We start from the raw sequence: 57,671 nt of genomic DNA, 5'->3' as shown, positions 1-57,671 counted from the left end.
ACAGTCACTGGAAGCTGAAACAGATTTGAAATTTCTTCTAGCTTAGTTTCAGCCGCAATTTTACTTTTATGATAAATCGACTTGGGTTGAGGGGTAACTTCCTCATCAATCCAACCTGCAATACTTTTAGGTGTCGAGGCATAGCCGTACAACGCGGTTGTACTGGTAAAAATAAAGTGCTTAACACCTGCTTTTACTCCAGCCAAAGCCAATTTCTCAGTCGCATCTACGTTGATAGATGTAAACTCTGAATCAGGTACTAAACCAACATGAGGAGCATGAAGAGCAGCTGTATGAACGATGACATCAATATTTTCAAGAACCCCATCAATCAGAACGCTATCACGGATATCACCAATGTAATCGGCTGTTGAGCAAGGTGTTTTATCAATGCCGACTACGTCATGTGTTCGCATTAATTTAATATAGATTGCACGCCCGACCCTACCCGAAGAGCCTGTTATCAAAATTCTCATTACGACACCTTACTAATGATTAACCACAAAGCAGCTACCGTAGCCATAAACAGCGAGCGCGATTTTCGCGAGTCCTGCCCCGAAGGGGGCGATGTTTGATGGCCTTGTTAGCCTCGTGTGTTTAAGAAGCCGATAGCTCCACAAGTAAGACCAACAAGTGCTCCTACCAAGCCATACCATAGTCCGGCTTGACCAAAGCTGAGATTACCCTGCCACAAACCAAGCGTAATACCTGCATAGGAGCCTACTAAACCAATTGCTGCTCCCAAATAACCATAAATAACAGGATTAGAGCGATCTTGGCTTTTCGATGAATGAATACATAGTTGTTCTGGCTTGATTTCCAAAGCAGAAGATAAAGCTAACTTGGTTTCCAATGAAGCAGTACCCGTATTTTCAACTCTTTGCACTGTTCTTAAGCTTAATCCTGAAGCATTGGCTAGTCTCTCTTGAGACCAAGATTTTTTAAGTCTGAGTGACTTTAATACTTCTGAGTTAATCATAACTTCCATGTTTAGCTCCAAATCAAAAAGAGCTTCAATAATCTAATTTACAAACAGAAATCTCTACGACAGCAATACGACAATCAGCCGCCAATCGATGAAAATAGGGGGCTAACGTCGCCTTAAAGGGTTAACAACACACACTTCACGTGTTATTCCCACCTTAAACGCGAAAATACAAAAACTAAATAATGACCCAGTGTTTTTAGTCCCGTTCAAGGCTTTGTTATGAACAACATACTAAGCCTCAGTCTTAGATGTGCGTATCAAGTGCTCCAAAGCCATATAAAACTTTTCTGTGCAATAAATTGAGCCAGCCATAATGACTACTATTGAAAAGATCCCCAAGATCTCGTTGTACTGAAAGATAATCGGTGTGCCTACTATAACCATTTTAAAGCCGATAAAGCAGCTTGCTGCCCACACAACAATCCTTTTAATACTTATTCGCTTTACCATAACTATCCATTCCTTTGAGTTGCTTCATAACAGTGTATTAGGTGACAAAATGTCGGAATCAAACACGACATCTTTACTGTTAACAACAATGTATCATACCGATTTTCGCCGTTAAATATTGATCTAAAAGAATATTTTCATCATTCCAAAATCCGCGTTTTGGAAAAACGACAGAATCTTATTTTTCCACACTACGAGGTAGCTTCTTTAATTCTGTTCTTTTACACAGTTAAAAGGTTCAGGGTAGATTAGTAAAGGTAGGGCAATGGTGCGTCTCTTCTCTGGGCTGAAAATGCGCCAAGCCAATTTTGCGGTATAAACGCACCAGAATGAAAAGCCGAGTCTTATCACTCGGCTTTGGTTCTCTGGGTTCAGAACGCTAGGCTTTGAATCACTATGGCTGCTTTCTCAGCCAGTCCATGGTTTTATCAATCCGTTGTCTTCCTGCCTCCGATAGTTCAGCTTTGTCTAATTGCCTTAACCAGCGAATCAATGCATACCAATCGTCTGAAGCTTGAACGACGCCCTCGCCTTTCGCTTGGGCTTCTGAAGAGAACCCTTTGCTCATATGCCAAGCGCTCAGATTTTTGCGCGACAAACCAATAGGCATTGCCGCACCAAAATCTATCAAACACACACGATGGCTTATCTGGTTCCACAGCACATTGGATGGCTTTATATCACCGTGAATCCAACCGGCTTGGTGACAATGACATAAGGCTTTTAGTATCGCAGGTAGCAAAAGCGTGAAGGCTTCCGCTTCATGAGGGCTCATATCAATCATTGGTAGCATGTCAGGGTAGTATTCCAGTGCCATAAAGCTAGTGGCGGGATAGAGCGCAATTGCCTTTTGAACGCCCTCCCCTTTACACGCTGACAACGCTTCCCATTCGCGCTCTAAGCTAGATTTCTCTGATCCTAAAGGCGCTCGGCGCAACACAACTGCGTTACCCGTCTCAATCTCTGTTGCCAAGTACGCATTCGGCACGGGTTTCGAGCTGAGTTGCTCCGTCAGTGTGAATTTTCTGTCTAACACCGTCCCCACTTGCCAGCTTTCCTGCATCGCAAGGGTTTCCGCTAACAACTTAAGATGGTCTGGTGTCATCAAAGCCTCCTAGGCAAATCGAACTGAGTGAACAAGCCTTTATCGAGCACAACCACACTGTCTTGCAGCGTGTAATCAAGCACGATCTTGTGCGTATCTAACTCATAGTTGAGTTTGTTGATTCGGCGATCGCTGGTTGCGCTGCTCGCGCCATCAAAAATCGCTCTAAACAGAGCCCACTCGCCAGAATAAGAGCGCGTCGCTAAGCGATTGTCCCCTTGATAGAAACTGGTGCTTAGATAGCCATCAATCCCCATCGACGGCCAAGACACATTGCTCCACACTCTCGGGCCATGACGATAACTGAATACATTCTCCACCTCACGGATCTGAAATTCTGTCACGTCTGTGCTCATCGAGCTTGGACGCAACGACACTTGCAGTGCCAGCTCTTGCCCCGCCGAACCAAAGAACAGTTCGCTAATGGTTTTGGCTTTCTTAAGTTGGTCACGGGTCGATGCCGAAATCGGCATGGCTTGACCATCAATTTGTCGCAGCTTCAACAAGCCGTTATCCCAATACACAAACGGTGCGAGCATTTGGTCGATGAAGCTATCAAGCTTGCCCTGTGGCTTAAAGAAGCTAGAGAAATCATCAATCGCCACTTCCCCGCGCCCTTGCAACGCAAACGGGAATCGCCCAGCAACGGTTGCTGCGTAATATTGATAAACCTGCTCATCCCATTGCTTATTCAAGTATCCCGCACTGGCGTAGATCACTTGCTGCCACGACTGTCGCTCGATAGATTTAACCCAACCTGCGACTTGCGCTGGCGCTTTGCTTGATTGACGACCAAACAACACCAAAGCATCTTGACTGCCTTGTGCGTGGGCGATGGCGTAATCCATCATCACTTTGCCCGGATCAGGGCTCGTCAACGCCGTATCAAAGTAGGTATTGAGGCTGTCGAACTGAGCAATAAGTGCATCAACAGGCAATGGGCTTTTGGCATCACCCTGCCCTTTCAAGAATGCGCTGTAACTCGCGAAGGTCTCATTCACGACATAAGACGGTTGAAGCTTCAACAGCTTGTCGCCCGCTACGCCATTGACCTTGTCAGCAGTTTTGGCGGCTTTTGCAACTTTGCCTAACTTGAGAAGTTTCGCTCCCTGTTGAAGCGCTGCCGCGTCACCCGTTTCTTCTTTTGCTAGCGTGGTGTTAATCACGATGGCATCGAGCAAATCCAGTAATGGCCCACTTGAGGGTTCTCGTGAAAGACGCAGTGAATAACTCAAGTCATTGGTTGATGTAAATTTTCTCACCTCGATATTGCTAAGAATATCTTGCCAACGGTAGATGTAATCCGAGAAGTACAAACGTTGAATTTGCTTACTGAGCGCCGTCATTTCGGGAATCGAGACAGGCGACAAATCACCCTGAATCGCGCGAAACTCTTGGTACTGCTGTTTCAAGACAGGAGAATTGGCCGAGAGGTCAAGGCTGTCATATCCCTGTTTCGTGAATATTTCCGGCATCACATAGCCATGGAACCCGTCAGAGAAGGCGAACAGAACGTCGAACTTGTCTCCTAGCTGGCGTCGAACATCCACTTGCGCACGATACGCAGGCAAACTCTTTAATCTGGCATAGATCAAACGCTCAGGTGATAAGCCATCGAGGTTGCTTGATGCCACAGAGATCAGCTCTTGGTTGGCCTTAATAGCGTGGTCGTACTGACTGTCAAACAAGTCTTCAAGCAAAAGGGAGAGCGATTTCACGTCATCAATGGATGCTTCCCCTTGGTCTTCCAGATTCTCAAGCAGGTATGAAATCAGCGCTGCCTTATCCAGTTGCTGCTTATCAAAAAGCATCTTGTAGTAACGCAGGATCTCGAAAATACGAGTGGGATTTCCTAAGCTCACGTACACGTAAAGCTCATTACTGATCAGCTCTTCAACCCGGGGCAAGAGGAACAAATGCAGTTGTTCTTCGTAGGTGCTGTAAACCTTATTCGCGGTATCTTTTTGCTGAACGCTAACTTGGCTATACCAAGGTCGCGGCGCGATTCCTTCTTTCACCACACCACGTAGCTCGCTCATGACCGAAATCGTATCAATTACCGTGTGCGATTCTTTGGCTAACCGTTCGATATCACTTTGATACAAACCGAGCTGGGTGAGTGCCTGACTGCGCCACGCTTCATCGTTATCCCAATTCTCCTTCATTGCCGCCGACACGCCGCCAATGACGAGGAACGCCACTGCGACCATGGCAGTTCTCGACACCAAGTAACGTGTTTGACGGAACATGTTCATGGCCGTGATTTTGCGCTCAGGCAACAGCACATCAGAAAACAATCGGCCAGCAAAATAGCCACGTCGTCCAGGCAATTGCTCTCTGCGAACCAAGGCATTAAATTCCGCACGTTCTGCAATTGCTTGAGTCAGTAAGTCCAACTCTTTACCGCTTTGTCCGCTTGAAGCCAAATAGATGCCGCGAACCCATACTGCGCTCCGAACACGGTTTTCTCGGCCAACTTCAGCCATCAATGCGCGGGCTTGATCAAAGAAAATACGCAATTGATAAGGCAGTGCGAGCACAGAATCCGTGCGTTCATTGCTGACATTTCGCAGCAAGGTCATTTGCTGTTTAGCGAGATCTTTAAGCAGCAGTTTTACTTTTTCATCAAACTGAATGGTGTCGAATCGGCGCGTGTCGTCATTTGCTAAGGTAATACCGAACGGGTTATCGACATCTCTTCCAGAATAGCTTTCAAAGAATGGAACGAAGTCAGCAATCGTATCTGCTTTGGTGAACACGCTATAAACAGGTAAATCAACGCCGAGAGCTTCACACAATGAAAGTACTGCATCTTGCAAAGTCGCCGCGAGCGCCTGTGCGTCTTTCTTGTCGGCTTCGATCAATTGATTGGCTTCAACAACCGTCAAAACACCATTCAAACCTTGTCTAGGGCGGTATTTCATTAACTGTTGTGCCAGCACCTTCCATAAGGCAGGGTCCACACCATCATGATCAAAAAGCCGGTGCCCCGCTTCAATCACCACGATTTGGTCATTGCTCCAGAAACGAAGATATTGCGTCGCGTCCGTTTCACTCAGCTGAATATCAATGACTGGCTCGAGATCATTCTGACGAAGCAGCGCACTCTTAGCACTGTTTTGACGCCCGATGAGCACATACCAAGGCAATGAATACATGCTCGAGAGTTTACGGTTGCCATCGCCTTTGATTTTTCGGGTCGATGCCGCAAAGATATCTCGAATCGCTTTGGTGTCTTGTTCGAGCAAGACCTGCTGCTCATGTTTTTGAATCGATTCTTCCGTTTTTGGCTTTGAGAAAAGGCCAAAGGCCAATACCAAGAACGGCAAAACAAATGCAGCGATGAGAAACGCCATACGCGCCCAAGCCATGCTGGAATCAACAGGAACGGACCACCAGCCAAGCAAGCATGCACCTGACAGAGCCAGTGCAAGCAAAAGGAGTAAGAATGCCTTTTTCATATTATTGCTGCGCCCTCCTGATCGTCGCATTCAATCCGTAGCGAACGTTCAGTTCATTTTTGAGTTTTTTAATCGCGTTCAAGTTATTACCGGCATCCAAGATGACTTCTATCCCTGAATCCGTTTCGACGGAATGCGTGTCATAGCCAGATTTGCTTAGATTGCTGGAAAGCTTGAGCACATCCGCCGACTCAGAGAACACGGCCAGCAAGATTTCCCAATCAACCGTGACGGAAGAAGGTGTTGTCACTTCTAGGTCTTTTGGATCGTTCAACGGCAACAAACCCAAATCTTGTTCGTTGCTCACGTACACCAAATCTTTATTGGTTTTCGCCAAATCCACGTCAGACAAATCGAGGGTAGCAAACTGGCTAAGCAAGGCATCACTGCGGGTGTGATACCAATATTCAGACGCGAAATATCCACCGCCCAATAACACGCAAGACAGCGTGATTATTTTCGCCATGCTCAATGGTTTTTTCGGCTGTGTGTGGGTGTGCAATTCAGGAGTTCGAGGAATAGGAAGCGGCGATTCTTCGCGATAGTGACGAAGAATGCCGTAAACGTCCGATTTGATGTCATGCAGCGCACCCGGCTCAACATGGCGATAGCGACCTTTGAAACCAAGCATGACCAAGACATATTGAAGCTCAATAAAGTCTGCAAGTTTCGCGGGTTGTTGGCAGGCTTTTTCTAGCAACACGAAGAACACTTCACCGCCATTGCGCTGATTAAATACCTTGCTCAACAGGGAGTGATTTTCCCATCGTGCGCGTTGACCCCACTCGGTATAAAGAATGATTTCATCGAACGCTGCACACAGCACAAAACAGGCTCGGTCTATCACACTCGGGTGATAATCAAGGTACAAGCCTCGACGTTTAAAGTTGGCGATACCGTCTAGCACTTGTTGGCGAAAGCGTTCCAAATCTCTTGGCTCGCCTTGGCGCGGTAAGGTCACCAAGGTGCCGAGCAGTTCTGTCGCAGCGTTCAACAACGGGCTGCCATAAACCGCTAGGTTTTCAATCAACTGACCGCTATCACCCAATTCAGGCAAGGCTTCTTGAGCCACAGCTTGTGCTTGGGCGTGTACATCCAATTGCTGCCGACGGACAACAATGGTGGGTTCTTCGTTAAAAAGTCCGCTCATACGCTGCCTACCTGATCACATGGAGTTCAACACTGACATTGCCTACGCGCTCATCGATGTGCAGCGCAATGGGTTCATCTTTCTTGACGAGAGACTGCCAAAGATCCGATTGAATGTTCACTTCGAAATACGCTGCATTACTGCGCGATTTCAACTCTGTCGGAGCGACTGGCAGGTACCGAAGTTCGACGCCAGACAGCGCATTTCGCACGAGATCCGCAATGTCGCTGTTTCCTGCCATTTTCGCTGCCATGGAGAATTGCTCGCCTAACTCAACCGCCCCTAAATCGTCCGATGACACAACGACAATGAAGCGACCGCTGTTGAATAGCGCGCGATCTTTGACGATGGTGCGAAGCAAACGGCGGGAAACAAACAGGCTGGTATCCCAAGGCAAGGTGGTGACGTTATCAAGCTGAACTTCACGGAGCAGCACTTGCATCTCGGCGAACGCAATGGAGAAGTTGTCGTACATGGCATTTGGGTTCCAAGTTGGAAACTCTTCCGGCATGCGCCCTTCTAGCCCCTGCATTTGACCGACCATGGCAATGCATTCGAGATAGAGTGCTTCTGCCGTTAACGCACCTGTATCAAGCCAGTGGCGAATTTTCGGCAACCAACCGCCCAAGGTTTGTAGCCAAAGATAATCACGCATCAATGCTTGATAGCTCTTACTGCCGCTGTCGACTTGGAGACGATTAGAAATGGTTTGTGCGCGATACTGCATTTGTGCGTAGATTTCCGACACGCAATCTTTCAAATAGTCCGATACATTGAAACTCAAACAAGCCGGAACAAACGCCTTGTTGAGCAATACTTCACCTTCGGATTTATGCTCGGAAACAAACGCCACAGGCAACAAGGTGTAGTCTTGCAGATCTTCACCTTCTAGCTTCAATACGATGTTCAGTTGCGCCACTTCAAGCGGCACGGCTTCGCTGTGATCGCGGCTAGTGTCATAGGCTTGAAATTCCAACGGCATGTTGCGCATATGCTGGCCTTGGCCCACGTCAACCACGCCCGCGCGATACACAGGCACCGCCAAATACACACGCTTGTTTAACGTGCCTTTGGGAATGTCGAGTACCAAGCCTTGCGCCATGTCGAACGGCGTGCCATCAGGGAATATTCCCTTGGCTTTTTTCACGCCAACCTTGCCAATTTTTGGCATTGAAGCGTCGAGTTCCAGTTCCGAAAGCCCGAAGCTTCCCGGCGCGATTTGCCCACAATATGACTTAGCGAAATGCTCTAAATACCGCTCTTGTTGTTGGAAATGTTGAGGGCTAAGAAACATGCCTTCACTCCAAACGACCTTTTTCATGTCCACGGTTTAATCCTCTGTCCCTGTCATCGTCAGGTTAATGCCATCCAATTGCAGCGTGATGGTCTGAGACCAATGCCCAAACGATGTAAAAATTGCTTTGTTATTGGCTTCTCGATAATTCGCAAACGCGACGATGACGCCAACAAATTTGGTTTCCGCATTTGCGGGAATAATTTCGGTGCGGGTTTCCCCCGGCATGACACTCGGCAAATAGCGCTTAGACAGCAGTCCTGCTTTCAATGCGCCTTGGTCGTCGTTGTAGAGTTGAATGAAATCGGCCTGATTAAACGCTTCACTGTCCGCGAGTTGATAAACGCGGATTTCGACAGGCGACGGCAGGTTATCCACGTTTGGGTTGATGTTGCTTTCTGCGCGAATATCCATGGTGAATTTCGGGGGTGAATCATCGCTGAACCAATCAATCGGATTAACGGAAACAGACGAACTGCATCCCGCCAAGACGCCGATGGAAAGAAAACAAGCAAGTAACGCTTTCATCTTACTTGTCTCCCATTTTCAGCATGCGGTAAGACTCATTGAAATACGCCCCAAACTTGATTTGCCAATCTCGGTTCGTCACCTGACGCTGAAAATAGCGCTTATACATGTCCCAGTATTTGGGTTTTCGACCGAAAAAAGACGGACGAACCAGATCGTTAAACATGCCTTCCAAAGTGTCAGGACTTAGCTCTTCAAGTAAGCGCCCTAATGCCAGTTCCATTGCCTTTTCAACGCATTGTTGCTCGTGTTCTCTCGGCGTTAGATATTCGGCCACTGAGGTATGGTTCTGCCCAACGGGCTCAAACACATCTTCCGTATGTGCCGTAAAACTGGGGAAGTTGTCATCGCCATCCACAAAGGGATCATCCGAGAACCCATGCGACAAATCAGCAGGCGCATCCATTTGTGATTGAGGCGAAAATGATGACTGCGAAGAAAATGGAGCGGCTGTTGCAGACTGCGCCGCTGAAGATGGTGGCGTCGTGAATTCAGAATTTGTATTCGCAAACGGATCGTCAGCATGCATGCCTGCTTCGCCAAAGCCACCTTGCCCCGACCCCTGCCCACCAAAACCCAATGGATTTTGCTGAAAACCAGTATTCTGCTGAGAGCCAGTACTTTGCTGGAAACCAGTATTCTGCTGAAAACCGGCGCTTTGCTCAGCGCGTTGGCCTCCACCAAAAGGCGCTCTGCCCTGATCATTCTGTGGCGTGGCGAAGGTGTTTTCTTGGAAAGGGTCAGCATCAAACGCGTTTTGCTGATATGCAGCACGATTCGTGGAAGCCGATGCACCTTGGCCATTTGTTTGCTGCGCGGGGGGAGCGGTGTTAAAACGCGGCGCAGCTTGCTGTGTCGATGCTTGTTGCTGCGCGTTCGAAAACGGGTCATCACTAAACGGCATGCCTTGCGAGCCCGCCAGCGACGGCTGCTTGGCGGACGCTTGCTCTGGCACAAAACATGACACCAGCAAACGATATTGTCCGGCGTTGAGCACATCCCCATCGGTTAAGGTGGTTTGGTTTCCTTTACCTAATGGCGTAGGCGCACCATTGATAAACAAGCCATTCGTGCTGTTATCGACCACTTGATAGCCACGCGCTGATTTTTTGATCATCGCGTGAGTCCCCGAAATTTCTCGGCTCGCATCGCTAAGCTGCAACGTCGAACCATAGGCGCGACCAATCTCGCCGCCTTCTTCTGGAAATTGTTTATTCCACTCTGAAACGGTCTCGCCAGAGGGCGAGCTAATAATCCTAATTGATAGCGGCATAGCCCCTTCCCATACATTTCTTGGCAGAAGAATTAAACGAATCCATAAACTGCGGATATTTCTCGACAAAGTTTCGAGAAAAATACACTCCTAACGGATTGCTCTTTATCCGTTTTTTTGAAATCGCGCGGTAGCTGACACCTTGTTTTTTTATCGTTTCATCAATCACGGCATCGTTAGCCAAAATAGCCCCGACCTCGCCATTGAGCAGCAATTCAAGCAAGGCATCAGGCGAACGCGGCTTGCGTTCAACGCGGTAGCCTTGCTTGTGTAACCAAAACCATTTGTTTGACCCAAACAGGGCCGCCACTTCTACGTGTTCTTTGAATTTCTCACTACCAACATCGGTGGAATCAGAGAGAAAAACCCAACTCCATTTTTGTTCATCAATCGGCGATGAAAACACGGCGTAGGTATCACGAATGGCGTTTTGTGACGCGAGGAAGAAGCCATGTTGACTGCCCACTTCCACCATCAATTGCGCCTTATCCCATTTCGTCATCGTCAACTGATAAGGCTGCTTCATCTCCTTCATGACACATTTCACGGAGTCCACACCCGGCCCTTTCATCACGCCATCTTCTTGGTATTGGTAAGGAAACCATTCCTGCGTTGTCAGTAACAGTCGCTCTGGACCAACATCTGCACTCACCCGAAAACTTGAAAACATAACCATCAATGCAGTGGTAACGAGCACGTTTTTACACATCTTTTTTGCTCTCAATTATTGCCTCTCCACACTCATGCCTTGAGAACGCACAACACTGCCGTTTTCTGAATACACATCGCTCGCCATTTCGAGCAACACTAACGGCACTGCTTTTTCTAGGCGTTTTGCTTGTCTAAAACTGATCGAAATATCGGGTGGCGAAATCACGCCCACGGGTAAACCGCCCGCCTTTTCGCCATCACGAAGAATACGAATGCCATACAGCGCAGCTTGGTGCGCGTTATTCACGAAACTCACACCGACCGACATCAACGCACTGTGTTCATCACCATTGACCGCTTCTGGCACCACGGTGAGAAGTGGCAAACTTTGAGATAACCCATTAATTTCATCCACACGCGCGAGCAAACTCGAACTGCCTGTTAACCAAAGCAGGGTGTTTTCTAATTGGGGATCTTGCGATTTAAGGGCACTAATTTCCGACGCCATCACGCGCTCAAGCGTTTGATCTTCCATCGACTCATCAACCTCAAAACCCAGCACACGAATACCACGGCGCTCAGCTTCTTGTTGAAGAGGTAAAAACTGGGTGAGATAGGCACTTTTGTTGGTACGGGCATACAACACGCCAATTTGAGACAGGTCTGGCATGTATTTCAGCAAGAAGCTCAAAGTGACGTTGGCAGGAAGGTTGAGCGATGTGAACGCGAAATTGTCGCCCGAGCCACGATAGTTATCGATAAGCCCCATGAGTACCGGATCTTTCGCATTTACCGACACTACGGGCAGTTTCCCACCCTGATATTGCTTGTGTACGGCAACGGTGGCTTTTGACCCCACGGTGTAAATCAACTGCGCACGCTGTTCGGCTGCATCGAGCACTTGCTCTAGTTCAACCTCTGTTTTGGGTAGCTTGACCACATTGAATGAGACGCTATCGAACTCTTGCTGGTACACGTTCAGCATGGTTAACAGCGCCGTGTCGTATGACGCTGCTTTTCGCGAAACGATGACCCAAATCGTAGGATTCGATTTGCGCGGAGCAATGTGCAACTCGTCGTCATTGCCTTCAAACGTCCAGTCTTCTTCCGCAGTCAGTTTTACCGTTTCTCCCATCCAATCCGGCCAATCGGATGGCGTGGCATACGACGAAACCGAGAACGACATGAAACTCACGAGAATCATGCCAAGCACGCTTGCCTTCAACAGCTGAAGCTTACTCATGACTGCACCTCGCTCATTGTCTCGCTGTCGGCACGCGCAGAGCCCGTCAGGAAGAAAACGATGCCCGCCAAGATAAAGAAACCAGCCAGCAGGGTGAAACTCAGGCTGACGCTGAAGGATGTGATCATGAAACCAATTAGCATTGCGCCAGTGACGTGTCCGAAGCGTTCGAGGAAACGATACGTTGCCGCCGCTTTGGCTTCTTCAGCAGTCGGTACGCTAGAAACAATTTGCGTGACGACAGGGGCGTTGATCAGCCCATGAGACAAGCCAAGCAACATCATGGCAAGCGTTGTCACAAGCACCGTTAAGGACATCGCTTCTTGTTCCAATCCCCAGCCAAGAAGCAGTAAAGCCGATGCGGTGACAAAACTGCCAACTCCCAAAGACAGCTTGGCGCCGCCTTTTTTGTCGATCATTGGGGTCACTTTTCCATTCACAAACAAAACCACAATGGCGTAGGTCATGAGTACCTGGCCCACACTCTCTTTTGAAATGCCTTGGTCGGCCATGAGCAAAGGCACAGCGAAAAAGACGACACCCGTGAGCAACATTTTGGCGGGAATACCGACCAGCAACAGCGTACGGAGGAAGGAGGCTTGGCGGAGGTAGCGGGCAGAGTCTCTAGCGAGTTCTTTTGCCGCATTCTTCACCATCGCGGTTTTGGAATCCGGTCTTTGTACATTCGATGTTGAAACCAAAGCAGGTAACCACTGCGCGAACAGGAACATGCCGAAACCAATCGCCGCCGACAGCGCAAAAATGCCATGAACACCCAACATATCAGCCAGCAGCGCACCGAACGCCGCGCCAGCAATGAAGCCTGCGTTAAAGCAAAATACAATAATGCCGGTGGCTTGGGTTTTGTTGCGTTGGTTGCTGTACGACAAAATGTACTGCTGCACCGCAATAAATACCGCCGCCTGCCCGACACCAGAAATGAACCTTGCAGACAGCAATACTGCGATGTGGTCGCTGGCAAAAATCGCCAAGCTTCCCAGCGCCGCGAGGCAAATCCCTCCAAGTAGAACGCGTCGATTGTCCGCATACTCTGCCACTTTCGATGCTGGCAACAGTGTTAGGGTGAAACCGAGGAAATACAGCGAGAAGAATACAGAGGCCGACGCGTCAGAATACCCAGCACCTAATGCGACCTGTTCTATAAATTGCGGCAAGATAGGCGCCATCAGCGCTTCCATCAGTACTGTCATCAACAGAAGCGGCTTTATTTTATCCAGCACATCATCGTTACTTTGACTCTCTGCCGTCGCTTCCTTGCTCAGCAATTTCACAAAAGCGAAGCAAACGAACGCACAACCGCCAAACAAAATCGCGAAGCTCTTTAATACCTTGAGAAGTTGTCCAAGCAACACTTCTGGATGGAAAGCGATGTGAATGACATTGCCTTTCTCGTCTTCACTTTCGTACTCGGCAAGTTGCGATAACACTTGGCTGTGTTGATTGTCTTCACTGCGCGCAATCACCTGCTCATCAACAAATACGGATAACGAAGCCACTTCTTTGTTTGAGCGTATGAAATCTGCCAGCATTTGGTCCATGCCCCCCACCAAGGAGGGGTCGATGTCTGCTTGGAGCACAGGAGCAAGTCGATGCCCAATCAAGTTTGCCATCGAGTCCGCTTTGTTTTCGAGGCTTTGTTTGAGAAGTACCGTCACCAAAATGACCACCAGCATCGTCATGGTCAAAAAAATCACAGAAAAGCTTTTCAGGTATCGGCTGCCACTTTGATTCAGTGTGACGGACCAAATAAACAACGAAAGCAAAATCACCATGGCCCACAAAAGCGTCAGGAAACTCGCATCCACTTTTTCTTTTATTGGCGCGTCACTCAATAAAATATCTAGCGAGCCTGCGCGCGAGAATTTGTTATTGAGGGGGATAGTGATCAGGTTTCCCTCAATCACGGTGTTGGTGTAGCGATAAAGCTCCGTTTCACCGGAAGTTAAGCGCAGATCGACCACTGAAGGGTCAGTGTCAGCAATCGGCGATAACAAGGCTTGAAGGCCTGCAATATCATGAAGCGGCACACCAGAGCTTAGAATTTGCTCGATGTTCAGTTTGGCGACTTCAGCCTGCGCCAGAATCGCTTCGCGTGTTTGATGCTGATAGCTCTTCAGCGTTTGTGCATACCCGACAAACACCACAAGAAAGAGTGAAAGCCCAAGCAGCAGAATGCCAAAGAATACGCGGCTATTTTTCGACAGGTTACTCATGCCCATCACCTTTCGCGCCTAACGCGGTGAAATCGTCCTTCAGGCAATGAGAGACGTTTGAGGGTCTGTGTCGATACAGTTGTTGTAAGCGATTAAACAACAGCGATTGGATTAACGATTCGTAATCCAACCCTTCACGACCTAACCCAAAACTCACCAAGTTAACTTCGCTGCCTTTTGGCGATTTCAAATCAGGTTTCGGGTTCGCTTCCAACACAAACAAGCGCCCTTTTTTATCCATGCGAAGATCGACTCGGATCAGGGTTTGAATGTTGAAGGCGCAGAATATCTGGCAAGCAATGGCAGAGATGTCAACTTTCAGCTTTTCATCTGCAACGAGCTTGAGTCGGTCAGAGGTTATTGGGCACACGTCCATCGACGTAAAGATCAACTCGTCTTCCGCCAACAAACGCTCCGTTACCGAAAACACAAAGGGATGATCTTGTTCTTCAAGCTCACTGTCGCGATAAACAACGGGCCCCATGACAGCCGCGACAAACTCAGCACCCGAAAGGTAAGGCTCGATAATGACCGCATTATTGGTCGCAGCATGCACTTGATGCACGGCACTGACCAAATCATCGCGGTCGAACACGGGATATACATGAATTGAAGCGCGGCCTACAACAGGTTTCACGATGTACCCTTGGCCAAATTCCGCATCCATCTCATCAAGCTTTTTAAGTTGAGAATCGGAGAAGAATGGCGCTTCAGGCTGCACCGTAATAAACGGCGCGGTTGGAATACCCAGCGCGGAAAGCTCGTTTTTGAACATCAGCTTGTTGTCGAGCAAACCCGCCGTCATTGGCGCGTGCCCCACGTAAGGAACACCCAACATTTCTAGCATGGAAGGTAAGTGACACATCGAGTCAAAACCTTGCAGTCCACCGCTGTTAGCGAATACAAGGTCGAACTCCCCGTCTTTGAGCTGGCGGGGAAGCTTCATGCTTTCTTCAAGCAAAGCAACGCGTCGAAATCCTGCTGAATGAAGCGCATCGGCAATGTCTTCGGCAACCAAACGATAGGTTTTGGTCGAGCGCGGACTCAGGTTTTCGTAGATATAGTTGTCCGTGTGGAGCTTTTCACCACCACAAACAATGGCTATTTTCACCTGTCTTTTAATCCAATCGATCTGTTCTTGATTAAACAGTGCCGCGCTCATACATCATCCTTAACGTCTTACAATTTTCGCCCAGTACCCTTATTACTCTCTGGCACTGGGCGTACTTCAAACCGCTTCTAAGCCGTTCTTTTAGTCGATATCGAAACCGAATTGACTGCCATCAACGCGCACGCGAATGGCGGTGATTGGCTCACCTTCACTCATACGTGTAATGCATTGATTGGCGAGTTCAGGCATCAAGGTTCGATTAATGATTTGCTCGATCGCTCGCGCACCGGTTTCTGGCGAGTGGTTACGCATCACGAGCTGCTCAATCACATCATCGGCGTACTCAAAAGTTGCGCCGTAGTGCGCCGAAACTCGCTTCTCGATGCGTCTCAATGACAGCTTGGCAATCGATGCCATCTCTTCTTCATTCAACGGGAAATACGGCACCACGGTGGCGCGCCCTAAGAATGCTGGCTTAAAGAAATTTTGGAGTTCAGGGAAGATGCGTTGCGTCAGGTCTGGAATAGAAGGCCGCTCTGTGGCACAAGCGGCCACCACAGCACTGTCTGCCGCGTTTGACGTCATGATGATGATGGTATTGCGGAAGTCGATTTCTCGGCCTTCACTGTCACTGATCGTGCCTTTATCAAAAATTTGGTAGAACAGGTCATGCACACCTGGGTGGGCTTTTTCCATTTCATCCAACAAGAGCACTGAATATGGATTCTTACGCACGGCTTCTGTTAACACACCGCCTTTCCCGAAGCCCACGTAACCCGCGGGTGAACCCAGCAGCATGGAGATTTTGTGCTCTTCTTTAAATTCGGTCATGTTGATCGTGGTGATGTTCTGCTCACCGCCGTACAACAGATCTGTCAGTGCCAACGCCGTTTCCGTTTTACCCACACCACTCGGTCCGCACATGAGGAACACGCCCACTGGCTTACGTGGGTCAGTCAAACCCGCGCGAGACATACGAATGGCTTTTGAAATCTCATCAATAGGGGCAACTTGGCCTATCACACGCTGACCAATATGCGTTTCTAGGTGCATCAAGCGTTCGACTTCTTCTTTCACCATGTTGCCAACAGGGATCCCGGTCCACAGTGAAATCACTTCTGCAATGGTTTCTTGGTTGACTTGTGGCAATACAAGGGCATGCTCACCTTGAATATCGCGCAACTCAGTCATTTTATCGTCGAGTTCTTTACGCTCAGGCAATGCAGAAATGTCTTCGCCATCTAGGTATTTCTCATCCAAAGAATCTTGAAGATCCAGAATGCTCGATACCAAAGCTTTTTCTTCTTCCCACTGCTTTTCTAGGGCGTCGTGTTCTGTTTGCAACGACACTAAACGCGATTCAGCTTTCGCCAATTGATCGCTTTCAATCGACCACAATGCCGACTCATGACGAAGGGAATCTATTTCATTGTTGGTGTAACGAATTTGTTCTGCCAAGCCTTCGAGTTGCTGCGGCGTTGCGCTTTGGCTCAAGCCGATTCGTGAGCATGCAGTATCGAGCAGGCTAATGGCTTTATCTGGCAGTTTGCGTTCAGGGAGATAACGAATTGAAAGTGTCACTGCCGCCTCGATGGCTTCTTGCAGCACTTTTACATTGTGGTGTTTTTCCAAGCTGGTTTTCACGCCACGCAACATTTGAATGGCATCTTCTTGGTTGGGCTCGCCAACAGAAACCACTTGGAAACGACGCGTCAGTGCGGCATCGGTTTCGAAGTATTGCTTATATTCCGCCCACGTTGTCGCGGCCAATGAACGAAACTCGCCGCGTGCTAATGCTGGCTTCAAGATATTAGCAGCATCATTTTGACCTGCCGCACCACCCGCTCCAATCAGCGTGTGTGCTTCATCAATGAATATGATGATCGGCGTCGGTGATTGTTTAATCTCGTTGATGATGTCTTTAAGGCGGTTTTCAAACTCCCCTTTGATACTGGCACCCGCTTGCAGAAGGGAGAGATCTAAGCTGCGCAGCTCGACGTTCGCCAAGGCTGGCGGGACGTTTCCATCAACGATTTGCTGTGCGAGACCTTCAACGATGGCGGTTTTACCGACGCCAGGGTCACCCACAAGAATTGGGCTGTTTTGACGACGGCGACAAAGGATATCAATAGATTTGCGAATTTCGCTCGAACGCCCAGAGATAGGATCAAGTTTTCCGTTGCGCGCTGCGTCGGTCAGGTTATGGGTAAATTTATCTAACGCCGCCGTTCCCGCGTCGCCTGCTTCTACCGGTGCGCCACCCGCAGCAGATGCCTCGCCTAACTTACCGCTAGACGCTTCATTCGCTTTGCTTTTGAGCCACTCTGAAGACAGCTCAGAGATCCAATTGCTCAATGGGCCGTTATAAGCACTTTGGGTGATGCGTTGCTGCAATACCAATAACAAGTGGTACTCATTCACACTCGCTTGGGATTGATTGAGTGACGCGAGCAGCCAAGCATCTTTTAATAGCTCAATCAGTGATGGCGACAGCGAAGGTGCGGCATCATTACCACGGGCATACGACGATAACTTCTGATCAAGTTGCTCAAGCAGTGCACCTTTAGACGCGTTGCTTTGATTTACCGCTGCGTGCCATCCGAGGGTTGAATCTTTGATCAACTCGTAAAACCAATGCTCTAATTCCACAGAGTAGTGTGTGCGACCCATGCAATCGCCAGCCGCAGCCTCAAGCGATGATTTAACGCCCGGCGCAAGTCTTCTCACCAGATTTTGTAGTTCGATGTTTATCATAGTGCTATCCGTTATCCCTTAAGTGGCATTTCTACAAATGTCATCTTGTTATCCTGCGTCCTTATCCAAGCTGACTGGCCTAATTGCTGCCCTTTTTGCTGCGTCTCCGAGAGCGATAGTCTCGGGAGATACTGCCCATCGACTTTCATCAACAAGCGAAATTTGAGGTTCACGCCGATGTACTGCGTCACCATTTGGTTGATGGCAGAGACAAGGCGTTTATCACGACCAATTGCGCGGTAATCTTCGTAGTTTTGCGGTCGAATTTTGACGTCGAGTTTTTGCCCCACCATGGCGGCTTTCTTGCCGATTAACGCATCAAAACCCAAGGCGCGATTTTTTCCTGATGCGCCGATTTGTGTGAGCGCATCTTGGCTAATGGGTTGATAGGAGAGCTCACTGCGCTCCACATCAAACGGATAGCCAAAATAGTCTTCAAGCATGCAACGGAGTGTTTCTGGGCAAGTAACCTTCAAGCCGATCAGGCCGGTGTATTGCACGAAATGGCTTGCGGGAATGCCCTTGGGGCTTCCCGCTGCACCATGTAAATTGGTGAGCAACCCTGTGATGGATGGGCGATACGACGCCCAAGCAAAGGTTTCTTCTTCGCATTGCGCAGACAGGTTATGTTTGTTTTCGGTTTGGCAAAGTAAACGGTAATAGCGGTTATTAAAGCTATCGAAGAAGTCCGCCATTGCATGATCTTCTTCGTCGAACACCGCTTGAATAGCTTCTTTATAGAGGCTTCGTGGCATGACCCCTTTCGCGCCAGACAACCCTGACAACGAGGTAGTGATCTGCCAATCATCACTCATGCTCCGTTCAACAGACACAATCTCAGAGTGGTAATAGGCCGGAAGTCGCGCCGCTTTAAATCGAATATTAGGGCGTACACCTTGTGCTTGGGCATGATGTTTTACCAACTGCCAACTGCTCTGCAAGGATGCGAGATAAGGGTGTTCAACCCATTCTTTTAGAGAAGACTTTTGCATCCCGACCTCCTTGGAAAGGCTTGGAATACGCCGTCTTGTCCTTCAATCAAAATATCCACTTGCGTGAAACTGTTGAATCCAGCAAAGCACGCAAAGAATCGATCGAGCAGATGGGAAAACAGCTCAATGCCGCCGACCAATTCATTTGCATTAAGGGTGACACTTATCTTGGTGCCGTAGGCAAAACAGCTTTTGCCCGAAACACGGATGGGCGCGACGACTTGCTCGGTATCAATCGCCACCAAGGAATTAATGTAGGCGGTGATTTGTTGGCTTTCATGGTGGTTATACAGCGAGAACAATGACTTCAGCTGCGTGACCGGATCTTCAGCGCCAAAAATGGCGTGATAGTTAAAATGCAGGTGCGAAAGCAATACCCAAGAACTGTTCTGCAGATCTTTCTTTGGTGCTGGCTGTGTGGGTCGGCGGCTCAATCGCGCCGTACCGGGAATGGTGATGGTTTCACGGCATTGAATATGGCTTTTAGTATTCAGTTTTGCAGCACGTCGGCCGTTCGAACAAAGGGTTGTGACCAACCAAGTCCGAGGCTCACTGTCGGCACTTTCATTACGAGTATCCGTGACTTTAAGGCGACATTCCGTCTCGCCCGTTTCTGTCTCACGTTCTGACAACTGCCAGCGATAGCCGGTTTTCGAAGCGTAGTATTGGTCGCTGTATAACGCGGGGATGACAGTCGTTCCGCGCTCGTCAACATCCTCAACACGCTCGATCGAAAACAGAGACAGCGCCTCAGGGTTGCTGGCATCGATGGTCAACGGGTAGGAAGACTGGGTGAAATCAATGCGTGTCGGTTCAGCGACAACACGGTGAAGGTTGACGATAGGTGTGCTGTGAAGCGCGAAGTTTGATTTATCAATGGCACGCGCCACATCCACTTCAAGATCTTCAACGAAGAGTTTGATCGTCAGGCTATGTGAGTCAATGTGTTTTACGGCATCACCGAGATTCAACCGCAATGCATGAAAACGTTCAGGGAAAACGAAGAATTCGGTGAGAAGTTTAAAGCCAAAGAAACTGCTCGCAAGATACGGCAGTGTGGATTGCTCACTGTCAAACCCCACCACTTCGAGCGCATCTTTTCCAAGGATGCGTTCGCCGCCATCCCAAGAAACAACAACTTGCTCAATACCAGACAACACCATGTCATGCAGACGAAGCATCAGGTTTGGATCGCCCTGCAATTGCAAATCTATGTGCGACATGGACAAAGAAGACAAAGGCATTCCTTCATCAAACGCGCTGAACGTGAATGCCAGCATCGCTTTGGATTGTTCTGCGCCACGTGGTTTTGCGATATCAAAAGGCGCCATCGCGACATCAACCGCGGCCAGAGAAATCGGGTTCAGCGTTAAGTTTTGGGTAGTACGAAACACGGCGTGATGACCATTGTCATCAGACACATCGAACTCAGTGTCTTTCGGGATCACGTGCTGCGCTGTGGCATCATCCCCGACATCAATACTGAGGATGCCAAATGAAGGAACAGGACGAAGGTAGTGCGGGAACAACAGGCGCAACAGGCTTTCTGTGAATTCTGGGTAGGCATCATCAAGGCGTTTTTGAAGCTTACCGTTAAGCAACGCCACACTTTCAATCAATCGCGCTACTTGAGGATCATCAACAGTTTCTTTGTTAACGCCCAGCGAGCTTGCCGCGCCCGGATGGCGCTGAGAAAACGCCGCCGCTTCTTCACGGATAAAGCGAAGTTCTTGTTCAAAATAGGCAAGCAGAGAATCAGACAAGGTTCGTTTTCCTTACATCAAGTTTGCTGGTACTGAAATCTAAAAACGAATCAAAAACGACCGTCTCTTCACCTTGGTCAGTGTGCATAATGGCGGTAATGCGGAACTCCAGTTGGTTGTTGCCAGTGGTGTCTTCGTTGACTTCTAAATCAACCGACGACAAACGCGGTTCGAATGCTTTAATAAGCTGGCGAATCTCCTCTCCCACTACTTCACTGTTCGCTTTGCTTTGAGAACGAGAGATGTTTTGCATGCCGAGGGTGGCAATGGTGCCATTTAGGGCGCTCGCGTCGTTATCGCCAGTCCAAATCGGGGCACGGCCGGAAATCAAAGAGGAAATATGTGCAATGATGGCGTCACGCGCATCATCGAGATCGCCACGCCATTGCTGTTTTAACTTCATGGTCAGGCTCATACGCTTTCTCCCACTTCGTTCGAGGAAACTGCTGTTGAAAGCACAATTTGAGCGTCGAGTATTTCGTATTGATACTGAGGTTGAAGGCGAATTTCGCAGAGGTAACGCGTTGGATCTGACGCATCTTCAATCAAGGCAATGTCACAAGATTTGAGCGGATAACGCGCCATGATGGCGTCTTCGCCGTAATCCACTTCACTGATGTACTTTTGGATCCAACGCTCTAAGCTGCGTTTACAATCTGCGGCGCTGTCAAAGCTGCCTACTTGGTCACGCAGTTGCGCTTTGATGTAGTGACCAAATCGGCATGCCATTAAATTGGTTTGAAGCATGCCCAATAAGCGGCTCGCTTCATCTGGCGCTTTCCATACTGACTGATTCGAAAAGAAGCCTTGTTGACCACTGAGATACAAGCTGCTGAGTGCAATAAAGCCTTGCTCGGACCAAAAACCGTCTTCTTCACTGAACACATCAACCCGCGCAAACTGATTGTTTTTATCAAGCAAGATAGCGCCATGGTTGGCGGTTTCGTCATACGCACGTAGGAAACCAAACCAGCTAATACGATCAAATTCGCGCAGTACGTTTGCGGCGAGCAAATACGCAGGGTTGCCCCACAGCACAGGTTCCGACAGCGGAACTTCATTAAACACAAAACCCGCAGGATAGTTTTGCCAAGGCAGACGCTGGCTGTATTCAGGCAACACCAAATGGAGGAAACGGCTTGATTGGTTCTTGCGCAGTAATTGCCATGAGCGGTAATCATCGCTATCTAGAATTCGAGCAATACGGGCATTGTCATGCATCTGGCGTTCGGGCTGATCGCCAAAGAAATACGGGTCGACGCCCAGTGTTATGGGGCACAATGCCCGCTCTCCCACTTCCGCCAATAGCTGCAACGTATAGAGATCATCATAATCACTGTCGTCGCTAAAATCTGGATGAACACGATGGTCAATCACCAACATACCAAAAGGCTGACCACCGGCGGTATCAAGCTCTTGAGCGTAGGTTTTTTGGTATAACGTCGATTGAGAAATATCGAAAGATAAGCTCACATCATTAGCGATTTCTTGCCACGTCGCATCGAGCATTTTCACTTTAATGCGTCGCATTGAAACAGGCAGTTCGATAAGGCTTTGTAGCCCTCGCCAACTGGATTCGAGTTTTTTAAATTGCGGTTCTTGGATCACCAACGAAAGCTGTTCGCTGATTTTTTCATCGAGTGCGGCGATAAGCCGAGTGACGGAAGATCTAAACGCGCCAAGATCATTATCACGTGAAGAAGCCAGCAGAGCCTGCCAGTGCTCGCTGTCGTGAGAATTAATAAAGGTTGCGCTATCTACCATTGGCTATCATCCCTGTTCAAAAGGCGGGGATGAACCCCGCCATTTGAATTAGCCTGGAATATTGGCAACCATCCGTAAGGAGGTCGTCAATTCTTCCATTTGTAGCCAAGGGCGAAGATAAGCCACAGCAGAGTAAGCGCCTGGTTTACCAGCCTGCTCCTGAACCGTTACTTTCGCTTCAACCAATGGATGACGAGCTTTCGCCTCGTTGCCAATCGCATTTGGATTCACATACTGGTGAATCCACGTGTTGAGTTCTTTCTCAACATCGGTCGCTTCAAGGTGTGAACCGATTTTGTCGCGGCCCATCACTTTCAAGAAGTGTGCGATACGGCTACTTGCCATGGTGTAAGGCAGGCGAGCTGAAATGGCAGCGTTCGCTGTCGCTTCAGGGTCGGTATACGTCTTCGGCTTGTGTGCCGTTTGCGCGCCCATGAACACACCGTAGTTGGTGTTTTTGTAGTGAACCAACGGCAAGAAACCTAGGTCGCTAAGCTCTTTTTCACGCTCATCAGTTAGGTTAACTTCGGTAGGACATTGCTGAAGAAGATCGCCAGCATCGTTCTTGAAAGTAAAGTTAGGAAGGTTTTCCACTTTACCGCCGTTGTCATTACCACGAATGGCAGTACACCAGCCGAACTGACGATACGCATTGGTCAGGTTTAGACCGTAATCGTACGCCGCGTTGCTCCACACGAAATCGTCTTCAGATTCTGGTACAGCGGAACCGTCAGCGCCTTTTGCTAGCTCTTCAAACGCAAAAGATTTCACAGGAATTGTGCCTTCGCCGTATGGCAGACGTGCCAACGTCTTAGGTAGCGTAAGCGCCACATAACGGCTGTCGTCGCTTGCACGGAATGCATTCCAGCTTGCGTAAGCTGGTGAGTCAAAACCGGCAGCAACTGGCTTACCTTCTTGGAACGTTTGGAACGAATCGAAATCGAACATGCTCGCGTTCGCTGCTGCAACGAATGGGGCATGAGAAGCCGAAGCCACTTCACCCATGTAACGCAATAGCGCCACATCTTCATCGCCATAACCAAACTCATAATCACCAATCAGCGCACCGTAAGGTTGACCACCCGCCGTACCAAACTCTTCTTGGTAAATCATGGTGAAGAAGCGGCTGCGATCGATAGCAGGCGCATCTTCAAATTGCTCTAGCAATTCTTGCTTGGTGTAGTCAGCCAGCTTAATTTTCAGGTCTGGACCCAAATCGCTGTTCTTAACCAATTTTTGCAGGCCAAGCCACGTTCCTTCCAGTTTCTGAAAGTCTTTCTCTTTCATCACAGCTTGTAGCTGCTCTGAAATCTTCTCATCAATAGCAACAATGGCTTTTTCGATGGTCAACGTGAGGTTTTTGTCCCACGTTACTGTGCCATCAAGCACTTGAGAGGTTAGATTTGAAAGTAGCTCTTTGGTCGTATCTGGCGGTGTTTGCGTGGTTGCGGTGATCGCACGTTCCAGAAAGCTCGCTTGGCCTTCTGCCGCTTCTGCGCCAGCTTGATTCGCTTGTTGTTCAGTCGACATTACTCTTCTCCTTCCTTCTTCACGCCAAGCTCGTCAGCCAATCCTTGGATTGCGTCTGTGCTTTGCAGAACTTCTTTCAGAAGGCGCTCAAGATCACGTGAGCGGTCTGCTTTGCTCAGCAGGTCTTTAAGCTGGTTACGGGTCTCAACCAATTGTCTTAGTGGATCAATTTGATCAACCAAGCTTTCAGGGTGAAAGTCGCGCATTGACTGGAAGCTAAGGTTAACTTCGAACTGGCTATCGTCGTCAGCCAGTTTGTTATCAACTTTATAGCTAAGTTGCGGGTGAACTTGAGTCATCACTGAATCGAAGTTGTCTTTATCGACACCAGTAAATTCGCGCTCTTCCAAGTCCGTTTTATCAGAGTCAGGTTTGTGACCAGAGAAATCACCAATGACACCGACCACGAAAGGCAGCTCTTTGGTCTCTACAGCCCCATTTGTTTCCACATCATAAGTAATACTGACTCGGTTCTTACTTACACGTTTATGTTGTGCATTCAGTGCCATAACACAATTCCATTTTTTAATTTTACGTCACTAAGAAAAAGCGCCGACAACTAGACGGCGCTTATCGATTACTTAGCACCAGACAGCAATTTGCCTTGAGGAACGTTGTAGGTAACGATACCGCCGTCTTTCATCTCGCCATCTTCCAGCTCGTAGTTGTGCTTCTGGGAGATTTCGATGTAAGAAAGGGCGACTTTTTCAACAGGCTGGGCGCCATCTGAACCTTCAACGTTGTAAGACACAAGACGAGCGTTGGAGAGTTTAATTTGGAAGTAAACCACCGCACCTTGACCACTCGACTCGGGTTTGGTGAAGGCGATTTCACACATCTTGCCTTCTTTACCCGGGTTGAATAAGAACGACAGCAAATCTTCAGACGCGCCATCCGCTTGCTTAGTAAAGTTCACCTCAGTGATGGCGACCATGCCTGAATCGGCATTGTTTGCATTACCGATATCCATAGCAACGTTACGAACGCCGCCCCATTTGTAGGAGCTGATTGCAAACCATCCAGTACCTTCCAAGCCTGAAATAGTCGCGCCACCCTTAACGTCCACGCCATCAATGCGCATAAAAATACTTGCCATAATTTTCCCTATTTATTTGTGAACAATTTTCACCCTACCAGCGCAAACCTGCCGAGCCGGTTGAGGACTGACTAGAGCTTTCTTTGGGTGTTTCCTTCTGATCAGTGCTATGCGAAGCATTTTCCTGAACGGAATTTTGCATGGGCTGAGACGAAGAATGAGATGTTGTTCTTGATGTCACTTCTGGCAACACCACTCTCTCCTCATTGTCTAAGCCGATAAGATTGAAAATCTTGTCTTGGTCGTTTTCTCTGCCTACCAATAACTCCGTCATCAGCTCTGGCAGCGGCATGTAGCCCCAGCGAATGGCTTTTTCTAACAGGAAAGACACGGGGCTATGGGGCTCACTGACGCGGAAATACTCTGCCAATTCGCGCAACTGCACGAATGCCTGGTCTCGGTTCATGTTGTTCATTTTCGCTGCCTCTGAGAAGCTTGCGGTTTCGGACACCGAGACACTAACGTGAGATACCGACTGCTGACTGGCTGATTGAGCAACATTGTTGCCAGCTGGCATTTCCGTTGATTCTTGATTGTCTTGGCTAGAGGAATCTTGGCTATTGGAAGGTTCAGAATGTTCTTTTGTTGGCGTAAGCCCAGTGAGATAGGTAATCGCACTCTGAACTTTTGAAATGAGAGACAAGGCAAAGGTAAAGTTGACGCCTTTAACCAGTAGCGGTTGCGTGTGTTTATTCACACACTCCGAAACTGACACAAACAGTTTGGATAGCTGTTCCAGGTTATCGGTGCGCGTCTGCACAAGGCTTTTCTGAGACGCAAGTGCTTGGGTTGCTTGCTGGCGTAACTGAGCAGCTCCGCCTTTGTTCTCAGCGCTTTGATACTGGAAGAAAGTGATGTCACCAACCAGTGGCAGCATGAGAAGTGGCGCGTATAACAGACTGCTGTCTTCGCTATCTCCACATATCTGGAAAAAGGCTTTTACCTTGGCTTCAAACTGCTCTTTTTGGGCTTCATCACCCTCGCCTTTCAACTTGTCTTGAGGCAAAACGGGATTCAACGTCTCCCAATCATTCTCGACAAGCTCGTTTAACCAAGCGATGAGATTTGATGCACCATCGATGCTGTTATCTACGATAAGCTGAACAGCGAGCATCCATCCGATGAGTTCTATGTCGCGACTTTCTGTTTCAAACGTGCTCTTTAAGCTCGTTCCGAGTTGCTTCCAAGCTTGCAGGTTCTCGTCTTGCAAATTATCCAGCTCGGCTTCATCGGGGTTTTGAGCCAGCTTTCTCAGTGCGGTTTGAGCGACATTAAACTCATTCCTTAGCGGCCTGAATGTTGCTCGGTCAGCCTTGAGATATTTGCCGCATGGCTGCTCGCTTGAGATAGGCGATGAGAGTGATTTTTTTACGTCTTCCGTGAATATCATACCTATGCAGTTTCCCTGTATTGCTGCGACATCCTTTCACAGCAAAGTCATTTTGCTAAAGTCATGCATCGAATTAGAAACTTGTAAACACCCACGAATTGAAAGGTTTACATTCCAATGTGATGTGCTTCTAGGTGTTTAACTTGTTTGCTTATTGAGTACATCTCAATTCAAACTAAAACGCTTCTTAACAACCAAAGTTATGTTGATTTTTGTAGCATAAAAAGGAATTTGATCCAATTTTTGAAACAAATGAAACGATAAGGTTACAATATATTGATGCATTAGTCACATATAGGCTTTTTGGTTTTCTAAAATCACTTAATTCGACCCGCAAAGCATTTCACTGCAAAAATTCTGCTCATACTATGAGTTCGACAATCCTTTGGGATTTAGAGTGAGTAGCATTGTGATTTATAGATATGAAACCGAAACGTAGGGTTAGCTAGATACTCGACACTAATTATTGATAACATACAGATTAAAAAGGATATTTCTGCATGATTACGATTCAAGAAACAGGCAGGTTGTCTAAGCCTTTGGATGAAGCAAGAAAAATTTTGATCGTCCCTCAAGGCTATGCAGGATTTTGCTTTGAACCAAACAAATTCCCAGACCAAACCAAAACCGTACTCACCACAACAGGTGTGGGCCCCTGTCATTGCTTGATCATTGTGGAAGACTACTCAGACAGTGTTGTTTTGTGTCACCTTGACGAGAGTTTCACAAACAACGCATTCGCACACACCACCCGCCTTTTAGAAATTTTGAGAGATGGCTGTGGCGTAAGTAGCCCTAAATACAGTCTCTCAATAGCGACCAGCAGCCCAATAAGAGACACTGTATTACGTGGTAGAGAAGTCATTCGGGCTGCCAATGCATTTTGTGGTGATGATAGAATGGAAGCACCTCTCGTACACACTGTCTGTGGGCAAACCGACCATGCTTTTACAGTCGGCGATCCAACGACAACACACCATATCGGCGATATAGACCAGAATAAGCACTTTGACAGAAGTGATGGCGTGCTGGGTTGGTCTACGTGGCAGAAAATTGGTGGGATGAGCCCAGGTTTAAGCGGACGAAGAATTCGATATCTTCTAAATCCTGATGTGACGCCAACGCGCTATATCAAACCGGTATAGTGGTTGCTCTTTGAAGAGTCTTATAACGAAAAAGGAGGCATTTAGCCTCCTTTTCTATTACCTGTTGCATCATGGTGTTGCCAGATTTACAGCGCTTGTTCGCCTTCCCAAACAATACGACGGTATCTATCAGGGTTGGTGTCACCCTCAGTGCTAAACAGCAGGACAACAGAATCTTCATCTAAGCCCAAGGCTTGCGCATGCTCTTTGCTGTCTTCTTGCATCAGTAGGTACAGCAGGCCCATACAGATAGCGCCTGATTCACCACTGATCACCGGCGCGTCGCCATTGAGAGGATTACCCAGAATACGCATACCTGTTGCTGCCACCTTGTCTTCTACCGACACGAAGCTATGGCTGCAATCACGCAAGATTGGCCAAGTCACAGGGTTCGGTTCTCCACAAGCAAGGCCTGCCATGATTGAACTCAAAGAGCCAGTCACGTTAACCATTTCGCCCTTGTCGCCAGAACGGAAGATACAATCTGCCGCAGAAGGTTCAGCAATAATCGCTTTGAACGTGTCCGCGCCCAGTTTGTCTGCGAGATAGCCCAACACGCCACCAGCCATCGCGCCGACACCGGCCTGCAATAGAACGTGTGTTGGTTTTTCTTGTGCTTGCTCAATCGCCTCATCAGCCATGGTCATGTAGCCTTGAGAAATCCATGTTGGGATCTTCTCATAACCTTCCCATGCCGTGTCTTGCACCAGCATCCAGCCATTGTCTTCTGCAGTTTGGTTCGCCAAACGCACAGTGTCATCGTAGTTAACGTCAGTAACGATACATTCAGCACCCAAGCCACGAATGCGGTTAACACTTGCTTGTGGCGAGCCTTTTGGCATGTAAACCACGGCTTTCTGACCCATTTCACGCGCGGCCCATGCCACACCTGTACCGTGATTGCCCGCTGTCGCTGTGGTGAATGTCAGTGGTTTTTCCAATTTGGATGCCACGGTTTTCAAGTCGATTTCGCTGATATCAACATTCAGATGCTCAGCTAATTGACGACCCAAAGCATACGAACCACCTAACACTTTGAACGCGTTTAGGCCAAAGCGTTTAGATTCATCTTTTACTAAAAGGGTTTTCACACCAAGGCGCTGAGCCAGCTGCGGCAATGACACCAAAGGTGTTGGCGCATAACCTTCAATCTGTTTATGGAAGGCACGAACTTCCTTAGCAACATTGTCAGAGAAAATCGGGCTAGTTTGACCGGTAAAGTGCTTATTTTTAGAAACTTTCAACATGGCGGATACTTCATGACAAGAGTGAGGCGTAATGGGGCACGCTAGCTAGGTACCCCACTGCAAGACGAGTGTTTAAGGATTAACGTTTAATGAACGCAATCGCTTCTACTTCAACCAATGCGTCTTTTGGTAAACGAGCCGCTTGAACGCAAGAACGTGCAGGCGCCATCTCGGTACCGAATACTTCAGTATAAACTTCGTTGAATGCGACGAAGTTTTCCATGTCAGATAGGAAACAAGTTGTTTTCAGCACGGTGTCGATTGATGCACCAGACTCTTCCAGAATCGCTTTAAGATTCTCCAGTGATTGGCGAGCCTGCTCTTTAATGCCACCTTCCACGAATGCCATCGTCTGTGGATCTAATGGCAACTGACCAGAGGTGAAAATCAGGTCTTGAAAAGCCATAGCTTGCGAGTAAGGACCAATAGCAGCAGGCGCAGAATCAGTGTGGATTTTAGTTTTAGTTGTCATTTCTCTATCTCTTACTTAAGTGTTTACGACTTGAACTCGCGCAGATACTTGTAAATTGCATGGCGAGTAATACCTAGCCTTTCTGAAACAATTGCCGTGGCTTCTTTGAGCTCAAAAATGCCGTTTTCGAACAACAGCTTAGTGATGGCTTTATTCTTTCCTTTAAGGTTGATTGAGGCGTCCGCTTCCACTTCCACAATGGCGTGGTTTAGCGCCTGATCGATCACATCATTCGCGCTCGCACTGAAATTCTCACTGACCGACATCGCAGAGTGGGCCATGTCAGGCATCAGAGTTTTAATAATTTCAGGGAACGGAAAAGACAAATTCATGTTGATACAGAACATGCCAATCGGTCGGCCGTTTTCTCCTTCAAGGATGCATGTCGTCGACTTAAGTAACGCGCCATCTTTACTCTCGGTAAAGTAGCTATTTGGCGTCACATTCCCGGTTTTTTCGAAGGCACTTAACATTCGAAGCCCCAGATCTGTGATTGGTGAACCCACGTCTCGCCCTGTGTGATGACCATTCACTATCTTCACCACTGATTTCTCAAGGCTTTCAAAAGAGTGAATAACCACTTCGCAGTGAGGACCGATGAAGTCAGCGATAGTGTCCGCCAGCCGAAAATATGCCTGCAGCATGTCGCGATCTTTAGGCGTAAATTTGGTCGAAAATTCACTGATACTTTCCATGGGCACCGTCGTCTATTTGGTTAACATAAGTTGACTACATTGTCATATGAAGGTGAAAACCATTCAACCTTTAAAATTACGTTTCGTTAACTATGGAACGCCTAATTCAGGCTTTAAGCAACTAAATCTTACACCAAAGTTTAAAAATGTTGACCAAAATCACTCTTATGAACAAACAAAGTCGATTTGAGTGCACTTTAGTTAACGGTGAGCTTGAGGTCACATTATTTAACTGAATTATTCGTAAACTTGCTCGCCATAACGTTACCGAAAGTGAACGATAAACGAATTACAGTTCACTACGAGTAACTTCAGACGATGAGTAGAGAAGGAAAGAGCAATGATTGATTATCTGGCCCGTGGTTTTGAAGTGGCTGAGTTTGAGGCGCGTACCGCCCATGCTCAACAGATGATGCGCGACATGAAACTCGATGCGATGATTCTGACCACCGAGCCAAACGTTCGCTATTTCACGGGGTTCTTTACCCAGTTCTGGCACAGCCCTACCCGCCCTTGGTTCCTAGTGATCCCTGCTGAAGGCAAGCCAACCGCCATCATTCCTGAGATCGGCGCAAGCGGCATGGCGAGCACTTGGATTGATAACATCATTACTTGGCCTTCTCCACGCCCTGAAGACGATGGCATTAGCCTTGTTGCAGCGTACCTAAACTCTCTTCCAGCGCGTTTTGGCCGTATCGGTGCAACGCTGGGGATTGAATCTCACCTGCGTATGCCAGTGAACAACTATCTGCAGCTCACCACTATGGTTAATAAAGAGTTTGTTGATGTTTCACTGCAAATGCATGAAATCCGCCAGGTTAAATCAGCCGCTGAAATCGCCAAAGTGAAAGAAATCTGCCGCATTACGAATGTCGGTTTTGCAAAAGTGCCTGAATACGCGAAAGCGGGCATGTCGGAGCGTGAGATCTGTAAACAGTTCCGTATCGATATGCTGTTAGAAGGTGCTGATGAATGTCCTTACATCATTGCGGGCTCTGGCCCTGACGGTTATGACAGTATCATCATGGGCCCAACTGACAGAGTCATCGAAGACGGCGACGTTCTGATCATCGACACGGGCGCAAAACGTGATGGTTACTTCTCTGACTTCGACCGCAACTGGGCGTTCGGCAGTGCAAGCGAGCAAACTAAAGCCGCTTACCGCGCGGTTTACGATTCCACAACGGCAGGCTTTGAAGCCGCTCGTCCTGGCGCAACCACCTCTGACATCTACAACGCAATGTGGAAAGTACTGGAAGCTAACGGTGCTCTAGGTAACGACGTTGGTCGCCTTGGTCACGGTCTGGGTATGGAGCTGACTGAGCGTCCATCAAATACCGCAACCGATAACACTGTACTGAAACCGGGCATGGTCATGACGCTAGAGCCGGGCATGGTTTACGCCCTGGGCAAATCAATGGTGCACGAAGAGAACATTGTGATCACTGAGAATGGTGCAGAGTGGCTTAGTGAGCGCGCTGAACCCGAGCTGATCATCATCAAATAACCCATGAACTCAAACGACTAATTTGGCTGCAAGTATCGTAGCCATGGACAAGAAGGGAAACGCAATGAACTTATCAGCAAAAGATAATATTCTAGGGTGGATGGCTGCGATATCTGTTGCTGTAATTTGGGGGGTAACAGGCGTAGTTTCGAAGCCTTTATCTATGGCTGTTGACCCAATGACGCTTGTGTTTTTTAGATATGTAACCGCTGTCATTGGATTGTCCATTATTTTCCTCATTACATCTCGAAAGAAAAGTTTAAGTGCCGATCTAGGCTCATCGCTTAAAATAGATCGAAAAGACATTTTCAAAATCGCACTTTGTGGGATTGTTGGACAAGGCATGTTTTCTCTATTTAACTTCCTATCTCTTTCTCATATTGGAGCAACAGAGAATGGTGTTATTCAAGGAATGCAGCCTTTTGCCACTGTCTTTTTCGGTATGTTATTCATGAATTTTCGAATGAATAAAGTGCAATGGGGGGCCTTTACCTTCTCTGCTATATGTATCTATGCGATGAGTGTAGGACCAACCAACACTATAGAAGGCGGTACACCATTCCTAGGCTACATATTCGTGACAATATCTATGCTTTCATTGGCTTGGACTGCACATTTACGAGCAAGCCTTGCTGAGAAATATGGCTCTGTAGTATCCATGCTTTACCAATACATTGCAGTCGCCATCACAGGATTCATCGCTGTACTCGTCATGGGGCTAGATCTGACTCAAATCAGTATCATCCTTTCAAGCCCGCTACTTCTAACGCTGCTCATATTCCTTGGAACAGGTATTTCAGGTGGTAGTTACTTGGTACAACTTTACTCTTTCAAGCGTATCGGCGTTGAAAAATCAACAATGATGTTAAATCTGATGCCTATGGTCGGATATCTGGTAGCTGTGCTCACGCTAGGTGAGCAAATGGAATTAAGTAAAACAATTATTGTTTCTCTTATTGTCGTTGCACTTTATATGTTCAATAAATACGAATCTAAAAAAGCCACGAGTGAAGACGCTCATCAAGAATTAGTAGTACAAAAAGCATAAGTTAACTACGTGGCGCTGCTGACTCACGCAGCGCCCAAATTTTCATGAGGAACACCATGACCATTAAACAACTCGTTACTGAATGGCGTCGTCACATTCACAAACACCCTGAATTTGGCTTTGAAGAAGTGCTGACATCAGAAATGGTCGCAAACAAGCTCGAAGAGTTTGGTTTGGAAGTACACAGAAATATTGGTCAAACCGGTGTTGTTGGCATTCTAAAGTGCGGAAACAGCGACCGCTCTATCGGTCTCCGTGCCGATATGGATGCGCTACATATCGAAGAAAAGAACACCTTCTCGCATTGCTCAGTACACAAAGGCGTCATGCACGCTTGCGGTCACGATGGCCACACAGCCATGTTGCTTGGTGCAGCACATCAACTGGCTCAAACTAAAGACTTTGACGGTACCGTTTACTTTATTTTCCAACCCGGCGAAGAGCACGGCGTAGGCGCAAAAGCTATGATTGCCGACGGCTTGTTTACACGTTGGAATATTGATGCGGTGTACGCCATGCACAACCTGCCAGGTATTCCTGCTGGTCATTTCGCGACTCGCCCTCACTCACTTATGGCGAGCGAAAGTAGCTTTGAAATCGAAGTCATCGCGACGGGTGGCCACGCTGCCATGCCGCACATGGGCACCGATCCAATTGTTGTTGGCGCGCAGATCGTGACAGCAATGCAGACCATCGTGTCGCGCAACCTTAGTGCGATCGATGAAACCGCCGTTATCTCAGTCACTGAGTTCAAAACCAACGGTACGGTAAACGTCATTCCTTCCCGTGTGACCATTAAGGGTGATACACGCAGCTTTACCGACCAAGCGCTGCATAGAATTGAAAAAGCGATTGAGCGTATTGTGGCAGGTCAATGCATGTCTGCGGGCGTGGAGTACAAGTATCACTTCAACAACAGCTTCCTTTCGACAATCAACAGTGCGGAAGAAACTGAGCACGCAGTGCGCGCGGCAGTAAAAGTAGCGGGTGAAGACAAGGTCAATGGCGCATGTCAGCCATTCACGATCAGTGAAGATTTTTCATTCATGCTTCGTGAGCGTCCGGGTTGCTACATTCTAGTTGGTAATGGTGTTGGCGAATGCGGCGGAACCGCCCTGCACAATCCGCATTATGATTTCAACGACGAGATTCTGATGTCAGGCGTTCAGTTCTGGCAGACACTGGTTGAAGACCAGTTATCCAAATAACCATAACAGAAACTCCCTACAACATTGCGCCCCTACGGGCGCTTTTTTTTGCCTTAGCCACCCTTCTCTGCCGCCACAGCCAGTTTCCGATATCCTCTAGGGCTGCATCCAAATTGCTGCTTGAAACACTTTGAGAAATAATTGCTGTCTGAAAAGCCGCTTCTCTCTGATATCGACTGAATCGTCAGATCACTATCGTTATCTAAGAGTTTTACTGCATAGTTGAGCTGAACCTGCTTCAAGTACTGGTTTGGCGACGTATCCATAAACTGACGAAACAACCTTTCCAATTGACGCTTACTGATGAATGCCGCTTTGGCAATCGTGTCGCTGTTCACACCAGCGTCGGTAAAGTGCTGCTCAATAAACACAAGGGCGCGGCTCAAGGCGATCGTCGTAAGCGGTAAATCGCTGCTGCTATCTTGATATATTCGTGCAAGACGAATGACTAATTGTTGCATCGAGCTTGTCAGCATCACCTCAAAAGCAGGTTGATATGATTCGTATTCTGTCTTAATCACAGTCAGCAAGTGCTCGATTTCAAACAGTTGTTGTCTATCTAGGGTCAATTTGGCTTTGTATTCAGTGGTTTGCCTAGCAATGGGTTCTATTTTGAACATTGCCTGATAGCCCGGTAACTGACGCATAGACGGCAGCTCAAAGAAAGGCCTCTTCGCATCAAACATGAGGTTCACAACTTCAAGCTTCTTCACATCACGGAAGCCGTGCTCGATATCGCCGTTTATCACAAACACATCGCCTTTGCGTATCGGATACTCGTGATCTGCCACCGTATGTTTTCCACTTCCGCTTGTGACAAAAAACAACTCCGAAAAATCATGCTTATGCGCCGCGAAATCGCTGTGATGATGGCCATCTAGATAAGCGAATTTTAGGTGGCTATGTTTTTGATGTGATCTAAGTTGGTAGACGACACTCATGTCGCTAGATTCCTTTTATTGGTCGCCATATTGGTAGTTTCACGCACTCCGCAAGTATACTATTTCTCATCAATAACGTGAATTTTCACTCTTGTTTTCAACGACATTATCCCGCTAATTGCCATACTGATAATGACGATAGCAAGACTAAAACGGTTGTGTGATTGTATATGAACAGAAAAGAAATTATGGATGCGCAAAGCCACCTCGTCCCTGTCAGCCGCCAAGCTGCGGCAGAAGGTGTCGTACTCTTAAAAAACACTGACTCGATTTTACCCTTGAAGGAAAATGATGTGGTGTCTCTGTTTGGGCGTTGCCAAATTGACACCTATCGAAGTGGTACAGGATCAGGAGGTGCCGTGAATGTCCCATATGCAGTCAATATCCTCGAGGGATTTAGAGCCAATAGCGCGATTACTATCAATAAAGAGTTAGTGGCTGTTTATCAAGATTGGGTCGCCGACAATCCATTCGATAACGGCTGCGGCGGCTGGGCATCTGCGCCTTGGTTTCAAAAAGAAATGCCCCTATCAGATGATCTCGTCGCCAACGCGTCTGCGCAGTCAAATAAAGCAATGGTATTTATTGGACGCACGGCGGGAGAAGATCAGGATAACGCTGATGAACAAGGCAGCTATCGTTTAACTGATCATGAAATCGACATGCTCTCCAAAGTGACGCGTCACTTTTCGGACGTTATCGTGGTGATGAATGTCACCAATATCATGGATATGTCGTGGTTAAACACACTGGAAAACAAACAATCGATAAAATCGGTTCTTTATAGCTGGGCGGCGGGTATGGAAGGCGGTCATGCGCTCGCTGATATCGTATCTGGCCAACAATCCCCAAGTGGTCGCTTAACCGACACCATTGCGCTTCAACTTTCTGACTACCCATCATCAGCCAATTTCGGACGTAAAGACCGTAACATTTACGTTGAAGATATCTATGTCGGCTACCGATATTTTGAAACCTTCCAACCTGAGGTCGTCCAGTTTGAGTTTGGCGCAGGTTTGTCGTATACCGCGTTTAGTCACGAGCTGGTAGGTTTCTCGATTCAAGGTGAAGGCGCAGAGGCGTTGCTAAGTTTCGAAATCAACGTGAATAACATCGGCAATCAATACGCCAGTAAAGAAGTGGTTCAGCTTTATGTTGAAGCCCCACAAGGTCGACTAGGCAAACCCGCCAAAGTGTTAATCGGCTTCGCTAAAACCAACGTTATCGCACCAAACCAAAGTGACACTGTAAACATTTCCGTGCCCGCAAGTATGTTGGCTTCTTATGATGACAGCGGCGAGACAGGTCACCGCCACAGCTATGTGATTGAACCGGGCACCTACCAATTTTACTTGGGCGGCAGCGTTCGCCATGCAGAACCCATTAGTGCGGATTATCATTTAGACGCGTTAATTCTGGTTGAGTCACTAAGTGAAGCGTGTGCACCGATTCATTCGTTTGATCGCATCAAACCCGCCAGCAAAAAATCGAGCGGCGTATACGAATCTAGCCTTGAATCGGTGTCCGTACGCACCATTTCTTTGGCTGAACGTGTTAAAGAAAACATGCCAACGACACTCGAGATAGTCGGCGATCAAGGCATTAAATTGATCGATGTAAAACAAGGCAAAGCGAGCTTGAGCGATTTTGTCGCGCAAATGTCACCAGAACAGCTTGCCATGATTGTTCGTGGCGAAGGCATGTGTAGCCCAAAGGTCACACCGGGCACCGCGGCTGCATTTGGTGGCCTTTCCGATTGCTTATTTAACCTAGGAATTCCGGCGGTGGCTGCTGCCGATGGCCCTTCAGGCATTCGTATGGATAGCGGTCACAAAGCCACTCAAGTGCCAATTGGCACATTACTTGGCTGTACGTGGAATACAGAATTGAACGAACAGCTCTTTTACTTAGTGGGTAATGAGCTGCGTGCTAACCAGATTGATACTCTGTTAGGGCCTGGCATCAACATTCATCGACATCCATTGAATGGTCGTAACTTTGAATATTTCTCTGAAGACCCCTTCTTAACTGGGATCATGGCAGCAGCACAAACTCGAGGCCTAGCCAATGCGGGCGTCTCGGGGACCATCAAGCACTTTGCTGGAAATGACCAAGAAACGGCACGTGTCGATGTTGATAGCATTATGTCTGAACGCGCCCTTCGAGAAATCCACATCAAACCTTTTGAGATTGCCGTCAAGGAAGGCCAAGCATCCACCATTATGACCTCATACAACCCAGTCAATGGTCACTGGGCGGCATCCAACTATGACCTGAATACAACCATTTTGCGCAATGAATGGGGGTTCACTGGCATTGTGATGACGGATTGGTGGGCGAAAATGAATGACCCAATCAACGCAGGGCAAGAAAGCAAAACATTCACTTCTTTCATGCTGCGCGCTCAAAACGACCTGTATATGGTGGTAGAGCACAACGGCGCAGAATCGAATATCATGGGTGACAACACGTTACAAGCGTTAGCCGATAACACGTTAACCCTTGGTGAATTGCAGCGTTGTGCGATGAATATCTGTCGTTTCATCATGGCGACACCAGCGATGGAGCGCCCACTTAAAGCCTATGAACCAATAAAGTCCTTTGCCGCTTTAGACCAAGCCCCCGAAGGTTCAAGTCATCGTGCAGAACAAACTTTAAGCCTACATACCAACGTGAATAAGTCGCTAACACTTGAGGTAAGCGAAGCCGCCATTTATCAATTCCGAAGTGCGATGCATTTTGACCGAGATTCGCTCGCCCAATCAGCATGTAGCTTATTTCTTAACGGCGAATTTGGTATGACATTACCCACAAATGGCACTGACGGTGAACGTGTGACGGTTGAAGGGCTGCAAGTGAAGCTTCAACCTGGCTTCTACGTATTAGATATCGATTTCGTTAAGCCGGGTCTGGTGCTAGAAGAGATAACCATTACTAAGGCCTGATCAACGGCCTTTCAAATTGAAGAACACCCCAAAGCGACCGCTCAAGTGGTCGCTTTTTTGTGTGTAACCACTTAACAATACATTGGCACTTGAGCCGTGGTGCTGCAAATAAGCCCCGTGTATTGCCCTTGGCGACACCGAAAACATCAGCACCACTAAACGAAAATACCTCACCCACAGCATCCACACCCGTCCACATCAACAGCGCTGAAATTGAGTTCAAAATCAGCGGCTATTGAGATTAATGGAACGACAAATCAGTGATTAACATACTCATCGGTCTCGATGCCATCAACGCCTGCATCAAGGTTTTGATTTGGCCCATTTTCGAACATGTTAGCGGGGATAACACCGAACATCCTCGGCAATTGTTGTATTGGCTGACGACGAGGATCATCTTGCAACAACGCTGAGCGCGCCCCTAACGCATTATTGACATCAAGGGTTATTGGATGGCCTTCTACATGACATGAGGTACAGAACGTATTGTTTGTCGCATCAGGGCGGATATCGTCAAACACTAACTTCTCATGCGCCGGCACCAAAAGCGCATCACGAAGTGAATGAGATGCCTCTGGAATTTGCGCCAGGTTTGCACCGATATGATTGGTGTAATCGACGTAGCACGCATAGCGATTGCTGCTCTGCTGTGACAAACCGTTTGAATTCAGTTCCCTGTCGATCGCGGCCAAACCTAACGAACCCTCTCCCATCGCAAGCACATTCAATTCACCGTTATAGCTATCATCCAAGCCAACCAAGGTGCCTCTGGCATGTTCGCAGGTCATTTCCATTGATGTATTGGATTGCAATCGAATCATTTTCAACTCGTCCACCCAGCCTTTAAATGCCGGCACTTTGTTTCGTGATGCACCTAGAAGCAAATTACCAGGTAGATCACGGTCTTTCAGGCGGAAGTCCCTCGCGGCGAGTCTCGTGACTCGCTGAACCAAGTTCCCGTTAATAAAAATATCAATTCTGCTGGGATACACCTTCAAACCAAGGTGCGTCCAGTTTTTCTGTTTCAACACCTCTTGGCTTAGTGACAAAGCCTGAACCACATTTCCATTGCGTTTTTTCAACTTGATCAGGCCGCGACCAACATCAACCGTCACATACGCTTTATTTGGCAGTGTCAGTAAGCGAGATTCTCGATTTGATCGCGGGTCAAAAAACACACCGTAATACCAAATATCATTTTGGACACTACGATTTTGTCTTTCCACATTGAAGGAAATCCCCTCATTAGTCCCATCAAGCCAAGCACCTTTGCCTTTCACACCGCCCATCGCGACAGGTTCAATGCGCATCGATCCTATGCCCACCCCATATTCAGGAATATTGAAAAACTGGGGGCGCAGATTGGGATCCGAAGCTCTCGCATCGCGATCTGCCGTTGCTGCATTTTGAAAATGCACCGTTTCAGTAAACCCTTTACCACCGCCATTTTCGCTGAAGCCAAACCCATTTTGGTGGACGATGTCATCAACCCCTTGCTTCACAAAGGTGGTATTCATTGGCGCATAAATCATGACGTTGGGATCAATAAAATCATCGAATGCCATTTCAGTAGTGACGCCATTCCCTTTGCTCATCTGCCACACAATGTCACGCGGCGTAATCGGGCGCATATTTGGAAGGTAGTTGAAGCGATGCTCCATTGAGCCCAATTGTGCACCCGTAATGATGTCGTAATTCAAGTGGTCAGGCGCATTGGTACTTTGTCTTCTCTTGATTTTATTCGCAGCAAGAAGCACTTTACCTTCGGTATTGACGGGTGAATCGCCCTCTCCGGTATTAGGCTCATAAAGCCCAACGTTCAGGTGTTGGTAATTCTCGTCATTCATCCCATAGTCGTGGTGGTTTATCAGATTATCCAACTCGACCATTTTTCCATGGGTCCACAAACCAACGGCAACAACAGCGCGGTCTGCCTGTGTTATCTCGTAGCGCCTTATATATTGCACAGGGTTGGCTTGCTGATCGAGACGACAAAGATTGGTGCTCGTAGGATCGCCACAAGATGTTGGGTAACGGCTTTTCAAATTACCTGACTCATCTGTGTAATGAAGCGTGTCGTCGCCATACTCCATAAACAGCATCTCACCACGCAGCCCTAAATACGGATATGCGCCTCGCGAACGCTCTCCGTCTAAGAAGAAATTCCCTTCTGGATCGCGCATTTGATACTGTGCAAAACCGTATTTTTGGTTAATTGCCTCATCGAAAAATGCATGCGTCACAGGGAAAGGCCTTTTCGCCCACGCTTCTACATCACAAGGCTGATTATTCTCAGCATTGTAAGTATAAATAACGCGCTCAGAGCCTTGCCCAGGATCCCCTTCTAGATCCCAAGCAAGTCCATTGCCTCTCGTAAATCTGACGAGATACAACATACCATCAGCAGTCACATTGGGTTCGAAATAGCTGTTTGGGCGTTGACCCCAAATACTGCTAGGGAGAGGTGCAATAACATCAGATCCCTCTACCGATTCCACCGACAAAATTCTTGCGTTAGCGGTTTTTGGATTCGCTATAACAACACGAAAGTCGTGGCTCACGAACGAAAGTGGGGAATTGCGATTACGTTCACCCAACCCGACAACGGTAATGTTATAAACATCATTACCATTGCCATCAGCAGTAGGGTTCGTTGGTGTTTTCTCACATATCGTTTTAGCCCCAATCCGATTGATGCCAGTACCCGAAAACAATTCGGCGGTAGGTATTTCGATCGCGCGCTCTTCGATACCTTTAAAGCCTCTTTCTGAGAGCAATAAATGGGTATCCAACTTTTCAGGGACAATGTGATAAAACTTGAATCCGTGTATGCCTTTAACGCTGGTTCCAATACGCCCATCTGACGTAACGCGGTAAGGCTGCATATGCGGATACGCGAGCCCGCCTTTGCTTTCCTCACTATCCTCGGTATCTAGGAAATTGTTGCGAACAGGAAGATCAAGAATAATTGCAGGCACTTCTGGGGTAACGGCAGAAACTGCCGGTGTGGTAATACTCGAATCATGCGTTTGTGAATAAGCAATGTTCCCAACCGTCCCTAAACACAACGCAACAATACTTATGCTGCAATTAACCTTAATATTCCCTAGCATCGAACTCATCCATTCCTTTAAATATAAACATTAAGTTGCATATTTTTATTTCCAATAAAAACACGCAAAAAAATATAAAAGTCACTAATTACTCAACGCTAACATATGCATTTAGGTGCTTCTATCCATCGAATAAAAACCACACTTTCTTAGTGTTTATTGTTAAATTATCCGACATGAAGTATTAATAATTAGATATACGCTCTCGCATTAACAGCGAAGGGAGGCGCCAAAAACCAAAATAAACTAACCATATCAGACATTTAATTTACATTTAAACTCTTGGTAGATACTCAATAATTGTGATTATTGGAGTTCAACCATATGTACAATTTCATCTTCATCGATATCTTAAAAACGAGTCAAACTCTAACTTTCTGGCTGTTCATTCAGCCATTTCAAATAAAAAAGCATGAGCTAAAATTAAACAAGCTGAATTGTAATAAAAATAAAAATGTCCGGTCTCGGAAAATTAAATCAGTAAAACGATGGGCGAATACTCGCGGCTTGTTCTTTGGGGGGATTAGTCAGATATTTTTCAAAAGAAAGCGATGAAGCATGGCTCATAAGCATAGAAGTATGGCTAACCAACGTTGAAGAAAAAGCTCAGCGAACTCTCCCAGACACAATTCACTCAGGGGGAAACGTAAATTGAAGTCTTAAACGCTTGTTATAGAAGCATTGTTGAATGGGCCGATACAACCTGAAGTTTGCCTTCTTTTTCAAGCCAAACTCTTGAAAACACAAAACGCCCATTGGCATCTGCTCCATCGTATGTCCCTGAAATTTGTGCATTCACGTAAACAAACACACAGTGACCATGAGGTTCGACTTGTAGATCACTTAACTCCATCGATGTGATAGACAGCAAGCCAGATTGATGAAGCGCAATATCATCTTTTTTCGAAACTCTATGCCCAAGGTGATTGATGAATACCAAATCATCAGCAAGCAATTCGCCCAGTGCTTCAACATTCGAACTCACCATCGAAGCTTTTAGTCGCTTTTCGGCATTGATAACCTCTTGTACTAATTTGGACTTCATAATTATATCTCCTGATTCTTTACAACCTCGTATACCCGATGCCGTTTATTCCTTTGCATGCGCGACATGTTGAGCGCTCTCAAAGCAAGGCCTTCTCATTTCAACGGGCTTATTGCTAGCATTGCCACAACAGCTTACCAAACGTACCTTTTTCATCGATAAAAGCGTAAGCGACACCTGTACCGAAGTTCACCCATATAGGGAGCTCCCCTTCGTTCAACTGACACAGAAATTTCCAATCACTTGCAATTGGGATCTCTTCTGATTGGATAAAGAACGGGTTACCTCCAATCTTAGAGGGCTCCATCTCCTCTGCGTAAGCATCATAGGCATCTTCGTCGTTATCAATCATCAACCCTATTTGCTCATCGTTCAAATACTCGGGTTCTTCGATATAGTCGAACAGCACCTTGAATTCAATTAAACCTTCTTGGTCAACTTCGCAGTCTATCGGGAAATGATTAACAGGGCATGCTGGGCCAGTGGCACGAGCAACAGTTTTAATTTTGTTGTCACCGGGTTGCACAATTACCGCATTCAGACCAGCGTCAGGCTCCCAAGACCCTTGCCCCTCTTCATCACAATCAATAAAAATATATGCCATCTTTCCGAACGTATCACCAAAGAGTTTGTCTTTTAGTTCAATCTGACCGACAAATTGCATCTGCTTATCTTCGCAAGAATCTAAGGGCCACTCGGGCTTAGATATCCAGTTTGGCTGTCCGCCAAACTTTGAAATAGGTTCAGCAATTGGTTTTTTAACTTGCTCGAATTTAAGGTTTGATTTCAGGGGCATCCTTTACCCTCCAAAAGAATGTTCACGAGGCATTACCCTGATGCCGCCGCTTTGACGAAAACCAATTCACCCTCAGGGCCCCAAAGCACATCCTCCGTTGCGCGATAGCCCCGCAGCCAAAGACCAGCCTCATTAGCACTGAGGTTAACGCGGCTTTACGTTCACGGTCTTATTATTTCAATCTAAAAATCCAAGCCAGAACCTGTATCTTTAAAGATCTTACCAAGCCCTCGTATGAACAACGAAATTGCTCTAAATGGAAAATCAACAAACACTTCTAATACGTCATACCATGAACTGTCTTTATCATATTTTGGTGGCCACAAATAATGGGAGCACGCAAAACCAACAATACTGATAAAAAGCAATAGCCAATCAAAGCTAGAGATAATCAGATCAACAATGAAGTACGAACTAATGATAAAAGTTACAATTGCTAGAAACACTCGAAAATTATTCATGATTCTTATTACACACAATTCAGCAGAAGAAAAACAACGCGTTTAGTCTCAGGCTCTCTCACTAGACCAGTCCGCGTATAAGTATGAAATTTATCATATAACTTTTTCAAACCAGTTAATTTAATTGAGTTCTTGCGATCTGAATTGAAGGATAAAATCATCCTTAGCTAAAAATTAAAGATCTTCACCATATCCATTAGCTATTGAAAAAACCGGATATTGAGGCATTTCTAGCTTCTCAGTGGTTTGTTGTGCCAGACTGTTTTGAGTGCTTGATATAGGGTTATTTCACTAACCACTCTATCAATTAAACAGATATATTTTGAACGAATAGCGTCGTTGCTATCGTTATTACTTTGCAGGTTACAAGAATAACACCCAGATTTTAAAGCGCACCCAACACGGAAGTTTGATGACCAATGTGGTCGCTTATCATTCACTGTATTTCGATTGCACAGCCGTCACCTGCCCCAATAAAATTACCATCATCGAGGTGGATTCACTGCCAAAAGCGCTAATCGACAAAATGGCTATGGCCGAGGGATGAAATGAGAAGCGTGAGAATTTTGTTCATGAAATCATGACGGTGTATCGTCTAACCGACATAACAAATTGTGGCTGGTATGTTTTTGCTCGTAATGACCAGAAATTCCTTTAAATGATTCTATCTCTATCGGCATGATTCAGACACTCAAGGATTTACAAATCCCGAGATAACATCACATCGCTAGCATAAAAAAGGCCGCTGTATCTTTCACAAGAACAACGGCCTTTTCTAATTTGGCGAAGCCAAAGGAAACAACAAAAGCTGGATTTACTTGGTCGCCGCGCTCTTGCCCTTCGGGCCGTCGCCTTTCCGACTGCGTCGGGGCAACGTTGTCTCGCTTCACTCGGCTGAAGACTAGGCGTCCCCCCAGCCTAAGATTCTGCACCCCTATCTGAATTGAGGCAGATTCCAGATACGAAAAAGCCCGCTCACTGAGCGGGCTTAATCTAATTTGGCGGAGAGATAGGGATTTACTCGGTCGCTGCGCTCCCTTGCCCTTCGGGCCGTCGCCTTTCCGACTGCGTCGGGGCAACGTTGTCTCGCTTCGCTCGGCTGAACCCTGCCTAGGATTCTGCAACCCTATCTTTTTCGAGGTTTAAATATGCAAAAAGGCCGCTGAATTATCAGCGGCCTTTTCTAATTTGGCGGAGAGATAGGGATTTGAACCCTAGGTGGGCTATAAACCCACGCCGGTTTTCAAGACCGGTGCTTTAAACCACTCAGCCATCTCTCCGTTGTTGGGGCGTATACTAATGTTCGACGTGGGGTTTGTAAACCCACTAATTATGCATTTTCGTTTGAATGAGTGTTTTTACGCCACCATGCACATATCACAAGCAGAATGGGGCTTGTATTCAACCACCTAGCCAAAACTAAATAATTGGGTTCTTGAAAAAATGCATAAACATCTCATCAAGAGCAACACAATATTCTGGTCATCAGGGAAACTCACAGAAACTCAGAGGAATTGTCAATGTAGCGGCAGGTTGCATATTCACAGGATAGTGAGACTAATGAATAAAGTAAAAACAATGTGTTACATGATTGACTTGTTCACACTTTCAATCAAGAAAATGAACAAATTCGTCAAGATCATTGCATGGGTCACACCTCTTACTTGTTCAATTTGCAGCCAAGGCTACTACTCCTATACTGTTGATGTTAACCGCGTGTTAATTTCCAACTTGCCGTGGTTTTACAAGGTTCTCTTCATTTTTTGGCTACTTGCCTCTCTTGAACCTTGTCCATGAGTAACAACCAGTTATAACCAAAAAAGGATTGATAGGTATGGTTTCCAAAAAGTCGACATTTGGACTTGCAGTTATCTCAGCACTGCTTTTCACTGGCACTGCTAGCGCAGAAGGTCAAAGCACACTGGATAAAGTCAAAAAGGCGGGCGTACTGAGCTGTGGTGTCAGCACCGGTCTTCCTGGCTTTTCTAACCCAAACGCAGAAGGTCAATGGGAAGGTATTGATGTCGAGTTTTGTCAGGCAATGGCCGCGGCAGTACTCGGTGACAAAGGTAAAGTGAAGTACGTTCCTCTTACAGCGAAAGAGCGTTTCACTGCACTTCAATCTGGTGAGATCGATGTATTGTCTCGTAACACTACGTGGACTCTACAACGTGACGGTACTCTGGGTCTGAACTTCGTGGGCGTTAACTACTACGATGGTCAAGGCTTCATGGTGAAAAAAGACTTGGGCGTGAACAGCGCACTTGAACTTGATGGCGCTTCTGTTTGTGTTCAATCAGGTACCACAACTGAACTTAACCTTTCAGATTACTTCCGTGCGAATGCAATGTCGTTCAAGCCAGTGGTTTACGATACGTATGATGCAACTGTTAAAGGATTTGAATCTGGCCGTTGTGACACGCTAACGACTGACCAATCTGGCCTGTATGCGTCACGCATCAAGCTGGCTGATCCAAACAGCGCTGAAGTTCTGCCTGAAATCATTTCTAAAGAGCCACTAGGCCCTGTTGTTCGTCAAGGTGACGACAACTGGTTCAACATCGCTAAGTGGACACTGAACACCATGATCAATGGTGAAGAGTTCAACATTACTTCAGCGAACGTTGATGAAATGCTGAAATCAAAAGATCCAAACATTCGTCGTATTCTTGGTCAAGATGGTCCTAAAGGTAAAGGTCTTGGCTTGAACGACGATTGGGGTTACCAAATCATCAAGCAAGTTGGTAACTACGATGAGAGCTTCCAACGTACTGTTGGTACTGACTCACCGCTAAACATTCAACGTGGCGTGAATGCGCTATGGAATAACGGCGGCATCATGTACGCGCCACCAATTCGCTAATCTATTCGTTTTTACGTATAGCACTTGTGGGGCACAACTCTGTGCCCCTTATTTTAACGTGAAAGGATAGAGGTGCGGCTGTATGGCATCTAAAGAGAATTCGCTTAACTCATCGGCTACTCGCCCTGAGAAAAAGCAAAGTCTAATATACAATCCAACGTTTCGCTCTGTGGTGTTTCAAGCCGTAGCTATTTTTGCCTTAGTGTTTTTCGTTTACAACATCGTAAACAATGCACTGACGAATCTAGACGCGCGCGGTATTGCAACAGGGTTTGGCTTTATGAGCCAAGAAGCGGGCTTTGGGATTGGATTAACACTGATTGAGTACAATGAAACCTACTCATATGGTCGAACCTTTTTCGTTGGCCTATTAAACACAGCGTTGGTTTCCATACTCGGTATTGCGCTGGCGACAGTCTTGGGTTTCCTCGTCGGTATCGCGAGACTCTCTAGAAACTGGTTATTAAACCGTTTCGCTGCAATCTATATCGAGATCTTCCGAAATATCCCTCTTCTGCTTCAGATTTTTTTCTGGTATTTCGCAGTACTACAAGCACTCCCCTCTCCGAGACAGAGTCTCAGTGTGGGTGATTCCATATTCCTTAACGTTCGAGGCTTGTTTGTTACTCGCCCAGTTTTCGAAGAGGGATCAGTGTGGATGCTTATTGCACTGGTTGTGGCAGTAATTTTCAGCTTTGGTTTAGCTCGCTTTGCGAAAAAGAAACAAATTGAAACGGGTGAACAAACACCAGTTTTCGCTATTTCTCTCGCGGCTATTATCGGTTTACCCGTTTTAGCGTTCTTCATCTCAGGCATGCCCGTGTCGTTGGAATACCCAGAACTTAAAGGGTTTAACTTCCGCGGCGGTATATCCATTCTCCCAGAACTTGCGGCACTAACACTTGCACTGTCTATATACACTGCATCGTTTATCGCCGAGATTGTTCGATCTGGTATTAATGCGGTGAACCATGGCCAAACAGAAGCTGCAATGGCATTGGGTTTACCGCGAAACAAAACACTTCGATTGGTTGTTATCCCGCAAGCCATGCGAATCATCATTCCGCCTCTGACGAGCCAATATTTGAACTTAACCAAAAACTCGTCTCTCGCAATGGCGATTGGCTACCCCGATTTGGTCTCGGTTTTTGCTGGTACAACGCTGAACCAAACAGGGCAAGCTATTGAAATTATTGCAATGACAATGGGTGTTTACCTAACGCTTAGTTTATTGACTGCGTTATTAATGAACATTTACAACGCCAAAGTCGCGCTGGTAGAGAGGTAACCCATGGCTAAACAACATGAGTTTCAACCAGATTTGCCGCCACCACCTAGTACGGTAGGACCGATTAGCTGGATGCGTCAGAACTTGTTCTCGTCCCCTCTCAACTCAATCATGACATTGGTTCTGGCTTTTCTCGCCGTTCAAGGGTTATGGGCTGTTGTTGATTGGGCATTCATCAATTCAGATTGGATTGGAACATCCAGAGAGGATTGCTCGAAAGAAGGTGCGTGTTGGGTATTTATCAACGTACGTTTCGATCAGTTTATGTTTGGTTTCTATCCGCAAGAAGAGCTTTGGCGTCCTCAGCTTTTCTACGCCATTTTGGCGATTTTCACCGCTCTTTTGATCTATGAGCGCACACCAAAACGCGGTTGGATACTTCTGACATTCCTGATCGCATTCCCGTTTATGGCCGTGTTCTTGATCTTCGGTGATGTTGCTGGCTTGCCAAAAGTGGAAACACACCTTTGGGGCGGGTTGCTGATCACCATGATCATCGCCATCGTTGGTATCGTTGTGTCATTGCCAATTGGTGTGATGCTAGCCTTAGGCAGACGTTCAGACATGCCGATCATCCGCAGCCTATGTACTGTGTACATTGAAGTGTGGCGTGGCGTTCCGCTGATCACCGTCCTGTTTATGGCTTCTGTGATGCTGCCGCTGTTTATGTCTGGCGAATCAGAAACGAATAAACTGGTGCGGGCATTGATCGGTGTGGTCATGTTCTCAGCAGCGTATATGGCAGAAGTGGTTCGTGGTGGTTTGCAGGCGATACCTAAAGGCCAATATGAAGCGGCTGACGCGCTAGGCCTGTCATACTGGAAGAAAATGGGACTCATCATTCTGCCTCAGGCATTGAAAATCACCATTCCTTCCATTGTTAACACCTTTATTGGTCTGTTCAAAGACACCAGCCTCGTCCTCATCATTGGTATGTTTGACGTTCTGGGTATTGGTCAGGCTGCGAATACCGACCCGAATTGGTTAGGCTTCGCGACGGAAAGCTATGTGTTTGTGGCATTGGTGTTCTGGATTTTCTGTTTCGGCATGTCCCGTTACAGTATTTACCTAGAAAACAAACTCCACACTGGTCACAAGCGATAGAGAAACAAGGATAGTATTATGACTCAACAAGACGCCCCTGTTATCGAACTGACCGATATGAACAAATGGTATGGTCAGTTTCACGTACTAAAGAACATTAACCTGCGGGTTTCTAAAGGCGAGAAGATCGTTATCTGTGGCCCTTCTGGTTCAGGAAAGTCCACCATGATCCGCTGTATTAACCGCCTAGAAGAACACCAGCAAGGTACCATTGTTGTTGGTGGTACTGAGTTGACTGACGATCTGAAAAACATTGAGCTGGTGAGAAAAGAAGTCGGGATGTGTTTCCAACACTTCAACCTTTTCCCTCACCTTACTGTGTTGGAAAACTGCACCCTAGCGCCAATTTGGGTGAAGAAGATGCCAAAAGACGAAGCAGAAGCGATTGCGATGAAGTTTCTGGAACGTGTTAAAATTCCAGAGCAGGCTGACAAGTTCCCAGGCCAGCTTTCTGGTGGTCAGCAACAGCGCGTAGCGATTGCTCGTTCTTTGTGCATGAATCCAAACGTGATGCTGTTCGATGAACCAACCTCTGCGCTTGACCCAGAAATGGTTCGCGAAGTGTTAGATGTTATGGTTGAACTGGCAGAAGAAGGCATGACCATGCTGTGTGTAACACACGAAATGGGTTTTGCCAAAGAGGTGGCAGATCGCGTTATCTTTATGGATGCGGGTGAAATCATTGAAGAAAATGTCCCAGAGGAATTCTTCAACAACCCTCAATCTGATCGCACGCAGTTGTTCCTGAGTCAGATTCTTCAGCACTAAATACACACGTGACGAATGGATTTTGAGTTAATAACTCATTAACATTTAGTTACATATTGAAGCAGGCTTAGCCGATGGGATATATTAGTATTCTCAAAGGCTAAGCTGTTTTATTATCAGCAATGCGACAATTGTGACTTGAAAAATTGAGCCAAAGGCGCAATAAATGTCGTATGAGAAAGTATCTGTACCCCATCGGGAGAAAGCTATGAACGATCGTTTTGTTGCTCGCGAGTACTCGCAAGAGAGCCAGTTAGCAACCAACAAGGTGTTACGCAACACCTATTTCCTACTGTCACTGACCTTAGTGTGGTCTGCGCTGGTTGCTGGCGTTTCTATGGCGATGAACATGCCATACCCTGGCATCATCATTACCTTGGTTGGTTTCTACGGCTTACTATTCCTGACGGAAAAGAACAAAAATAACTCAATGGGCATCGTGCTAACGTTCGCGTTAACTGGCTTCATGGGTTACACCTTAGGTCCAATCCTAAACATGTATGTGGGCGCTGGCCTTGGTTGGGCTATCGCACCGGCACTGGGCGGCACAGCACTGACCTTTATGGCGTGTTCTGCATATGCACTGACCACCAAACGTGACCTGTCGTTCCTTAACGGCATGTTGATGGCGGGCTTTGTCGTGATCATCGTAGGTATGATTGCAAACATCTTCCTGCAAATGCCTATGATTTCAGTGGCGCTTAGCGGTGTATTTGTTCTGTTCTCGACAGGCGTGATTTTGCTAACCACTCAGTCAATCATTCGTGGTGGTGAAACCAACTACATCTCTGCGACCGTTGGTCTTTATGTAGCAATCTATAACCTGTTCCTGAGCCTGCTTCAATTGCTTGGCATTTTCGGTGGCGACGATTAATCACACTGATTAACGCTACGAACAAACAGGTATTAGACAAAATATCAGAAACGTACACACCTTGGTGTGTACGTTTTTTTATGCCATCAATACAGACCGCTCAGGCGTCAGGGGCAGTCAGAACCCATCCCCTACTTAACCTTTCCGCCGCACTACCTTCATCCAATTCAAGCCAATTCAAGCCGATTAAAACAATCGCATGCATTTTCGTGAATGGTATTAAGCCGACGGTGTTTCTTTAGGGTGCAACAGCACGCCTTTTCGCGAAAGAATAATGATAAGCGCGGGAATGGTTAGCCATAGCTGAAGCGATATCAGATGTGGCGATAACAAGCCTAAACTTTGAACCGCAATAGCGATAACTCCACTACCGCTCAATTGAATGAGTCCCAGCATGGCAGCAGCGGTTCCTGCTTGGTCCGGAAAAGGGGCCAACGCTTTCGTTGCTGATGCTCCAAGTACGAATGCAAAGCCAATGGAAGCAATGAAAATTGGCAACATAAAGCCCAACGCTGTTCCGTTGAAACCCAATGCTTGCATCAAACCACCCGCCACAATGAGCAGTACTAACCCAGATTGTAAAACTCTGCGGCTACTGAGTTTTGCCATTAGTTTTGGCGCAAGCACACAAGCGAATATATTGATGACCGCATTTAGTGCAAACCAGAGTGTGAATTCCGTGGTAGCCACACCTAGATGCGACAAAAGCCAGATCGGCGCAGATGTGATGTAAGCAAGTATTGCACTGATGGTGAGTGCACATAGCGTTGCGTGGAACAAGAAGCTAGGCTCTTTCAAAATAGACGTGTAACGCGCAACGCTAAAAAGCGCTTCATGTTTTTTACTTTCGTCTTGCGCTTTTTCACGAACCACACAGAAGATAGCAACGCCGACCATCAAAGAGAATAGCGCAAGAAAACCGAAGTTTGATCGCCATCCATATTGCACGGTTAACCAATGCCCAAGCGTGGGAGCCAAAGCCGGAACAAAAGCGATCGCGCCGTTAAGGTAACTGATCATTTGGTTGCTTTTTTCATGACTAAAATTGTCTTTCACTAATGCAAAGGCAATCACAGTGGTTGCACTGGCGCCGAAGCCTTGCATTAAACGCGCCGCCAACAGCATTTCAATACTAGAAGACATATATGCGGCGATAGAGCTGAACAGGTAAACGGCGATACCTAAGTACGCGACAGGTTTACGCCCATACTTATCAGCCATCGGCCCTGCGAGAAGTTGCCCAACGCCCAAGGACACCATGAACAAGGTAATAGAATCTTTAAGCCGAGAGACATCGACGTTGAAAGAGCCTGAAATATCATTGAATGCAGGTAAGTAAATATCAATGGCGAGTGGACTGAGTATGATTAACGACATCGCAATGGCTGCGACTACGCGTGATTGGAGTAGGGTGTTGTTCATTTCTTCCTAACTTACAAAGTGTGCTTATCATTCAATGCCCGTCATGGCAGCAGGGCTGCAGGGCTGCAGGGCTGCAGGGCTGCACAGTTAAACAGGTGTTGCGTAAGAAAAGCCATTGTTTTGATTGAGAAAGGCGAATATAACTAATCACGTTGAAGCAAGAACATGACAATTGTCTGGTCAATCTTCGCATAACAACCTACGCACAATAACTTACGCATAAGACCACGAAATTAAGAACGCGAAATGGATAAAGCAGCACTATTACAACTTGGTTATGAGACCGTTCTTCGTTTTATTGAAGAGAATCAATTTCGTACGCTGATTGTAGACAAAGGAGATTACATCCTTAAACAGCACCAATTAGTAGACGAAATCTATTGGGCCAGTCCTGCGCATTTCTCGATTTCCCACACCGCAGAAAATGGCAAACGACTCAGTTTGGGCGATTACTCCCTAGCAGATAACTTTTTCGGGGAATTTGAATACTTCACTGACGCCCAGAGTCCGTTCGACATGATTGCCACGGCAAAAGCAGAACTGATTGTAATTCCCTCCGCTCAATTCACTGAGTTGTTATTGAAAGACGGGAGAGTGGCATTTTGGATGAATCATCGAATCTCGACTATCTATCAACATACAATGAACATCGCCCTTGAACGCTCTTTGTACCCACTCAAGTTTAATATCATTAACGATATTGTTGCCCGGCATACATTGCCAACTCGATCCATTCATCATGCTTATATGTACCAAGAAGCCGAACGATTTGGTTGCACGGAGCGCGCCTATGCACGCATCGTTCGTGAGCTCATAGATGAAGGGCTAGTAACCAAGTCTCATGATAAGTCGACACTGACCCCTGTCGATCTCGAACGTCTTCAGCGTTACCTTGAAAAGTACCAACAATAGAGAGCCAATAAATATGCCTTTTCTTCTCGGCGGTGGTTTTTACTGTCATTAATAAATTGTGATCTTGAAGCGTCTGACACAAGCCGATATGCTTTGCGCGTTCGAAACACGAGGTAATCCATGTTGGAATTAAACGGTAAGCAAATTGAAACCGATGCTCAGGGATATCTGAAGCATTTCTCTGAATGGGATGCTGCGCTTGTGCCAATGCTGGCAGAACAAGAAAACATTGAGCTGACTGATGCGCATTGGGAAGTTGTTTACTTTGTGCAGGACTTTTATAAAGAGTTCAACACCTCTCCGGCGGTTCGCCTATTGGTGAAATCCATGGAGAAAAAATACGGCCCGGAAAAAGGCAACAGTCGATATCTTTACAAACTGTTTCCTAAAGGCCCTGCAAAGCAAGCCACCAAACTTGCCGGCCTTCCCAAGCCTGTAAAATGTATATAAAGAAAGAGACGCCATGTGCGTCTCTTTTTCGTTGTCGCACCGATAGTTGTCCCACTGATAGTTACCGCACCAACAAAACTCTTGGTACAAAATCCAACCCGCCTATTATCGAATCGAAAAACCATCAATGGCCTGCCAATCAACGCGTTCATAGGTTAAGCCCGTCACGTTAGCCGTCACTGGCCCTTTCTCTAACCACGCGAGTAAATCTTCGATATTCTTTTCATCACCACACATCATCACTGTGACGCTGCCGTCGGCTTCATTACGAGCAAAACCAGTCAGTGACCGTTTTAATCCTTCGTGCGCAGTATGGAATCTGAACCCCACGCCTTGCACCCTTCCGGAAACGATTGCCACAATGCAAATATGGGACATATGTCACACCTCTATGATTGGTTATTACAGTACGCAACAGTGTAAAATCCATCAGCCTGAGTGCAGCCTTTCACGGTCATTTCGCACATCACGCATTTTCTGTTAGCGCACTCTACAAGGATTTACCCATCATGAAAGAAACGCCGTTTCGTTGGATTGACCAATACCTCATCCGACTCAGTTTGAAAGAGAAATTCATGGTGCTTTACGCCTGCCTTTTTTCTCTGACTATTGCCACAGGTGTCATCTTTCATTCTGCATCATCAGCACAACTTGCCGATGTGCAAAACAAACATAGCGCAGCACTGAACGCCGTGCTGTCTCACTACGATGGCAACGCCAATGATGCCGCGCAGATCCTCGCCTCGTCAGGCGTTGCTGTTAGCCCAACAAGCAGTAACTGGGCGCAGCAATCTGCAACCGCCTATTCCGCGCAAGACACAAGCTTCTGGTCGCACATCAGCGTAACCGCCATCATCATTATGGCCCTGCTTTTTGTCGTCGGTCTGTTTGCACTGCACTACGTCTCCAGCTTCATTGGTGGCGCCATGTACACGATGAATACATCGCTACAACGCATGTTAGACGGTGACCTGACTAGCCGCATGAATTTCTTCCCAGTAAGAGATGAGTTCAGCATTATCGCTAACACCGTCGATAGCGTGGCTGACCGCGAGCACACTCTAGTGAAAGCCATTAAAAGTGCCTCAACATTGATGGAACAGCTCTCTGCAGATTTAGGCAACCGAAGTTCTGAGAGTCAAAGCCTGTCTGCCGAACAACGCACTTATCTTGATTCATTAGCCAGCGCGACAGAAGAAATGGCAGGCTCGATTCGTGATGTTGCAACCCACGCGGAAGAAACCTCCGGCGAAATCATGGTGGCCGGTGAAGCGTCTCAACAAAGCCGTAGCCAAGTAAACCAAACGCTGCATGCTATTCAAGCATTGAGCTCTGAAATCGAAGCAGCGGCGAAAGCGGTATCTTCATTGGAACAAAACTCCAACGAGATTGGCAGCATGGTGGCGACAATTAGCGCCATTTCAGAACAAACGAACCTACTTGCGTTAAACGCGGCGATTGAAGCGGCACGTGCCGGAGAGCAAGGTCGCGGTTTCGCGGTGGTTGCAGACGAAGTGCGCACACTGGCTGGACGCACACAGCAAGCGACCGTTGAAATCCAACGCATGATTCAAGATTTGGAAAGCAACACCGCCCACCTACGTGGTGTGATGCAAGGAACGGTCGACAATGCAGCGGCAAGCGAGTCGTTAATGCACAATATCGACATTGAAATTGGCAATATCTCTGAGCGTAGCCAACGTATTACTGACCGCAGCACCGAGATCGCCACCGCAGCTAACCAACAAGGCAGCGTTGCAGGTACGATTTCATCCGATGTTGAACGTGTTCGCCAGCAAGCATGGCAAGTCAGCGAGATGATCCAGCAGACCGCGAATGACGTGACACATCTGCAAAAGCAATCGAGCAGCCTCACTTCATTGGTTGATGGTCTTCGCACCGAATAAAACGAAGAAAATAACAAAGAAAAAACAGCCGCAATGCCAGCGGCTGTTTGCATTCTTGCCCTTCTTCTCTGACAATACCCACCAATTTATAGGCCGCTGTATGCTATTGCGGCCAGCCAGACTTTAGAATTTTAGGAAAAACCAATGAATCCGTCTGTTTACCTGGTTAAAGGCCGTGAAAAATCACTTCGCCGTCGCCACCCATGGATTTTCTCTCGTGGCATTCAACGTGTTGAAGGTAAGCCTTCTCTCGGTCAAACAGTGGATGTGTATGATCATCAAGGCCAGTGGCTTGCCCGTGGTGCGTTTTCTCCTAATTCTCAGATCCGTGTTCGCGTCTGGTCATTTGAGCAAGAAGAAATCGATGTCGCTTTCTTCAAAAAACGCCTACAAGAAGCACAAGGTCTTCGCGATACCTTAGCCACTCGTGATGGTCTAACGGGTTACCGTTTGATTGCAGCAGAGTCTGATGGCCTGCCAGGTATCACCATTGACCGCTATGAAGACTTCATGGTTTGTCAGCTACTCAGCGCTGGCGCTGAAGCGCAGAAACAAAACCTTGTTGATGCAATTGTCGAACTATACCCAGCATGCAGCATTTACGAACGTTCTGATGTGTCTGTTCGTAAGAAGGAAGGTTTGAAAGAACGTACAGGCGTTCTTCACGGCGAGATGCCACCAGCATCATTGGTCATTGAAGAAAACGGCGTGAAAATCAGTGTTGATATCACTGGCGGTCACAAAACGGGTTTCTACTTGGACCAACGCGACAGCCGTGAAGCATCAGTGAAATATGTGAATGGTAAACGTGTACTTAACTGCTTCTGCTACACCGGTGGTTTTGGCTTGTACGCACTCAAAGGCGGCGCGTCAGAAGTGATCAATGTCGACGTGTCACAACCGGCATTGGACATTGCAAAAGCTAACGCCGAAATGAACGGCTACGACATGTCAAAAGCGCAATTCGTGAATGCAGATGTGTTTAAGTTGCTACGTGAATATCGTGACAGCGGCGAGCTGTTCGATGTCGTGATCATGGATCCACCAAAGTTTGCTGAGTCTAAGTCACAATTGACCGGCGCATGCCGCGGATACAAAGACATCAACATGCTAGCGATGCAGATCTTGAAACCGGGCGGGACGTTACTGACTTACTCTTGCTCTGGCTTGATGGATAACTCACTGTTCCAAAAAATCGTTGCGGATGCCGCCCTAGATGCGCACCGTCAAGTTCAATTTATTGAACGTTTTGAACAAGCAGCCGACCACCCACTAGATAGCGCCTACCCAGAAGGCTTCTACCTGAAAGGTTTCGCCTGTTACGTAAAATAAACAAGAACCAAGCAACCTGAAATTGCAGGACTCAGGTTGCTTGGGTATACACATTTTGGCCTACCCTTTTTTCGTGGGCCTTTTTGAATTATTTAGGGGAACACGATGAAAAGAACGCCTATTATTGCGTCCTTACTGTCAGCATTGCTGCCAATGTCTGTGATGGCGAGCGTCACATTGCACGTCGACGATAACGTGGAGTTGTTGGCATATAATGGCCAATCACATAAAACAACCATGTTTGGCGGCCAAGACCCAGTGGTTTTGGAGAACGGCACTCAACAAATCGCATTCCGTTTCGTTGAGAGCTTCGAAGAAGGCAAAGATATTTCGTTCGCTAAATCAGATGTTCTGGTTGCGACATTTAATGCCAACGATGAAGACGTCTATTTTGTTTTCCCTAAAATCAAGAACAAGCGTCAGGTTCGTGAATTCAACGACGACCCAACGTTTCAATTGATTGATGCTGAAGACACGCCAATCGCTTTTGAACAAAACAAGCTAATGAAAAGTGGCTTTCAGTTGAGCCGCGACTACGTGGCGGAACTTTCTCGCTTCAATCAAACGGATGAATCCGCATCGCTTCAACTGACAGCAGCGGCAACAGTCGCTCCTTCTACGCCAGCGTCACGCGGTGCGAAAGTGGTACTGAATGACAGTGCGTCGATTGATGAAGTTGAATATCAACTTCACTACTGGTTCCAAAAAGCCAGCCCAGAGACCAAGGCGAAGTTCAAAGCCTACGTGAACACGCAATAACATCAAAAAGGCCACCTAAATCAGGTGGCCTTTTTACTGCCGCAACATATCTACATACGCCTATTGCAGTAAGCAAAACTTACTCTGACAGCATGCGGCTTATATCATCGAGACTCGCTGGGTCATCAATGGTTGACGGTACAACGTAACTTTCTCCATCAGCTATCTGGCGGATAATGCGGCGAAGAATTTTTCCAGACCGTGTTTTCGGCAACCTATCAACGATGATTGCTCGATTGAAGCAAGCGACCGGCCCTATTTCATTGCGTACTTTGGCCACTAACGCTTTTTCGATATCGCCATCATGTGAATAGTAACCGTCTTTTAGCACAACTAAGCCAAGCGGTAGCTGGCCTTTGAGTTCATCATAGACCCCAACCACGGCACATTCTGCGACCGCATCATGTGCGCCCACCACTTCTTCCATTTCCCCTGTTGAAAGCCGATGGCCGGACACATTGATCACGTCATCAATGCGCCCCATCACAAACAAGTAGCCATCTTCGTCCATGTAGCCGCCATCCCCCGAAACATAGTACCCAGAGAATTGCTGCAAATAGCCAGATTCAAAGCGATCGTGGTTTCGCCATAT

At 47.1% G+C, this 57,671-nt stretch carries 46 protein-coding genes, 1 tRNA gene, 1 other RNA gene and 1 pseudogene (2 of these 49 running past the window's edge); 16 read left to right on the top strand and 33 right to left on the bottom strand.

Annotated features, from left to right (window positions below):
- From Q365_RS0110595 to Q365_RS0110490, 21 genes are all read right to left on the bottom strand, one after another.
- Positions 1-476, bottom strand: partial view of an NAD-dependent epimerase/dehydratase family protein gene (locus tag Q365_RS0110595; RefSeq protein ID WP_028023322.1) — the 5' portion only. It extends 406 nt beyond the left edge of the window; only the first 476 of its 882 coding nucleotides appear in the window; the start codon lies at positions 474-476; its stop codon lies off the left edge, out of view.
- Positions 477-583: 107 nt separating this feature from the next.
- Positions 584-988, bottom strand: a complete 405-nt coding sequence (locus tag Q365_RS0110590) for a helix-turn-helix domain-containing protein (protein WP_028023321.1) — start codon at positions 986-988, stop codon at positions 584-586.
- 844 nt (positions 989-1,832) lie between these two features.
- The gene (locus tag Q365_RS0110580; protein WP_028023319.1) at positions 1,833-2,543 is read right to left on the bottom strand and encodes a protein kinase domain-containing protein; all 711 of its coding nucleotides are present in this window, start codon (positions 2,541-2,543) and stop codon (positions 1,833-1,835) included.
- The gene (gene tssM, locus Q365_RS0110575; RefSeq protein WP_028023318.1) at positions 2,543-6,004 is read right to left on the bottom strand and encodes a type VI secretion system membrane subunit TssM; all 3,462 of its coding nucleotides are present in this window, start codon (positions 6,002-6,004) and stop codon (positions 2,543-2,545) included. Before tssM ends, Q365_RS0110580 begins: the two co-directional genes overlap by 1 nt.
- 1 nt (position 6,005) lies before the next feature.
- On the bottom strand, positions 6,006-7,154 hold the full coding sequence (gene icmH / locus Q365_RS0110570; RefSeq protein WP_028023317.1) for a type IVB secretion system protein IcmH/DotU: 1,149 nt from the start codon (positions 7,152-7,154) through the stop codon (positions 6,006-6,008).
- Positions 7,155-7,161: 7 nt separating this feature from the next.
- Complete coding sequence (gene tssK / locus Q365_RS0110565; RefSeq protein ID WP_281173697.1) at positions 7,162-8,475, bottom strand: type VI secretion system baseplate subunit TssK; 1,314 nt, start codon at positions 8,473-8,475, stop codon at positions 7,162-7,164.
- 9 nt (positions 8,476-8,484) lie between these two features.
- Positions 8,485-8,976, bottom strand: a complete 492-nt coding sequence (gene tssJ, locus Q365_RS0110560; RefSeq protein WP_028023315.1) for a type VI secretion system lipoprotein TssJ — start codon at positions 8,974-8,976, stop codon at positions 8,485-8,487.
- 1 nt (position 8,977) lies between these two features.
- On the bottom strand, positions 8,978-10,249 hold the full coding sequence (locus Q365_RS27435; RefSeq protein WP_081796228.1) for a type VI secretion system-associated FHA domain protein: 1,272 nt from the start codon (positions 10,247-10,249) through the stop codon (positions 8,978-8,980).
- Positions 10,233-10,958 (bottom strand): substrate-binding periplasmic protein, encoded by a 726-nt coding sequence (locus tag Q365_RS0110550; RefSeq protein WP_028023314.1) that lies wholly within the window; start codon positions 10,956-10,958, stop codon positions 10,233-10,235. The genes Q365_RS27435 and Q365_RS0110550 overlap by 17 nt, the downstream gene beginning before the upstream one ends.
- 15 nt (positions 10,959-10,973) lie before the next feature.
- On the bottom strand, positions 10,974-12,143 hold the full coding sequence (locus Q365_RS0110545) for an ABC transporter substrate binding protein (protein WP_407637576.1): 1,170 nt from the start codon (positions 12,141-12,143) through the stop codon (positions 10,974-10,976).
- Positions 12,140-14,377, bottom strand: a complete 2,238-nt coding sequence (locus Q365_RS25620; protein ID WP_035024792.1) for an MFS transporter — start codon at positions 14,375-14,377, stop codon at positions 12,140-12,142. The genes Q365_RS0110545 and Q365_RS25620 overlap by 4 nt, the downstream gene beginning before the upstream one ends.
- On the bottom strand, positions 14,370-15,539 hold the full coding sequence (locus Q365_RS0110535) for an ATP-grasp domain-containing protein (protein WP_028023312.1): 1,170 nt from the start codon (positions 15,537-15,539) through the stop codon (positions 14,370-14,372). The genes Q365_RS25620 and Q365_RS0110535 overlap by 8 nt, the downstream gene beginning before the upstream one ends.
- A gap of 90 nt (positions 15,540-15,629) precedes the next feature.
- Positions 15,630-18,242 (bottom strand): type VI secretion system ATPase TssH, encoded by a 2,613-nt coding sequence (gene tssH / locus Q365_RS0110530; RefSeq protein ID WP_028023311.1) that lies wholly within the window; start codon positions 18,240-18,242, stop codon positions 15,630-15,632.
- A gap of 11 nt (positions 18,243-18,253) precedes the next feature.
- Positions 18,254-19,234, bottom strand: a complete 981-nt coding sequence (locus tag Q365_RS0110525; protein WP_028023310.1) for a type VI secretion system baseplate subunit TssG — start codon at positions 19,232-19,234, stop codon at positions 18,254-18,256.
- Positions 19,216-20,997: a type VI secretion system baseplate subunit TssF gene (tssF, locus tag Q365_RS0110520; protein WP_028023309.1), complete on the bottom strand. Its 1,782-nt coding sequence runs from the start codon at positions 20,995-20,997 to the stop codon at positions 19,216-19,218. The genes Q365_RS0110525 and tssF overlap by 19 nt, the downstream gene beginning before the upstream one ends.
- The gene (tssE, locus tag Q365_RS0110515) at positions 20,990-21,412 is read right to left on the bottom strand and encodes a type VI secretion system baseplate subunit TssE (protein ID WP_028023308.1); all 423 of its coding nucleotides are present in this window, start codon (positions 21,410-21,412) and stop codon (positions 20,990-20,992) included. The genes tssF and tssE overlap by 8 nt, the downstream gene beginning before the upstream one ends.
- Entirely contained in the window at positions 21,409-22,761 is a 1,353-nt protein-coding gene (locus Q365_RS0110510; protein ID WP_035024790.1) for a type VI secretion system contractile sheath domain-containing protein, read from the bottom strand. Before Q365_RS0110510 ends, tssE begins: the two co-directional genes overlap by 4 nt.
- A 48-nt stretch (positions 22,762-22,809) precedes the next feature.
- Positions 22,810-24,291, bottom strand: a complete 1,482-nt coding sequence (gene tssC / locus Q365_RS0110505) for a type VI secretion system contractile sheath large subunit (protein ID WP_017003022.1) — start codon at positions 24,289-24,291, stop codon at positions 22,810-22,812.
- Entirely contained in the window at positions 24,291-24,800 is a 510-nt protein-coding gene (tssB, locus tag Q365_RS0110500) for a type VI secretion system contractile sheath small subunit (RefSeq protein ID WP_028023306.1), read from the bottom strand. The genes tssC and tssB overlap by 1 nt, the downstream gene beginning before the upstream one ends.
- A 68-nt stretch (positions 24,801-24,868) precedes the next feature.
- Positions 24,869-25,387 (bottom strand): Hcp family type VI secretion system effector, encoded by a 519-nt coding sequence (locus Q365_RS0110495; RefSeq protein WP_028023305.1) that lies wholly within the window; start codon positions 25,385-25,387, stop codon positions 24,869-24,871.
- A 34-nt stretch (positions 25,388-25,421) separates the two neighbouring features.
- Complete coding sequence (locus Q365_RS0110490) at positions 25,422-26,777, bottom strand: type VI secretion system protein TssA (RefSeq protein ID WP_028023304.1); 1,356 nt, start codon at positions 26,775-26,777, stop codon at positions 25,422-25,424.
- A gap of 500 nt (positions 26,778-27,277) precedes the next feature.
- Between Q365_RS0110490 and Q365_RS0110485 the strand changes: the two genes are divergently transcribed.
- Positions 27,278-27,922, top strand: coding sequence for a hypothetical protein (locus Q365_RS0110485; protein ID WP_028023303.1), 645 nt, complete (start codon positions 27,278-27,280; stop codon positions 27,920-27,922).
- An 86-nt stretch (positions 27,923-28,008) separates the two neighbouring features.
- Here Q365_RS0110485 and Q365_RS0110480 read toward each other — a convergent pair whose 3' ends face one another.
- The 3 genes from Q365_RS0110480 to Q365_RS0110470 all read right to left on the bottom strand — a co-directional run bounded on the left by Q365_RS0110480 (position 28,009) and on the right by Q365_RS0110470 (position 30,336).
- A complete protein-coding gene (locus Q365_RS0110480) occupies positions 28,009-29,169 on the bottom strand; it encodes a diaminopropionate ammonia-lyase (RefSeq protein WP_028023302.1) in 1,161 nt (386 codons plus the stop codon).
- Between the two features lie 79 nt (positions 29,170-29,248).
- Positions 29,249-29,641 (bottom strand): RidA family protein, encoded by a 393-nt coding sequence (locus Q365_RS0110475; RefSeq protein ID WP_028023301.1) that lies wholly within the window; start codon positions 29,639-29,641, stop codon positions 29,249-29,251.
- Positions 29,642-29,664: 23 nt separating this feature from the next.
- Positions 29,665-30,336 carry a helix-turn-helix transcriptional regulator gene (locus tag Q365_RS0110470; protein WP_028023300.1) on the bottom strand — a complete coding sequence of 224 codons (672 nt, stop codon included), beginning with the start codon at positions 30,334-30,336 and terminating at the stop codon, positions 29,665-29,667.
- 340 nt (positions 30,337-30,676) lie between these two features.
- Here Q365_RS0110470 and Q365_RS0110465 point away from each other — a divergent pair, with 340 nt between their 5' ends.
- The 3 genes from Q365_RS0110465 to Q365_RS0110455 all read left to right on the top strand — a co-directional run bounded on the left by Q365_RS0110465 (position 30,677) and on the right by Q365_RS0110455 (position 34,099).
- Positions 30,677-31,843, top strand: coding sequence for a M24 family metallopeptidase (locus Q365_RS0110465; RefSeq protein WP_028023299.1), 1,167 nt, complete (start codon positions 30,677-30,679; stop codon positions 31,841-31,843).
- 64 nt (positions 31,844-31,907) lie between these two features.
- The gene (locus Q365_RS0110460) at positions 31,908-32,891 is read left to right on the top strand and encodes a DMT family transporter (RefSeq protein ID WP_028023298.1); all 984 of its coding nucleotides are present in this window, start codon (positions 31,908-31,910) and stop codon (positions 32,889-32,891) included.
- A 56-nt stretch (positions 32,892-32,947) separates the two neighbouring features.
- Positions 32,948-34,099: a M20 aminoacylase family protein gene (locus Q365_RS0110455; protein ID WP_028023297.1), complete on the top strand. Its 1,152-nt coding sequence runs from the start codon at positions 32,948-32,950 to the stop codon at positions 34,097-34,099.
- A 53-nt stretch (positions 34,100-34,152) separates the two neighbouring features.
- Here the strand turns inward: Q365_RS0110455 and Q365_RS0110450 are convergent, their stop codons facing one another.
- Positions 34,153-35,040 (bottom strand): helix-turn-helix domain-containing protein, encoded by an 888-nt coding sequence (locus Q365_RS0110450; protein ID WP_028023296.1) that lies wholly within the window; start codon positions 35,038-35,040, stop codon positions 34,153-34,155.
- A 170-nt stretch (positions 35,041-35,210) separates the two neighbouring features.
- Between Q365_RS0110450 and Q365_RS0110445 the strand changes: the two genes are divergently transcribed.
- Positions 35,211-37,985, top strand: coding sequence for a glycoside hydrolase family 3 protein (locus Q365_RS0110445; RefSeq protein ID WP_028023295.1), 2,775 nt, complete (start codon positions 35,211-35,213; stop codon positions 37,983-37,985).
- 257 nt (positions 37,986-38,242) lie between these two features.
- Here Q365_RS0110445 and Q365_RS0110440 read toward each other — a convergent pair whose 3' ends face one another.
- From Q365_RS0110440 to Q365_RS0110425, 3 genes are all read right to left on the bottom strand, one after another.
- A complete protein-coding gene (locus Q365_RS0110440) occupies positions 38,243-41,098 on the bottom strand; it encodes a hypothetical protein (RefSeq protein WP_028023294.1) in 2,856 nt (951 codons plus the stop codon).
- A gap of 670 nt (positions 41,099-41,768) precedes the next feature.
- Positions 41,769-42,143 (bottom strand): nuclear transport factor 2 family protein, encoded by a 375-nt coding sequence (locus tag Q365_RS0110430; RefSeq protein ID WP_028023292.1) that lies wholly within the window; start codon positions 42,141-42,143, stop codon positions 41,769-41,771.
- A 115-nt stretch (positions 42,144-42,258) separates the two neighbouring features.
- On the bottom strand, positions 42,259-42,939 hold the full coding sequence (locus Q365_RS0110425) for a DUF1963 domain-containing protein (RefSeq protein ID WP_028023291.1): 681 nt from the start codon (positions 42,937-42,939) through the stop codon (positions 42,259-42,261).
- An 855-nt stretch (positions 42,940-43,794) separates the two neighbouring features.
- On the opposite strand from Q365_RS0110425, the pseudogene Q365_RS27155 reads away from it, so the two are divergent.
- Positions 43,795-43,935 (top strand): annotated as a pseudogene (locus Q365_RS27155) (AraC family transcriptional regulator); the annotation flags it as partial.
- A gap of 464 nt (positions 43,936-44,399) precedes the next feature.
- Here the strand turns inward: Q365_RS27155 and Q365_RS26410 are convergent.
- Positions 44,400-44,545, bottom strand: a non-coding RNA gene (locus tag Q365_RS26410) — RtT sRNA.
- Positions 44,546-44,589: 44 nt separating this feature from the next.
- Positions 44,590-44,680, bottom strand: a tRNA-Ser gene (locus tag Q365_RS0110405).
- Between the two features lie 554 nt (positions 44,681-45,234).
- Between Q365_RS0110405 and Q365_RS0110395 the strand changes: the two genes are divergently transcribed.
- From Q365_RS0110395 to Q365_RS0110375, 5 genes are all read left to right on the top strand, one after another.
- Positions 45,235-46,263, top strand: coding sequence for an amino acid ABC transporter substrate-binding protein (locus Q365_RS0110395; protein ID WP_028023287.1), 1,029 nt, complete (start codon positions 45,235-45,237; stop codon positions 46,261-46,263).
- 82 nt (positions 46,264-46,345) lie between these two features.
- On the top strand, positions 46,346-47,551 hold the full coding sequence (locus Q365_RS0110390; RefSeq protein ID WP_028023286.1) for an amino acid ABC transporter permease: 1,206 nt from the start codon (positions 46,346-46,348) through the stop codon (positions 47,549-47,551).
- 3 nt (positions 47,552-47,554) lie between these two features.
- The gene (locus Q365_RS0110385) at positions 47,555-48,655 is read left to right on the top strand and encodes an amino acid ABC transporter permease (RefSeq protein ID WP_028023285.1); all 1,101 of its coding nucleotides are present in this window, start codon (positions 47,555-47,557) and stop codon (positions 48,653-48,655) included.
- An 18-nt stretch (positions 48,656-48,673) separates the two neighbouring features.
- Complete coding sequence (locus tag Q365_RS0110380) at positions 48,674-49,423, top strand: amino acid ABC transporter ATP-binding protein (protein ID WP_028023284.1); 750 nt, start codon at positions 48,674-48,676, stop codon at positions 49,421-49,423.
- Positions 49,424-49,631: 208 nt separating this feature from the next.
- Positions 49,632-50,297 (top strand): Bax inhibitor-1/YccA family protein, encoded by a 666-nt coding sequence (locus Q365_RS0110375; protein WP_028023283.1) that lies wholly within the window; start codon positions 49,632-49,634, stop codon positions 50,295-50,297.
- A gap of 219 nt (positions 50,298-50,516) precedes the next feature.
- Here Q365_RS0110375 and Q365_RS0110370 read toward each other — a convergent pair whose 3' ends face one another.
- Positions 50,517-51,719, bottom strand: coding sequence for a multidrug effflux MFS transporter (locus tag Q365_RS0110370; protein ID WP_028023282.1), 1,203 nt, complete (start codon positions 51,717-51,719; stop codon positions 50,517-50,519).
- A gap of 246 nt (positions 51,720-51,965) precedes the next feature.
- Here Q365_RS0110370 and Q365_RS0110365 point away from each other — a divergent pair, with 246 nt between their 5' ends.
- Entirely contained in the window at positions 51,966-52,631 is a 666-nt protein-coding gene (locus Q365_RS0110365) for a Crp/Fnr family transcriptional regulator (protein WP_028023281.1), read from the top strand.
- 120 nt (positions 52,632-52,751) lie between these two features.
- Positions 52,752-53,081: a TusE/DsrC/DsvC family sulfur relay protein gene (locus Q365_RS0110360; RefSeq protein WP_028023280.1), complete on the top strand. Its 330-nt coding sequence runs from the start codon at positions 52,752-52,754 to the stop codon at positions 53,079-53,081.
- A gap of 105 nt (positions 53,082-53,186) precedes the next feature.
- Here the strand turns inward: Q365_RS0110360 and yccX are convergent, their stop codons facing one another.
- Positions 53,187-53,459: an acylphosphatase gene (gene yccX / locus Q365_RS0110355; RefSeq protein ID WP_028023279.1), complete on the bottom strand. Its 273-nt coding sequence runs from the start codon at positions 53,457-53,459 to the stop codon at positions 53,187-53,189.
- Between the two features lie 131 nt (positions 53,460-53,590).
- Here yccX and Q365_RS0110350 point away from each other — a divergent pair, with 131 nt between their 5' ends.
- From Q365_RS0110350 to Q365_RS0110340, 3 genes are all read left to right on the top strand, one after another.
- Entirely contained in the window at positions 53,591-54,988 is a 1,398-nt protein-coding gene (locus tag Q365_RS0110350) for a methyl-accepting chemotaxis protein (protein WP_028023278.1), read from the top strand.
- 144 nt (positions 54,989-55,132) lie between these two features.
- Positions 55,133-56,320 (top strand): class I SAM-dependent methyltransferase, encoded by a 1,188-nt coding sequence (locus Q365_RS0110345; RefSeq protein ID WP_028023277.1) that lies wholly within the window; start codon positions 55,133-55,135, stop codon positions 56,318-56,320.
- A 105-nt stretch (positions 56,321-56,425) separates the two neighbouring features.
- Entirely contained in the window at positions 56,426-57,079 is a 654-nt protein-coding gene (locus tag Q365_RS0110340; protein ID WP_028023276.1) for a YccT family protein, read from the top strand.
- A gap of 79 nt (positions 57,080-57,158) precedes the next feature.
- Here Q365_RS0110340 and Q365_RS0110335 read toward each other — a convergent pair whose 3' ends face one another.
- Positions 57,159-57,671 carry the 3' portion of a propionyl-CoA synthetase gene (locus tag Q365_RS0110335; RefSeq protein WP_281173699.1) on the bottom strand. 1,419 nt of this gene lie beyond the right edge of the window, so 513 of the gene's 1,932 nt are visible here — the last part of the coding sequence; its start codon lies off the right edge, out of view — the gene reads right to left on this strand; it ends in the stop codon at positions 57,159-57,161.

It is taken from the genome of Enterovibrio calviensis DSM 14347 (assembly GCF_000621165.1).
In the GTDB taxonomy this organism is placed as follows: domain Bacteria; phylum Pseudomonadota; class Gammaproteobacteria; order Enterobacterales; family Vibrionaceae; genus Enterovibrio; species Enterovibrio calviensis.
This window is presented reverse-complemented; position numbering and strand designations above follow the sequence as displayed.

What these genes read in the sequence shown, in the direction of transcription:
- Q365_RS0110590 (WP_028023321.1), bottom strand. Translation starts at nt 988, where the DNA reads ATGGAAGTTATGATTAACTCAGAAGTATTAAAGTCACTCAGACTTAAA.
- Q365_RS0110580 (WP_028023319.1), bottom strand. Translation starts at nt 2,543, where the DNA reads ATGACACCAGACCATCTTAAGTTGTTAGCGGAAACCCTTGCGATGCAG.
- tssM (WP_028023318.1), bottom strand. Translation starts at nt 6,004, where the DNA reads ATGAAAAAGGCATTCTTACTCCTTTTGCTTGCACTGGCTCTGTCAGGT.
- icmH (WP_028023317.1), bottom strand. Translation starts at nt 7,154, where the DNA reads ATGAGCGGACTTTTTAACGAAGAACCCACCATTGTTGTCCGTCGGCAG.
- tssK (WP_281173697.1), bottom strand. Translation starts at nt 8,475, where the DNA reads ATGAAAAAGGTCGTTTGGAGTGAAGGCATGTTTCTTAGCCCTCAACAT.
- tssJ (WP_028023315.1), bottom strand. Translation starts at nt 8,976, where the DNA reads ATGAAAGCGTTACTTGCTTGTTTTCTTTCCATCGGCGTCTTGGCGGGA.
- Q365_RS27435 (WP_081796228.1), bottom strand. Translation starts at nt 10,249, where the DNA reads ATGCCGCTATCAATTAGGATTATTAGCTCGCCCTCTGGCGAGACCGTT.
- Q365_RS0110550 (WP_028023314.1), bottom strand. Translation starts at nt 10,958, where the DNA reads ATGTGTAAAAACGTGCTCGTTACCACTGCATTGATGGTTATGTTTTCA.
- Q365_RS0110545 (WP_407637576.1), bottom strand. Translation starts at nt 12,143, where the DNA reads ATGAGTAAGCTTCAGCTGTTGAAGGCAAGCGTGCTTGGCATGATTCTC.
- Q365_RS25620 (WP_035024792.1), bottom strand. Translation starts at nt 14,377, where the DNA reads ATGAGTAACCTGTCGAAAAATAGCCGCGTATTCTTTGGCATTCTGCTG.
- Q365_RS0110535 (WP_028023312.1), bottom strand. Translation starts at nt 15,539, where the DNA reads ATGAGCGCGGCACTGTTTAATCAAGAACAGATCGATTGGATTAAAAGA.
- tssH (WP_028023311.1), bottom strand. Translation starts at nt 18,242, where the DNA reads ATGATAAACATCGAACTACAAAATCTGGTGAGAAGACTTGCGCCGGGC.
- Q365_RS0110525 (WP_028023310.1), bottom strand. Translation starts at nt 19,234, where the DNA reads ATGCAAAAGTCTTCTCTAAAAGAATGGGTTGAACACCCTTATCTCGCA.
- tssE (WP_028023308.1), bottom strand. Translation starts at nt 21,412, where the DNA reads ATGAGCCTGACCATGAAGTTAAAACAGCAATGGCGTGGCGATCTCGAT.
- Q365_RS0110510 (WP_035024790.1), bottom strand. Translation starts at nt 22,761, where the DNA reads ATGGTAGATAGCGCAACCTTTATTAATTCTCACGACAGCGAGCACTGG.
- tssC (WP_017003022.1), bottom strand. Translation starts at nt 24,291, where the DNA reads ATGTCGACTGAACAACAAGCGAATCAAGCTGGCGCAGAAGCGGCAGAA.
- tssB (WP_028023306.1), bottom strand. Translation starts at nt 24,800, where the DNA reads ATGGCACTGAATGCACAACATAAACGTGTAAGTAAGAACCGAGTCAGT.
- Q365_RS0110495 (WP_028023305.1), bottom strand. Translation starts at nt 25,387, where the DNA reads ATGGCAAGTATTTTTATGCGCATTGATGGCGTGGACGTTAAGGGTGGC.
- Q365_RS0110490 (WP_028023304.1), bottom strand. Translation starts at nt 26,777, where the DNA reads ATGATATTCACGGAAGACGTAAAAAAATCACTCTCATCGCCTATCTCA.
- Q365_RS0110485 (WP_028023303.1), top strand. Translation starts at nt 27,278, where the DNA reads ATGATTACGATTCAAGAAACAGGCAGGTTGTCTAAGCCTTTGGATGAA.
- Q365_RS0110480 (WP_028023302.1), bottom strand. Translation starts at nt 29,169, where the DNA reads ATGTTGAAAGTTTCTAAAAATAAGCACTTTACCGGTCAAACTAGCCCG.
- Q365_RS0110475 (WP_028023301.1), bottom strand. Translation starts at nt 29,641, where the DNA reads ATGACAACTAAAACTAAAATCCACACTGATTCTGCGCCTGCTGCTATT.
- Q365_RS0110470 (WP_028023300.1), bottom strand. Translation starts at nt 30,336, where the DNA reads ATGGAAAGTATCAGTGAATTTTCGACCAAATTTACGCCTAAAGATCGC.
- Q365_RS0110465 (WP_028023299.1), top strand. Translation starts at nt 30,677, where the DNA reads ATGATTGATTATCTGGCCCGTGGTTTTGAAGTGGCTGAGTTTGAGGCG.
- Q365_RS0110460 (WP_028023298.1), top strand. Translation starts at nt 31,908, where the DNA reads ATGAACTTATCAGCAAAAGATAATATTCTAGGGTGGATGGCTGCGATA.
- Q365_RS0110455 (WP_028023297.1), top strand. Translation starts at nt 32,948, where the DNA reads ATGACCATTAAACAACTCGTTACTGAATGGCGTCGTCACATTCACAAA.
- Q365_RS0110450 (WP_028023296.1), bottom strand. Translation starts at nt 35,040, where the DNA reads ATGAGTGTCGTCTACCAACTTAGATCACATCAAAAACATAGCCACCTA.
- Q365_RS0110445 (WP_028023295.1), top strand. Translation starts at nt 35,211, where the DNA reads ATGAACAGAAAAGAAATTATGGATGCGCAAAGCCACCTCGTCCCTGTC.
- Q365_RS0110440 (WP_028023294.1), bottom strand. Translation starts at nt 41,098, where the DNA reads ATGCTAGGGAATATTAAGGTTAATTGCAGCATAAGTATTGTTGCGTTG.
- Q365_RS0110430 (WP_028023292.1), bottom strand. Translation starts at nt 42,143, where the DNA reads ATGAAGTCCAAATTAGTACAAGAGGTTATCAATGCCGAAAAGCGACTA.
- Q365_RS0110425 (WP_028023291.1), bottom strand. Translation starts at nt 42,939, where the DNA reads ATGCCCCTGAAATCAAACCTTAAATTCGAGCAAGTTAAAAAACCAATT.
- Q365_RS0110395 (WP_028023287.1), top strand. Translation starts at nt 45,235, where the DNA reads ATGGTTTCCAAAAAGTCGACATTTGGACTTGCAGTTATCTCAGCACTG.
- Q365_RS0110390 (WP_028023286.1), top strand. Translation starts at nt 46,346, where the DNA reads ATGGCATCTAAAGAGAATTCGCTTAACTCATCGGCTACTCGCCCTGAG.
- Q365_RS0110385 (WP_028023285.1), top strand. Translation starts at nt 47,555, where the DNA reads ATGGCTAAACAACATGAGTTTCAACCAGATTTGCCGCCACCACCTAGT.
- Q365_RS0110380 (WP_028023284.1), top strand. Translation starts at nt 48,674, where the DNA reads ATGACTCAACAAGACGCCCCTGTTATCGAACTGACCGATATGAACAAA.
- Q365_RS0110375 (WP_028023283.1), top strand. Translation starts at nt 49,632, where the DNA reads ATGAACGATCGTTTTGTTGCTCGCGAGTACTCGCAAGAGAGCCAGTTA.
- Q365_RS0110370 (WP_028023282.1), bottom strand. Translation starts at nt 51,719, where the DNA reads ATGAACAACACCCTACTCCAATCACGCGTAGTCGCAGCCATTGCGATG.
- Q365_RS0110365 (WP_028023281.1), top strand. Translation starts at nt 51,966, where the DNA reads ATGGATAAAGCAGCACTATTACAACTTGGTTATGAGACCGTTCTTCGT.
- Q365_RS0110360 (WP_028023280.1), top strand. Translation starts at nt 52,752, where the DNA reads ATGTTGGAATTAAACGGTAAGCAAATTGAAACCGATGCTCAGGGATAT.
- yccX (WP_028023279.1), bottom strand. Translation starts at nt 53,459, where the DNA reads ATGTCCCATATTTGCATTGTGGCAATCGTTTCCGGAAGGGTGCAAGGC.
- Q365_RS0110350 (WP_028023278.1), top strand. Translation starts at nt 53,591, where the DNA reads ATGAAAGAAACGCCGTTTCGTTGGATTGACCAATACCTCATCCGACTC.
- Q365_RS0110345 (WP_028023277.1), top strand. Translation starts at nt 55,133, where the DNA reads ATGAATCCGTCTGTTTACCTGGTTAAAGGCCGTGAAAAATCACTTCGC.
- Q365_RS0110340 (WP_028023276.1), top strand. Translation starts at nt 56,426, where the DNA reads ATGAAAAGAACGCCTATTATTGCGTCCTTACTGTCAGCATTGCTGCCA.